The organism is Pragia fontium (genome assembly GCF_900638655.1).
Lineage (GTDB): Bacteria > Pseudomonadota > Gammaproteobacteria > Enterobacterales > Enterobacteriaceae > Pragia > Pragia fontium.
The window spans coordinates 3,114,260-3,171,930 of the sequence record NZ_LR134531.1; the positions used below are offsets into that span (position 1 = coordinate 3,114,260).

Genomic DNA, 57,671 nt, shown 5'->3' on the forward strand with positions numbered 1-57,671 from the left:
CTTTGCGCATCCGCGATTATTTTCAAAAACGCTGGTTGGATGTTCCTTTTATTGAACAGGAATTTGGCGTAAAACCGGCACAGCTCACCGACTTCTGGGGATTAGCAGGTATTAGCAGCAGTAAACTGCCGGGTATTAGCGGTATTGGCCCAAAAGCGGCAACCAGCTTGTTAACGCAATACGGCTCACTGGATGAAATTTACCGCCAGATAGAAAACGTCCCGGTAAAATGGCGTAGCAAATTGATTGAACAGCGGGAGATGGCTTATCTATGTCGTGATATTGCTACTCTGAGGCAGGATGTACAATTAGCAGGTAATCTGCAACAACTGCGTTATTCCCATACCGAACAAGATACCAGCCATTGATATGATGTTGGCACTATTGCCATAGGCTCAAAAATTAACTGATAACGGACAGCCCTATGAATAAAGAAAGCCGTCCGTTTTTCATTTCTACCAGTCCATACCTATAGCTTATCTGTCGCGTTCATCCCGACGGCCTGGAACTGCACTCCAAATACGGCGAACGTGTACCGTCACTTCTTCTCTATCGTGATAAAGCTGCTTAGCATTAATCTGAGCATTAATTCCGTTCTCTTTCAGCTTATCGTCAATCGCTTTTAGATTCTGACAAACCTCTTCGTAACGCTTTTTCATCGGCAGTTTCAGATTGAAAATCGCTTCCCGACACCAACCCTTTATCAGCCAGTCCGCCATCAGATTAGCCACGCGCCATGGTTTTTCTACCATATCGCAGACGACCCAATAGTTGGTTGAATTTTTCGGCTCATAACGAAAACCATCTTCACGATGGTGCGTTACCTGCCCGGTATCCATCAGACTTTGCGCCATTGGCCCATTATCAACGGCATCCACCATCATACTGCGCTGCACCAACTGATAGGTCCATCCTCCCGGACAGGCGCCAAGATCGACCGCACGCATGCCACTGGCCAAACGCTCCTCCCACTCATCGGCAGGAATAAACACGTGAAATGCTTCTTCCAGCTTGAGGGTCGAACGGCTGGGTGCGTCAGACGGAAACTTCAGACGCGGTATTCCCATAAAGAAAGGGGAATTATTGCTACTGTATGAATAGCCCACATAGCAACATCCACTGGCAATAAAGAAAACGTGGATCACTGGACGGCGAAGGTTCTCTTTAGCCAGCAACACGCCTCGTTCGCGCATCGCTTGACGAAGCGGAACCGTCAGTTTACGACAGAATTTAAGTAACTCTTTGCCTTCATTGGTATCCGGCACTTCAACCCGTAAATCACCGGCATTTTCCACCGCACCTTGAATCATACCGACAATCGGAGAAACCCGATCTTCAACAGGTAAATCCTTCAGTAAATCACCCACAACCAACATCTGGCGGGCAAAAATCAGTGAATTGAAAGAAAGCTCTTTTACCAAACGATCGGCATCCTCGTGCTGATAACATTCAAACAGCACATAGCCGCTGTTATCTTTCACTCGTGGAAAACCGTAGACTTCCAACTTGGCGGCCTTCTCTGCAATTTCTGCCGCGCACTCTTTCTCAAAGCCCGGGCGACAATACAACGCTACTTTATTCACTCTTAAACCTTTTTATTCCGCTGCAATGCACCAACTAACAGCAGAGCCCAGCCAATTAAAAAACAAAATCCGCCCAGCGGGGTAATATACGGCCATATTGTCATTGAGGTCAGCGCCAGCCAATACAGACTACCGCTAAATAACAGCATACCCACTGCTAAAAAAGCCGCGCTACGGCGAAACCATGGATTATCCATAAACTGAACGGCAATACCCAACGCCAGAAGCGCCAACGTATGTAAGCCCTGATAATCCAGCCCGGTACGCAGCCACGCCATCTGTTTCATATCCAGAATATTACTCAAACCATGGGCGCCAAATGCCCCAAGGGCAACAAAAATAAAACCGCTTATTGCAGCAAACGCCAGAATCCAACGACTTTTCATTGTTATTCACGCCTTTTTTGTCAGTCTTTCTACAATCTGCCGCAATTCTACCGGTAAATTGCCGTTTATATCACTAATGTTTTTACTTCCACCGAGATCTATTCATCATAGCGTAAATAAACGCTTTCCTGCTCGCTGGTCGCCAACGCTAAAATCCACTCACGAAATGACGCGATTTTCCCCAGTTCTGCCTGACTTTCATGGCAAACTAAATAGAAGGCATTCTTACTGGCAAGGGCGTGGTTAAACGGACAAACCAGACGTCCGGACTCAATCTCCGCCAGCGCCAACACGTTATTCACCAGCGCAACCCCCTGACCATGAACCGCCGCCTGAACCACCATCGCCGTATGACTAAATATCGGCCCTTGCTGGACGTTAATCTGCTGCACACCCAGTTGGCGAATATAGGCCTGCCAATCACGCCTTGATGCATCGTGCAACAGTGTATGATGGCCCAGCGCTGCCGGTGAGGTGAGTGGATGAGCCCCCATCATTAGGGAGGGGGAACATACCGGAATCATATACTCCGCATACAACGGCTCAACCCGAAGTCCCGACCAGTTCCCTCTGCCATAAAAAATGGCCACATCCACATCATCGGAAATCTTCCACTCATCGCGGTCAATGGCCTGAATACGCACATCGATACCCGGATGACGAGCATGAAATCCAGACAGCCTAGGCACCAACCACTGAATAGCGAAACTGGTTGGTAAACTAACGGTTAACGCGCCCTTGGCGCTACGAGCCTGTAGCTTGCGGGTCGCTTCATTCAGGGAAGCAAAAATTTCCTTGATGTCTAAATAGTAACTTTGTCCCTCTTCCGTCAATAAAAGAGAGCGATTACGCCGTCGAAAAAGTTTAAGGCCGAGAAAATCTTCTAATGATTTAATTTGATGGCTAACTGCGGCCTGCGTCACAAATAATTCTTCAGAAGCCTTAGTAAAGCTAAGGTGGCGAGCGGCGGAATCAAACACCCGCAGAGCATTCAGTGGAGGTAATCGTTTCATAAGATTGATAATACTTCCTGACGTCTGGACGACATAGCGAATCGGTGGGGCATTATCGCTATCTATGCATTAGTTTTTCTAATGCGATACATTATAAATTGTCCGTTGTACATAAGCCAGCAAATACCTATAGTGAGCGCACTTCCTAAGCCGGAACGAAAAATGTGTTTTTGAATAAAGGGCGCATTTTGGCTTTGTGGTTGTGATGTTGTGTTTGCTAATTTGCCTGGCGTTTGTTGGGTGTCATCATTAAGCCTTTGGATTAATGATTATTTATTTTTCTGAACATTTACCCTGTCTGTCCATAGTGATTACAGTAGCACCGCAAATTGCGGTGCTTTTTTTTATCATTATTTTGGGGAAGTTTCTGGTGAGATGAGTACGGCTAGTACGGTTGTTTAACGTAGTCTTTTACTTCGCTTTGTGGAATCTGCTGTTCCCCATTAAAACGGGTTTCATAGGTCACAATCCCGGTGTTCGCATCAGCAGAAGGTTCACCGACCGTGATAATCCTTGCCCCATTTTGCATCGTCATTTCATAATGACTTGAACAACCGGCCAAACCTAGCGTCAATAACAGTGCGGCGGATGCCAGAACAAAACGTTTCATAAATTCTTCCTTACGGTTAAACAGGTTACAACTCTCAATAAAATGATAATAATCTTTCATTGCCTTGGTTAACTATCTTCTGAAACGCCGCCAACTGCAAATAAAATTAAGTAGCAATTAATGCTGTGCTTTGGCTTTGCGACTAGTACAATTCCGGTCATATGCAGCGAGCACAACCGACTACTGATATCCGTGATAAAATATTGCTTATGAAATCCTTTAATCCCGATCTATTTCGTCAACAGTTTCCCGCGCTAAAACAGACGGGCTGCTATCTTGATAGTGCGGCAACCGCCCTAAAACCGTTGGCCGTGATCAAGGCGACTGAACAGTATTACGCCCACAACGGCGCAACCGTTCACCGCAGCGCACATAGCGCAGCTCAACAGGCAACCGAACTGTTTGAAAATGCTCGCCAGTTGGTTGCTGAGCTATTGAACGCTGACAGCCATCGGCAAATTGTCTGGACCAAAGGCACCACTGAGGCAATTAATCTGGTGGCGCAGAGCTATGCTCGTCCGCGCCTACAGGCCGACGATGAAATTATCGTGGCAGAATCGGAACATCACTCAAACCTGATCCCTTGGCTGATTGTTGCCCAACAAACCGGCGCTCGTGTGGTTAAATTACCGATCAACAAGTTCTTTATGCCGGATCTTAACCAGCTCCCTGCACTATTAACTAAAAAAACGCGAATTCTGGCCATTGGCCATATGTCGAACGTCACCGGCGGTTGCCCGGATCTCCAGTTGGCTATCAAATTAGCGCATAGCAATGGCACGGTGGTGGTGGTCGACGGTGCTCAAGGTGCCGTCCACTCTCCCCCGGATGTACAACAGCTGGATATCGACTTCTACGCGTTCTCCGCCCATAAATTATATGGCCCTACCGGCATTGGTGCACTATATGGCAAAGCCGCCCTACTGGCAGAAATGACGCCATGGCAAGGCGGCGGGAAAATGCTAACGCAGGCCAGCTTCAGCGGATTTCAGCCACAATCAGTACCAGAATGCTTTGAGGCTGGCACACCAAATATTGCTGGCGTTATTGGGCTTGGCGCGGCCCTGTCGTGGTTAAAAACTCAAGACATGGTTGAAGCCGAACGTTACGCCTGTGCTCTGGCTCAAGCCGCTTACGATCAGTTATCCTCTATTCGCGGCTTTATCAGCTATCGTGCACCGGGTAGCAGCCTGTTAGCCTTTAATATCGATGGATATCACCATAGTGATATCGCTGCTCTGCTATCAGAACAGGGGGTCGCTATCCGTTCTGGTCAACATTGTACGCAGCCGCTGCTGGATGCCATGGGCGTCAGCGGTACGCTACGCGCCTCTTTTGCGCCTTATAACCAGTTGGCCGATGTCGATCGACTGTATGAATCTTTAACCTACGCCTTGTCATTGCTGGAGTGATTATGCTTGCCCCCCATCCTTTCGGTACAGAGATCACTGTGCAGCAATTGCTGGCACTGTTTAGTGATAAATCTCAATGGGAAGATCGCTACCGTCAGCTCATTCAACTGGCTAAACAGCTGCCACCACTGCCTGAAGAACTGAAACAGCAGCAGTTGGAACTAAAAGGTTGTGAAAACCGGGTCTGGCTTGGTCATCAGCTTAATGAGGATGGCACTCTACATTTTTACGGCGACAGTGAAGGAAGAATCGTTAAAGGTATTCTGGCTATTCTGCTAACGCAGATTGAAGGGAAAACGCCACAGCAGGTAATAGAAATCGAACTGATGGCGTTATTTGACCAGCTAGGTATTCACCAGCAGTTAAGCACATCCCGCTCCCAGGGATTGGATTCATTAGTCAGCGCTATTCGCCAGACTGCTGAATCCTGCCTCTAATCAGGCGGCTCTTGCCGCCCGAGCCAGCATTTTCTTCAAGGCATGGGAAACGGCAATAAAACCAAACGAAGCCGTCACCATGGTAATTGCACCAAACCCAGAGGCGCAGTCCATTCTTTTTGGGCCATCGGCGCTGCTTTTGGCGGCGCACACGCTCCCATCGGCCTGAGGATAAACCAACTGCTCAGTAGAAAAAACACAGTCAATACCCAACTTACCTTTGCCGTTTTTAACCACGCCAAAATCATTTTTCAGACGCTCGCGCAGTTTGGCCGCCAGCGGATCCTGAATAGTTTTCGCTAAATCGGTGACTTGAATCTGGGTTGGATCGATTTGCCCACCGGCACCGCCCGTTGTGACCACTGGAATTTTAAAACGGCGGCAGTAGGACAACAGCGCCGCTTTCGGACGTACGCTGTCAATGGCATCAATCACATAGTCAAATTTATCACTAATATAATCCGCTATATTTTCTGGAGTAATAAAGTCATCAATGCAGGTGACTTCACATTCCGGATTAATTTGCGCAATACGTTGAGCCATCACCTCACATTTTGGCTGACCGACAGTCTGACGCAACGCATGGATCTGTCGATTGGTATTGGTCACACAGACATCGTCCATATCAATCAAAGTGATTCGACCAATACCGCTTCTGGCTAAGGCTTCCGCCGCCCATGACCCCACGCCACCAATACCGATAACGCAAACGTGCGCCTGAGCAAATACGCTCAGCGCCTGCTGACCATAAAGACGGGCCACGCCGCTGAAACGCTGTGAATAGGCCTCGGAATAGGCGGCAGTCATAAGGAACCTCGGTGATGTAAAAAATTAAAGCAATATATCGGCTCAGTATCCGGTTAATCACCAATCAAACTGCATGATTAACCATTAGATACCAAACCATTCAAACGTATTATTTAGCGGCTACTGGCGCGTCCGGCGGTGTACTTAGCACCCACACCCGACCATAGTGATTATAAAAACCTGCCGCATGTCCAGCGTCATCGCCGATTCCCTGATAAATATCAAAGTGATGACCTTTAATCGCACCGCCAACGTCCAGTGAAATCATCAGACGCATTTCATATTTACCAGTAAATTTACCCTGATTATCCAGTAACGGCACTTCTGCTAAAATAGTGGTGCCCGCAGGGATCAAGGTTTTATCTGATGCTACTGACGCCTTAGCAATGAGTGGAACCGCACTCGCGCCTTTGACCGGTGCAGAATGCTTAGGTTTAAAAAACACAAATGATGGGTTTTGTTCCAGCAACTCTCTGACTTCATCTTCGCTATGCTGTTCCGTCCAGCGTTTAATTGCCTGCATCGACATCTCTTCACGCGGCACTTCATTCCGATCGATCAGCACTTTACCGACGCTGTTATAGGCACGGCCATTTTTACCCGCATAGGCAAAAAACACCAGCGGAGTACCATCGCCAAAATCGACGTAAGCACTACCCTGGACTTCCATCATAAAGTTATCCACCAACGAATTACTGTAGGCCAACTCCAGATTCAGGCCATCCAACCCACCGGCATAAATTCCAGCACGGTCAGGTAGACGACGCATCTTTTTAGTTTTCTTTGGCATCGCATACAGCGGGTATTTAAATTCGCCCTGCTTGGTATGTCTGGCATGAATCACTGGGGTGTAATAACCGGTAAATTGCACGTTACCGTAATTATCAACGCCTTCCATCTGATAAGTGTCAATATTGAACTCAGCTAACTGAGATCCGCTGGCACCGGCGACCATCCATTGGAAGATTGCCTGATAAGTTTCACGATGCTTATTATACAGCGAGGGGGAAACCTGACTGATTTCATAAACCTGCTGAGCAAAATCTTTACCGTTTACCGGTTTATTTTTTGCATTAGGATTATTAACCAGTTCAAACGGATGGGTTAATTTGCCGTCTATATACTGTTGCCCACGATCGGTTGGTCGAGATTCGCACCCTGCAAGCAACGCAATGATGACACCACCGAGTAAAAATTTAGCCCAACGTCCTTTCATTTCATCACTCACTTTTTTAACCGCTGTTTTATCGCTGCCAAACAATAGCAAAGCCTCCAGTATAAAGAAAAGGCCGGATAAAAAAAGTTACGTTTTAAAACGGCGAAAAGTTACACAACAGTGAACAATAAACGTAGTTTTTTGTTACTTCAAAGAAAAAACACTTGCAACCTGTGCCACAGAGAGTATTATGCGCCTCCTACAGTCGCGGGGTGGAGCAGCCCGGTAGCTCGTCGGGCTCATAACCCGAAGGTCGTCAGTTCAAATCTGGCCCCCGCAACCAATTTAATACCCGTGCCACGGTATTAAGACAAAAATATTTGTCATGTAGAACAGCAGTAAGTCTTATCGGACGCGGGGTGGAGCAGCCCGGTAGCTCGTCGGGCTCATAACCCGAAGGTCGTCAGTTCAAATCTGGCCCCCGCAACCAATTAATACCCCTTGCTACGGTATTAAGGCAGAAAACACCCTGTCATTCAAATAGCTATAAGTTTTTCGGACGCGGGGTGGAGCAGCCCGGTAGCTCGTCGGGCTCATAACCCGAAGGTCGTCAGTTCAAATCTGGCCCCCGCAACCAAAAAACTTCCTTTCTTGCACTAATACCCGTTTCCTGATAATCATAATTCCTAAGTATTGTTTCGTTTAGCAACTGACTGACAACCTGTTCAATCAGCCTATGCTAAAAAATCGACACTGCTAAACCCATACCGAAAAACAATACTGACCACTGCCGTCAGGGAAAATATCCCTGCTATGCTTAATTACAACGCATTGAAATTAAGATTATTCAGGTAACTCTATGAAAATGACACCTTTTCCCTTTAGCCTCACCGACTGGCAAGATGTAGAAAAAACCGAACATAGCGGTGAAACCGGCATGGCCTACTGGCAAACTCGATTTTTTGGCGACCCGCAAAATCCTATCCGGGTGCGGATGGTTGAATATACTGCGGGTTATCTTGCCGATCACTGGTGTAAAAAGGGCCATGTCTTATTTTGTATCGAGGGCGAGTTGGAAACCACGCTGGAAGATGGCCGTATATTTGTCCTCAAACCCGGTATGAGCTATCAGGTTGGTGATAATGCAGAAGAGCACCAATCCTATACTGAGACAGGCGCACGTCTGTTTATTGTTGATTAGCGTTTAATCCTGTCAATCCTGATAAAGGCTGATTCAGCAATCTATGGTTGAATCAGCTTTTGCCTATCTGGCCTAAACACTACCGCTGAATAAAAAATCAATATCGTTTCTCAGTTAATGATATCTCCAGCAGTGTCCCTCATGGTAATACTCACTACTCATTCCCCTTTAAACTGCCCATATCGATGCTCAGACATACCGCGATTAAACAACATGTCAGCTTATTTGCTTTATAATGCGGAACCAGTCTCAGGAGATCACTATGAAATTTATTTTAGCATCGCTGCAATGGATGCTTTATATACTGATGGGCAGCGTTGTTATCCCAGTATCCATTGCCAGTACATTTGGCTTAACGCCCGATGCCATCATTGAATTTGTCTCACGCACGCTATTTATTTTAGGTGTCGCGGGTATATTACAAGCGCTATTTGGGCATAAATTGCCGATCATAGAAGGGCCAGCAGGGATTTGGTGGGGCGTTTTCGCCCTTTATGCCGGTATTGGTTCCGTCTTGTTTGGCTCACATAATGAAACCCTGCGCGTTATGGAATTCAGCTTTATTTTAAGCGGCTGTATTTTTATACTGCTTTCTCTTTTAGGCGTAGTGAATAAAATCGCCAAACTATTTACCCCGACGGTGATGGGCGTTTACCTGATTCTTTTGGTAGTCCAGCTCTCCGGTACCTTCTTAAAAGGCATGATGGGTATTAGTAAAGAGTCCACCGCCATTAATCCAACGATAACCTTACTCTCTATCGCCACCGTTGCTATTGCCTATATCTGTATCAAAATCAAACAAATTAGCACTTACGCGACGCTGGTTTCCATCATTAGCGGCTGGATTCTGTTTTACCTGTTTGGTTATGCCAACCCGATTACACCGGTAACCAGCGCCATTAAGCTACCGGCGATCTTCCCCTTTGGCACTCCTCGCCTTGAGCATGGCATGATAGTTAACGTATTCCTGCTGACAATTCTGTTACTCACTAACTTAATGGCCAGTGTTAAAGTCGTGCAAACGGTTTTCCAGAAGTTTGAACTGCCGGTTGAAGACCGCTTAAATAAAACCAGCATTGTTTCCGGTATTATTCACCTGCTTTCAGGCACCTTCGGTGCTATTGGCCCAGTGCCGATTTCCGGTTCCGCTGCTTTTATCGCGCAAACGCGTTTTACTCAGTTGCTGCCTTTTATCTGCGGAAACTTACTCATAATATTAATCAGCCTATCCCCTATCGTTACTTCATTCTTCGCGGCCTTACCACCCGCGGTAGGCTATGCTGCGCTTATCCCGTCCTTTGGCTTAGGTATCATTATGATTGCACTGACGCAGTTTGATAGCGTAGAAGATAAAGGCATACGTAACCATAGTGTCGCGGCTGGATGGTTTGTGGGTATTAGCGCCATGTTTTTACCCGCCACCGCCTTTGCTGGTTTATCACCTTTAGTCACTTCACTACTGAGTAATGGGCTGATTTTAGGTACCCTAGTGGCCGTCACGCTGGAAAGGTTAATGTTGTATCGTCAAAAACAACAGTTAAGCAGCCAAGGCAGAAAAAGTCGCTGATATACCGTAAATTGATCGTTAAACGCCATCCCAGCCGACTTGTCAGAACAAGTAAACTGGGATGTTTTCTAGATAGAACAGGGAAACCCGCTTCATTTAAATGATTTGCGCCTAATAACGTTAAACGCGCCAATAATGGCTACGGGGTGACACTCGTTAGCTAAAACTTGATGGTCGAGAAATACGCTTTGATCCCGGCAAAAACGGATTCAGCTATTTGCTGCTGGAACCTTGCCGTTCTCAACTTACGCTCTTCTTCCAGATTAGAAATAAAGGCGGTTTCAATCAAAATAGAGGGGATATCTGGCGCTTTTAACACTGCGAATCCCGCTTGCTCAACCTTATTCTTATGTAATTTATTCACCCGCCCCATACGACCGAGCACTTCTTTACCAAATTTAAGGCTGCTGCTAATCGTCGCGGTTTGTACTAAATCAAAAATTGTATGGTCAAGATAGCGATCGCCGCTCTTACTGACGCCGCCAATTTTATCCGCTTCGTTCTGGGTTTGGGCTAAAAACTGTGCTGCGCTACTGGTCGCCTTTTTAGTCGACAGCGCAAAAATAGATGAACCATGAGCTGATCGATTGCTGAACGCATCCGCATGAATAGAAATAAACAGATCGGCGCGCTGTTTGCGCGCCTTAGCAACTCGTACCTTTAACGGAATAAATACGTCTTCATTACGCGTCATATAGGCTTTCATACCGGGTTCTTTCTGGATTAAGGTGCGCAACCGACGAGCAATTTGCAGCACAATATCTTTTTCCCGAGTTCCCCTTTTACCAATCGCCCCAGGATCTTCCCCACCATGACCAGGATCCAACATAATCACCAGTGGACGATCGCGGCCAACTTTGCCGGTTTGGGGTACATCTGCCCGCTGATCCTGCTCCAGCGCGCCCTGATTATACTCTTTTAACAACGCCAACAGCGGATCGTCTGGCTCAGAAGAACCGCCGTTAGCCGGATACAGATCGACCACCAGACGGTTTTTGAATTCCGCAATCGGTTTCAGAGTGAATAGGTTCGGATTAATATTCTGCTTAAGCTCTAACACTAAACGCACAGTATTCTTATCAAACTGCCCGATGCGCGCCAGCTTCAAATAAGGGTCACTGTTTTGCACCTGACCAGCAATGCTCTTTAACACACTGTTTAAATGAACATTTTCAATATCGATAACAATTCGATTGGGATTAGTTAAAGCAAACTGTTTATATTTCAAAGGGGCACTGGATTCCAGCGTTACCCGAGTATAGGTCGAAGAGGGCCACACACGCACCGCAATAACACTTGTTAATGACGCCGCCATGCCAACACCACTCACGCTCAATAACCAGGTTGCAGCAGCACCCTGTAATAAACGACGGCGTAAGTAATTAGGTTTAGAGCTAGACATGATTCTCCGACATAAAACGAACTACAAAATATAAACAAAATAAAGCTGGCGTAAAACTCTACCGAAGAGAGACCGTTCTGTCACGCTTAACCTGTATATTATCTGCTTTTTTGCCTAGATCTGAGGCGAAAAAATCAGAAAACTGACATTTCCCCCCCAAATTAGCGACAAACGCTCAAAACAATCCAGAGCATTATGATCATCAACCAATAAAAAACCGAGTTTGTTTAAATATTCTGCTTGCCAGATGACACTAAATAGAATAAAAATACAAAAAATACGAATTTTTATGCAACGAGGTTTTATCATGAAGGAACGTACTACTGAGCTGGTGGAAGGCATCCGCCATTCAGTTCCTTATATTAATGCTCATCGGGGCAAAACGTTTGTCATCATGCTGGGTGGTGAAGCCATCGAGCATGAAAACTTTGGTAATATCATCAGTGATATCGGCCTGCTGCACAGTCTGGGCATTCAGCTCGTGGTGGTTTATGGTGCCAGACCACAAATTGATGCCAATCTGGCATTGCATAACAAGCCGCCGATCTACCATAAACATACTCGCGTTACCGATGCGGAATCGCTGGAGTTGGTAAAACAAGCCGCCGGTCTGCTTCAGTTGGATATTACCGCTCGCCTGTCCATGAGCCTGAATAATACGCCACTGCAAGGGGCGCATATTAATGTGGTCAGCGGCAACTTTGTGATTTCGCAACCGCTGGGTATCGATGACGGCATTGATTACTGTCATAGCGGTCGCATTCGGCGCATCGATGAAGACGCCATCCATCATCAGTTAAACAGCGGTGCCATTGTTTTGTTGGGGCCCGTTGCGGTTTCGGTCACTGGTGAAAGCTTTAATTTAACCTCAGAAGAACTCGCCACACAGTTAGCGATTAAACTTAAGGCTGAGAAAATTATCGGTTTCTGTTCCTCTCAGGGAGTCGAAGACGAAAAGGGCAAGATCCTGCCTGAGCTATTCCCTAACGACGCGCAAAAATACCTAGAGTATTATGAGGCCAGTGGCGACTATAACTCCGGTACCGTGCGCTTTCTGCGCGGTGCGGTCAAAGCTTGCCGCAGCGGTGTTCGCCGTTGTCATCTCATTAGCTATCAAGACAGTGGCGCATTACTACAGGAGCTGTTCTCCCGCGATGGTATTGGCACCCAGATAGTCATGGAAAGTGCCGAGCAGGTTCGCCGAGCCACCATTCATGACATTGGCGGTATTCTGGAGCTCATTCGCCCGCTGGAACAACAAGGAATTTTAGTGCGCCGTTCCCGTGAACAATTGGAAATGGAAATTGATAAATTCACTATTATCGAACGCGATAATATGACCATTGCCTGCGCAGCCCTCTACCCCTTTACCGAAGAGAGAATTGGTGAAATGGCCTGCGTCGCCGTCCATCCGGAGTATCGCAGTTCACTGCGCGGTGAAATTCTGCTGGAGAAAATCAGTACTCAAGCCCGTCTGATGGGACTAGAGAAACTGTTTGTATTAACCACCCACAGTATTCATTGGTTTCAGGAACGCGGCTTTATGCCCGCGGATATTGATGATCTGCCGCTGAAAAAGCAGGCAATGTATAACTATCAGCGCCGTTCAAAAATTCTGGTCTCACAAGTTTAATCAGAATACGCCGCACACACTGAAGCCGTAGCCAACATTAGTTGGCTACGGCTTCAGAACAAATCCAGCAAACGCTTATTTTTCTATTATGAGTTGGCTAAAGCCGCCTCTCCGGTTGTGCTATTTTTAGCATCTTTCGCCGGATCCTTAATTAAGGTCCAGAGAACAATCGCACCAATAATATCAAACAGACTCAACGCGATGAAAAACGGGCCGTAACCAATAACCGTCACTAATGCCCCCATAAATAGGTTAAAGGTCAATTGCCCTAACCATGCAGCAGAACCAGCCAGTCCGGCGACGGTCGCCACTTCATTCTTCTTGAATAAGTCAGCCGACATCGTAATTACTACGGTAGACAGCGTTTGGTGGGCAAACCCGCCCAGGCTCATTAACGCGATCGCGATATACGGATTCGACACCATGCTGACAAAACCAATGGAAATCATCAAAACCGCACCGATGGTAAAGCTAGCTCGGCGAGCATTGATGGTGGTCATCTTCAGTTTTTCCATGAAGAACTTGGCAAGAAAACCGCCGGCAACGCAACCAAAGTCGGCCGCCAGAAACGGTAACCAGGCAAACATTGCGATCTCTTTCAATGGTAAATGCATCACGTTGATCAGATATAATGGCATCCAGAAACTTAATGTTCCCCAAGCCGGATCCGCCAGAAAACGAGCGATCGCTAATCCCCAAAAGTTACGCTGTTTGATAATCTCTTTTACCGAAGGCTTTTTATTATCATCCTGTAGATAACTTTCCTGCCCATCTTCAATATAGCGCAGCTCTTTTTGGGTAATCCACGGATGTTTATTCGGCGAGTTATAAATAAGGAACCAGGTAATAGCGAACAAGATACCGATACCGCCGGTGATGATAAACGCCATCTCGGTGCCAAGCCCTTGGTCTGCAAACGTCAGCATCGCCCACACAACCAGAGGTGGTGCTAACATTGCACCAATCGAGGTACCGATATTAAATAAACCGCCGGCAATACCGCGTTCTTTAGTTGGGAACCACTCAGCACTGGCTTTGATACCGGCCGGAATCGCAGAGGCCTCAGTCAGCCCCATTAAACCACGCAGAAACGCCAGACTGACCCAGCCACCGGCCAAAGCATGGGCCATATTAATCAGCGACCATAGCAGTGCAAAAATGAAGAAACCTATTTTTAGACCAATAACATCCAGCAAATAACCGACAATCGGTTGAGCAACGGTATAACAAAGTTGGAATGCACTCACGACCCAAGAATATTGTTGTTCATTAAAGTTTAATTCTTGCATCATTGCCGGAGCGGCAACGCTCAATGAGCTACGTGAAAGATAGTTTACAATTGTGCCCATACAAACCAGGCCAATAATCCACCATCTTAATCTTGTCATTTTCATGAAAAAGCCTCTGTTCATCACTATACCTATCGCTTAAGCCTAATTGCTTAGAACAAGAAGTATCGGAAACATCATCAAATAGGTTGACCAAAAAAAATAAATGGCCTTCCAATGGTTATCTGCGCTCAATGGTCTTGGTGATGTAATTCATTAATAAATGCCCCATTGCGCCAAGTTGACATGGTGAATGAGTAAAATCAGGAAAAAATTGATCGCGATCACGCAAATCAATTAGGTAAACCAAAGGCATGATCAATCTGTGATCTGGTTAACCAATTTACAAGTATGGTTGACAGTTCATAAGGATTGGTTGGGTTAAAATGCACAATGAAAGCGAATACTGTGTCGCTTTATCAAGTAAACGGGTTATAACCGCGATCAGCCAGACCAAATAGCTTGGTCTTCGGCACTAAATTAGAATAATCAGCCAATTTCCTGTCTTAGTCTGAAGAGGACATTTTATGCCCGTGGCTGTTTTCAGATATAGTTGGCTGACCAGTTATGTTATAATTTGGCATAATAGTTATGTTTTTCGGTTTTATACCAGTCAATCGATGAGAACTGACACACCATCATGAAACAACAATCTTCTCAACAACGGCCCTATCAAGAAGTTGGACTGATGCTACGTCGCATGATTGCTCAGAAGCAGTATGCGATTGGTAAACGTCTTCCTCCTGAGCGTGAAATAGCTGAAATGCTGAACGTCTCCCGTACAGTTGTACGTGAGGCATTGATCATGCTGGAAATTGAAAAGTTAGTTGAGGTGAGGCGCGGTTCAGGTATTTTTGTCATTAATACTCCTCAGGATTCCGCCAGCGACGCATCAGCAACCAATCAATGTAATGATGCTGGCCCCTTTGAGCTGCTTCAGGCTCGTCAACTGCTGGAAAGTAACATTGCCGAGTTCGCTGCTCTTCAGGTCACGCGAGAAGATATTGTAAAAATGCGCCAGGCGCTACAAGTTGAAGAGCAAGAACTGGTATCCGATGATAAAGAAAGCGGTGATATGCTATTCCACCTTGCCATCGCTGAAGCGACCCACAATAGTATGTTGGTCGAGCTATTTAAACAGTCCTGGCAGTGGCGTGAAAATAATCCGATGTGGATCCAGCTGCATAGCCGTCTGGAAAATACTCACTATCGTAAAGACTGGCTCTCTGACCATAAACAAATTCTGGCCACGCTGATTAAAAGAGATGCTAAAGCTGCCAAACTGGCCATGTGGCAACATCTGGAAAATGTGAAGCTCCGTTTACTGGAGTTTTCTGATGTCGATGATATTAATTTTGATGGCTATCTATTTGAATCATGGCCACTGAGTGAAGCCGACGCCTGACACCCGGCTTTTCCCACTCATACTAATTAACAACAGCGCCTCAATCACTATAAGGCGCTGTTGTTTTCTCACCGAACATCACTTCTTATAAACATCATTCGCCCCCTTTAACCGCATTCCGTCTGGGTAAATCCGCCCAATATGGCAAACACACCAAGATAAAACTCTGCGATCACCAACCCAATCAATGATAACAATAATCATTTACATTGAAGAGGTGAATTAACTCAAGTAAACTTCGCTAATAAAATCAATCACCCACTCTACTCATCAAAAGGCGATGCCATGAAACATATCTTATCTATTCTGGCCGTAACAACACTGGCAACGGCATTAGCGGGCTGCGATCAGAAAACCTCTGACACGGCAACCGCCGTACCTGAAACCACCCAAGTGACGGCCGCTCCGGCTGCTAAAACGTCACCCAAAACCGTATCAGTCCACCATACTCAAGGCACCACCGAGGTCAATCAAAACCCAACTAACCCGGTTATCTTCGACTTTGGCACGTTGGATACGATGCATGCGCTGGGTATCACCACCGTAGCCGGGTTACCTAAGAAAAATATCCCCAGTTATTTATCCCAATATAACAACGATAAGGTCGCCAATGCCGGCAATATGAAGCAGCCGGACATGCAGGCCATCCGTGATTTAAAGCCAGAATTAATCGTTATTACCGGTCGTCAGGGAAAATCCTATGATGAACTTGCCACCATTGCGCCAACCATTAACCTCAGTATTAACAATGGTGTTTATCTGGATTCCTTTAAGAAAAATGTCCTGACCATCGGCCAGATTTTCGATAAAACAGCCGAGGCCGACAACGGATTAGCCGTATTAGATAAAAAAATTACTGAACTGAGAAAACAAGCGGAAGCATCCGGGCAAAAAGCCATGGTACTAGTGCATTACAATGGAAAATTCTCCGCCTCGACGTCTAACGGCTACGCTTCTATCATTCACCAAGTGCTCGGCGTTAAAAAAGCCGATGAAAACTTAGCCGATGGCCGTCAGGCCGGTACGCCTGACTATATTGCTGAAAAGAATCCTGACATTATCTTTATTGTCGACCGGAACGAAGCCATTGGTGAAGGAAAAGTCGATCGTAGCCTGATGGAAGATGACAAAATCAAACAAACCAATGCCTTCCGCAAGGGAAAAATTGTCTATCTGCAACCAGATTTATGGTATCTGTCCGGCGGCGGTCTGGAAAGCCTGAGCTTACAGATTGATGAAGTGAATGCGGCTATTCAGTAAGCCGACTCCTCCTCCGTCACCCCGGTAAAAACCGGGGTGACGAAATTGATAACTTATAGTTCAACACCATCAGTCTCAACTAACCGAGCCGCTAATCCACTGTGGCGCTCCGTTGGCGTCAGAATAGCTGACAGCAGGATATTTTCATTAGCAAATAGCGTAAGCTTTTGGCGCGCACGAGTAATGGCGGTATACACTAGCTCTCGACTCAGCAAAGGTGAAAACGTATCCGGTAATACCAGCACCGTATGCTCAAACTCCGAGCCCTGAGATTTATGCACCGTCATCACATAAGCCGTTTCACAAGCGGGTAAACGACTGGGCTGTACTGCCTTAATCGAACCATCCGGCAGCTGAAAACAGACGCGCATTTCCCCTTCATCGTTACGCAGAGCGATACCGATATCACCGTTGTATAGCCCCAAGGCGCTATCATTTCGGCTAACCATCACAGGCCGTCCCGGATACCATAACCCGCCGCTTTCCGTCGATTTCTCAATTAACCGCTTACTTAACAGCATCTGTTCGATGCGCGTATTGAGTCCATCAATACCAAAAGGTCCGCTGCGCAACGCACACAGCAAACGAAAACGGTTAAACGATGCCAGAATTTGCTGTGGATCGCCGCCCTTTACCTGAGCTAAATAATCGCGATAACCTTCAACACAGGTTTCCAACAGTTGTAAATAATCATCCACGCTGCTCACCGGCAACCAAGCTAAATCCGCATAGTTCTGAGCAAAGCATTGCATTGCACCCTGCCCATCCCCTCGGTTAACCGCAAATGCCAATTGACCAATACCAGAGTGTTGATGGAACCGATAACTTTTCTTCAACAGGCACAAATTGTCCCTTATCGCCACGGCCTGAGGGAATGTGCTGGCTGCAATATCATATCCAGTCAACCGCGACAGTTCTTCCGCCCTCTGCTGGCTGTAGCCCTGTTCAGCAAAGCGACAAATATCCCCTAAAACCGCCCCGGCTTCTACCGATGCCAGTTGATCGCGATCGCCCAATAAAATAAACCGGGCCTGTTCAGGTAAAGCAGCTATCAGACGTGCCATCATCGGTAAATCCACCATCGACGCTTCATCAACAATTAGCACATCAAGATGTAACGGATTATCTTTATGATGTCGCAGGTGACGGCTATTCGGTTGCACCCCAAGTAAACGGTGTAACGTTGACGCTTCAACCGGCATCTGTTGGCGCTGGCTAGGCGTTAACGGCAAACTCTGAATCGCCTGCCCTAAAGATTCCGTTAAACGCGCTGCCGCTTTACCGGTGGGTGCCGCTAATGCAATACGCAGTCTGGATTCACCGGCAAGCTGAAGTAATACCGCCAATAAACGCGCTACCGTGGTAGTTTTACCGGTTCCTGGTCCACCAGAAATCACCGATAATTGCCGGGTAGCCGCAACCGCCGCCGCCACTTTTTGCCAGTCGGTCTCTGTGGGATCAAATGGAAAGAGCTGGTCCAACGCCTGCTTTAGCCCTTCTGGATAACTCACCGCAGCGTCATTACTCTGCCGCAGAAAGAAAGCGGCAATTTGCCCTTCATCACGCCACATACGCTGTAAATATAGGCGTTCCCCCTGTAATACCAGCGGGGTTGGCTGATAGCCATCGCTAACGGCGGATGAACGTTCAAGGGTGGAGATAAGATCGGTCAATCGCGGATTACCCGCCTTAAGCCAAATCTCCGCCGCCAGCTCCCCGTGGCGTCCATCAAATAAACTTCGCTCATCAAGGGTGCTCAACGACAAACAAACGTGCCCTGCCCCGGCTTGTGCGCTGAGTTTAGCCACTAACAGCGCCAGACAAGGATCATCCGTCGCTAACAAACGAGCAAGCTGAATATCCAGCGGACGAAAAACGGCAAGCTCAACCGCTTTCTGTAACAGGCTAAACATCAGGCTCTCCTTCTCCGGCAAACAGGCGATCGAGTCCATCAACCAGTTCCCACTCCGGACGACAGTGAAAAACACCCTGTCCGGGCTTATTCGGTTCAACACCGCGTAAAAACAGATAAAACACCCCGCCAAAATGGCGTTGGTAATCATAATTCGCAATGCGATGACGTAAGTAGCGGTGCAGCGCCAGCGAATACAGTTGATACTGTAGATCGTAACGATGTTCACACATCGCATTAGCCATAGCCTGCTGAGTATAAAACTCGCCGCTCTCTCCCAACCAATTGGATTTGTAATCCAGCAAGTAATAGCGCCCTTGCCAGCAAAAAACCAGGTCGATAAATCCTTTCAACATGCCCCGAACCTGACGGAAGTTCAATGCAGGGCAGTTGGCTGACAGCGGGTCATACCGTTTCACTAACGTATCCAAACTCTCAGCCTGCAACATAGGGCCAATGGGTAAGTAAAACTGTAACTCGGCTTGACGAGCATTGGCCTCAATAGCCTTCAGGCAGATCCCCTGTTCATCCAGCGGCGTACTGACAATGGTTTCCAGCCACTGCTGTAACACCGGCGTCCATCGTTCATCCAGCCCTTGCAACAATACTTGCTCGCTCAGCTTTAGCTCATCAATCGGCTGAGAAAAATCGGTTTCTTCTAATAAATCATGCAGGAAAGTACCCGGAGCCGCACCTTTAGGAAAAGAGTGAGGCGTCATGGTATCTAGCTGAGCGTTACCCTTCTCACCCGCTGCATCAGTATCAAAGCGCGGTAATAGCTCATAATGATGGGAGGAACCTTGCTGCTGCAAGCCTGAATAGCTGGTAACGCGCCAGCTATTCTGTCGCTGCCCACTAAAGGTACGAGCCGCCAATGTCTCTGGCAGCATAATACTATCCTGCCACTGGGCGGTATCATCTATCTCGGCGGGGTAAACCTTAATGCCGTGGTTTTGCACCAGTTCACGTAACGACTCTGATAATAAAGTGGCATCGCCAGCCTGACCTTTTTGCAGCAGATAGCCGATAGCACTATGATGCAAATCAGAATTGCCCAAGCGTCGATTACCGGAATAAATTGGCGTTACGCCAATACTGCAATGATAAACCGAGCGCGTCAGTGCCACATACAGTAGACGTAAATCTTCCGCTAACCGCTCTTCTTCAGCCAGCGTCTGCGACTCTTCACTCTCACTCAGATCCAAGACCGCAGAGAATGTCTCTCGGTCGTGATACAACCCCTGACTTTGCTTGCGAAAACCGCAGATAAACGGTAGCCAGACCAGCGGATACTCCAATCCTTTCGATTTATGTATGGTGACAACCTTGACCAGATTACGATCGCTTTCCAAACGCAGTTGCTGGCTATCCGCCCGATCGTTAGGTTGAGTAATCTGCTGCGCCAACCAACGAACCAGTGAGTGCTCGCTTTCCAGCTTTAATGACGCTTCCTGCAACAGCTCACCAATGTGCATAATATCGGTTAACCGGCGCTCACCACCCAAGGTGACCAACAGATTTTCTGCCAGCTTACGCTTAGACATCAGCTCACGCAGCATCGGCAGTACGCCGCGTTTTAACCACAGCTGGCGGTAAGCACTAAACTCCTCCACCAGCACATCCCACTGGCGCTCATCCTGATTAATGGCATCAATCTGCCGAGCATCCATCCCCAGTAAGCTACTGGCTAACGCACTGCGTAACGCTCGCTCTTTTTCCGGCGTTAGCACCGCCTGTAGCAACCACAAAATCTCTCTGGCTTCTGGCGTGGTGAAAACGCTTTCGCGATTGGATAAATAAACCGACGGTATCGCCAACGCACTCAGTGCATCACGAACTATCGCCGCTTCTTTCCCGGTACGCACCAGAATAGCAATATCAGCGGCAGTTACCGGGCGACGTTCCTTAGCACTCACTAACCAGCCGCGCTGCTGCTGACCGGCCGTTAGCCAATCGCGGATTTGCGCCGCACAACGACGCGCCATAACCTGCTGATATTCGCTTTGCCCCGAGCCTTCTCCCGACTGCAACCAAAGCGACATTGCCGGTTGATTTACGCCGTCAAACTCAAAACTCAAGGAACGATTTTTCTCCGCCGGTTTTACCGTCAGAAAAGGAATTTGTTCAAAAATAAATGGCGCGGATAGGCGCTGAAACAGACAATTAACCGTATCCACCATCTGAGCAGAAGAACGCCAGTTGGTCTCCATCGTGTAGTGACTGCTCACCTGATTACGCGCCTGCATATAGGTAAAAATATCCGCACCGCGAAACGCATAGATGGCCTGTTTGGGGTCACCAATCAGTAATAAACCGGTATCCTGACGACCGCCGTATAACTTATGAAAAATACGGTACTGCTGTGGATCGGTATCCTGAAACTCATCAATCATTGCCACCGGATAGCGTTGGCGTATGGCATTAGCCAGCGCTTCTGCCTCCGGGCGCTGTAATGCCATATCCAACCGGCTGAGTAAGTCATCGAACCCCATTTCCGCCCGCTGACGTTTCTCTTGTTGAACCGACTGACGCACTTCGCTTAAGGCCTTCGCCAGAATCAGATCCCGTAAGGTGAGTGGCTCGGAATACAGCAGGTCTATCGCAGTAAATAACGGATGAACCGGGACTTCACCTTTCTTGGTCTTTTGCTCGAGAATCGACTGACGAAAGTTATTTAACTCTTTCGGCAGTTTATAATCCTGAATCTCTTCCTCTACCCACACGCCCACTTTCTGTAGCCAGTTAGGCAAGTTTTTGGAACTATAGCTGCGTTTATCCACCCCGGAGCCGCTAATTAGCGCTTCCAGATCCGCCGCATGCTCTCGCCAAAGCTGTTTCAACGCTTCAATGCGCTCAATAATTTGCTGATGGCGTTGCAGAATATCATCCTGCGAAGGGGGCTGGCGCAGTTTAGGCGCCTCACCGTGTAGGTAAGGCGTAATATCCGCCAACAAACGTTCCGGGCCAGTCCATTCTGCACTAATCACCTGAGCAACGGGCAAAGGTAATGGATAACAATGTCGCCGCCAGAAATCAGCCACCGCCTGACGCCGTAAGGGAAGCTCATCTTCAATCAGTGACTGCTCAAACAGTACGCCAGACTCAAAAGCATTATGGCTCAACATACGCTGACAAAAGCCATGAATGGTAAAAATAGCCGCTTCATCCATCTGGCGTTCTGCCGCCAATAACAGAGCCGTCGCCGTGGCTTTGTTGGGTAATTCAGCTAATAGTTGATTCAGCAATGGATCGTGGCTTTCATTGCGGATACAGGCAATACGCAGCTGATGGATGTTATCCCGAATACGATTACGCAATTCTTCCGTTGCCGCTTCAGTAAACGTCACCACCAAAATTTCTTCAACCGATAACGGCCTTGGGTAAGCAGCCTCTTGCCCTAATCCCAATAGCAAACGCAAATAGAGCGCCGCCAGAGTATAGGTTTTTCCCGTACCTGCCGACGCTTCAATCAAACGCTCCCCAAACAGCGGGAGCGATAGCGGATCTAAAGCCAAAGGCTGCTGAGACATTACTTCTGAACCTGTACCGGCAGAGTTTTCTGTAGCGATGAAGCGTCTTTATACACGGTCCAGCCTTCAGGTTTAGCATAGTCAGTTTTCAGTTCGCTCTGCCCCATAATTTGGGAAAGAACCGATAAACCTTTACGCTCCATCACCGCCTGTTTGAAGAATAACTGGATATCGCTGCGGGTCAGGGCTTTCACCTGTTCCAATACCTTCTTACGGGTATCAAACCGGTCGTTGCCACGATTAAAATCATTCGTGTAGTAGCCCGCTTCTTCATCCAGCGTTTGTGGTCGCTGTTCCAATTGATTGATCAGCGCCTGACGATACTGATTAAAATCCTCATCCTTCAGCTCAGATAGCTTCTTGTCCGCCATCTGATAGAAGTTCTGATAGCGTTTTTCCAAATAAGCCGGCGTCTGATTATTACTTTGCAGCAAGAAACCAACGCCCCACTGGCGACCCACGGTCATCGGGAAGGCAAAAACCGCATAACCCAGTTGTTCCTCGGTTCTCAGCTGATTATAGAACCATGGTTGAATAATTTGGCTCAGCAGATTACTGCGTGCCATACCCTGAACTTCATCATATCCGGTCGGAATATAGATGGCGCCTAAAGCAGAGTCCGTACTACTCCCCGGCTTCATCAGGTTTGCCTGCTGTGTTTTCTCAACCACAACATTCTGACCGTGCCACCAGCCTGGACCACGACAGCCCAGCTGTTTACTAATATTTAGCGCCAGCTCTTTTACCTGCTCTGGAGTCATATTGCCAATCGCAAACATCTCTGGCGAACTGTTTTCCAGCAGTTGATTACGGTATTGAATAATATCCTGAACGGAAATTCCCGCCATCAGTTGACGTCGTTCTGCCCGCTCACTGTAGGGAACCTGAGAGATAGCCCGCACTGGCTGTAGAGCCAGCTCAAAAGCTTTACCCTTTTCCGCCGCATCCATCTGCTGCTGATACCAAGATTTAGCCTGCTTAAGCTGGTCGTCCGTCACGGTAAAGCCACGGTATTGTTCTAAAAACGCTTGGGTTAACTGCGGTATCCGCTGGGTAAAACCGCTCACGGTAAACTGCAATCCGTTATTAGAAGAAGAGGAGAAACTCAGTCCGCCCACCGACGCTTGATAGCTGATTTGCGCTAAAGCCTGCCCCGCTAAATAATCGGTTAAGGCAAACATCACCTGATTACGCGCCGAGTCTTGAGCCTTAGCGTTACGCAAAGCCAGTATAATATTGGCCTTCGGTTCATCAGCAAAATACTGGCTAGGCACATACCAGGCGCGCACGTTGTGTTCATTCAACACCAGAGCAGGTACGACGTCCGAGGCTTTATTTTCGGCGATCTGTTTAAAATCATCAGGAATATACGGGTTCAGCTTTGGTAAACTCAGATCCAAACCTTTCTCTTCCGATACCCAATCCGCGATTTGTTTTTCACTAATACGATCGACCTGATAAGGCGCATCAACAAAATAGGCGGTTTTATTGTGGGGCTCATTCGGGCTGATAAACCAAATACGTGCGGCCTGCGGCGTCATTTGATCCAAACGGGCAGCAATCGCTTTGGGATCGTAGCGATCCGCCAGATAATCCGAATCCAGAATATTCTGTACCGGGATATTGAGCATGGTATCGGATAACCACTCGACATAATCCATATCCCGCGTCATGGATGGATAACGGAAATCCAGATTCAACACATGGGCAATTTCATCAAAATACTCTTGGCGAATGCCTTCATGACGAATCATTTTCAGGTAGTCAAAAATCGCAGCAATCACTTTATCGCGATTAGCCAATCCCTTATCGGTCAGCGAAACGCCAATGCTCAATACGCCACCATTGCGATCGATGACCGGGTTTACGCCAGCACCGATGCTATCGGCCAAACCTTGTTTACGCAGCCAATCTGACAGCGTATTTTCACTACGGTTACCAATCAGATAGCTGATATAGGTGTCGGTTTTACTGCGAAATTCGGCAATATTATTGTCAATGCGAAACTCAATACGCAGTTGTTTGGTTGGCTGAGCAGGGACATAGTGAATAATTAATCCTTTCTCTTTGTCCGTTGCCGCAGGAACAGTAATCGGTGGTACGCTGGCATGGTTATTACCAATACGACCAAACGTCTCCGCCGCCAGTTTAGCCAAATCGTTAATCGACTGATTACCATATAGCACGCCAACCATCAGGTTGGCCGAATAATAACGATGATAAAACGCCGTCAGTTCATCATGTAATTTACTGCCGGGCTTATCTTTTAGCGTTTCCAGATTACCGCCAGAAAAACGAGAGGTCGGGTGAGCCGGATTTAACGTTTCCGAACCCACTTGCCCCATACGCATACCATCACGAGAACGCGCCATTGTCAGTTCGGCATTGACTGCATTACGTTCACGATCGGCATAGACCGGATCCAACAGCGGTTGTGCAATGGCATCCGCCAAGCGATCAACCGCTGGAGCCAGCGCATCGTTCTCGACTTCAAGATAAAACGCGGTGCGATAAGACGCGGTACTGGCATTATGGCTACCGCCATGCTTTTTCAGAAATTCAGAAATGCTGTCCGGTTCGGGATAACGTTTTGATCCCATTAACACCATGTGTTCCAGATAGTGCGCCAAACCAAGCTGGCTATCCGGATCTTCAAGGGAGCCAACTGGCAATGCTAACGCCGCCAAAGATTTACTGGCCAGATTATCTGACACCAGCAATACGGTCATGCCGTTATCCAACTTAATCGCCTGATATTCGCGAGTATCTTTTTCACTTTTTTGAATTTTCTCAGGTAGCGGCTGCCATCCCTGACTGGCAAACGCTGTCGTCGTCCAACAAGACAGAATAAATATGGCGCCAATGGCATTGGCAAACAGCTTACGCATTGAATTTCCTTCTGGAATAACTGAATAACATCACTGATTAATAATAACGAATACACACCACGTTATAGCGGTTGCCTCACATGATGAGACACAACTTTTCTTAATCGACTGTCCATCTAACCCACTGTTGGACAGTCCTGCTGTCTGGGGTTCACTTTTTTAAGCAGATTTTTCCAACCGCCGCTGCATCAGAACCAATAAATAAGGTTCACTATCGGTAATAATTTGCTGATAACGCGAGTCGTCCATCAGCCGAAAGAGCCGCATAAGATAAGGGTCATCACCCTCTCCACGGAGCTGAGGACTCCCTTGCCATGCCTGAATTAGCTTTTGTCTGGCTTTCTGTTGGCTGGCTTCATCCCAACAAATTTGGGCTGTCGTCGCATCATAGCAACTTTCCAGCCAGGCCCATGCGCTTTTTGGTAATAGTAGCAATGGTGAGCTTAAACCGTGAATATATCCCTGTAGCCAAAATGAAAAATGTTTCTTGGCTTCATCAACAGGTAACCAGGCAAAACGCCATTCAGAACCGTCTCGCCCATACATTCGACTTTCACCCTGACCTCCGCTGATACAATAGATCAAATGATCCAACCATAAACTGATACCATCAAGCACCGTTAATTTAGCCGGACGCCAGCGCAGCAGGCCATCTGGCTGAACCTGATGCAACCAGCCGCTCACGTCGATATCATCAATCGATATTTCAACCTCAACGCTTTGAGAAGGCAGTTTATGTTGTTTCACCCGCTCAGCCAACTGAGTCATTTCCTCGGTTTGCCCTTGCCAAAACAGTTCGCCGAAAGCACCAAACGGTAGTTCACCCGCCGCACGAGATCGGCTATAGAGCTCAAGCGGATCCTGATCTTCAATCAAACGATTAAGCAACAGCATATTCAGTTGATAACGCTGCAGGTTTTCCACCAGAAACGGTTCTTCATCGGGTAGTTCAGTTTCATCCATGGAGAAACTAACGTTTAAACGCTGCTGGAAAAACGCCCGCACCGGATGGCGATAAAAACGTCGAATGTCATCCAGTTCAATTCGGTTCAGCGTCAGCGGTTCCAACATGGCGCTAAACTCTCCATGGGCGATCCCTTGACGCCCTGCTGCCGGCAACCATTCGCTGGCATAACTCTGCTGTTCACTGCCGTTAACAAAATTCTGCTCACTGAAGGGGACACGAGGGTGATAACACAATAATTGTTGATACACGGCGGCAGCGCTTTGCTCCAAATCACTGGATTCATCACCGGGTAACACGTGACTTTGTGCAATGTACTCCAGCAATTCCGTCACCAATACCGACGGATATCGCTGGCTATTGTCCTGAATCGACTGACCAATAAAGCTGATGTATAACTTCTGCTGTGCTGATAACAGCGCTTCCAGAAACAGGTAACGGTCATCATCCCGCCGGCTGCGATCGCCTTTTACTGGCTTAGCGGCCATCAAGTCAAAGCCGAGCGGCGGCAGTGTACGAGGATAAATACCGTCATTCATGCCCAGCAGACACACCACTTTAAACGGAATTGAACGCATGGGCATCAGCGTACAAAAATTGATTGAACCCGCTAAAAAACGCTGACTGATTCGTTCACTATCCAGTCGGGCAGCCAGTTCATCTTTCAACACCGTTAGCGGCACTTCATCAATATAATTGGCGTTAAGACCGAAGCCAATTTGCTTCTGCCACTGCTGCTCGATCAGCGCCAGCACCGGCTCAGTCTCCAAATCGGTAACAAAGAAGGCGTCGATTAACTCACGACAAAACGGTAACCACTCGGTCAAGGTGTGAGACTCCATCAGGCGTTGACGCCAAATGGAGAGTTGCATTAACAGCTCAGACAGTTGACCGGCCAATACCGCAATCAACCCGCTGGATTCATCATAAGGCAGTATTCCCTGATAATCACCGCTCTGGCTATCCATGGCATAGCCCAACAACATACGAGTCAGGCCAAACCGCCAGGTATGCTGGCCGGTAGGCGGTAGCCCAAGATCGCTGACCATATCATCATCTAATCCCCAGCGAACGCCGGCATCTTCAACCCACTGCCGCAAAATACGTAGTCCATCCTCATCGATCTGAAAACGCATGGCTAAAGCCGGCACTTCCAATAGCGTCAGGATATCCTCCGCGGTGAAGCGGCTTTCCGGTAAATCTAACAGGGATAAAAATGCGGTTAAAACCGGGTGAGCCTGACTGGCGCTACGGTCAGAAATAGCATAGGGCAAATAGCGCTCTGGCGGAGCATTACCAAATACCGCTTCAATATAGGGAGTATAGTTGTCGATATCTGCCACCATGACAATAATATCGCGCAGGGTTAAGGTAGGATCATCATCCAACATCGCCAATAGCCGATCGTAAAGCACTTCAACTTCACGCTGGGCGCTATGGCAAACATGAGTACTGATGGAACGATCCTGAGGATTCAACGGCTGCTTATCCCGACTGTCTAACGGTGAGTCAGGGCTGTTCACAATCAGCGCGCGATCATCAAGCTGTAGGATATCGTGTTGAATACGATGGAGCAGGCTATCCTGTTCCATATCAACAAAAGCATCCACTTCCTGCATTTTATCCAGCTGAGCCAGCAAATACAGATTGTCCCGCCCCAGCTTTCCCCAACTGGCCAGCAGCGGGTTACTTAGCTGCTGATTACCCAACTCATCAAACAGCTTATCGGCACCCTCAGGCTGACGAAATAGCGCAACGTCATGGCCGTTTTCTACCTGACGACGTTTGCGCGCCTGAAGCTTAGCCAGAAAAGCGTAATCCTGAATATCTCCCCAATAGTAACGACAAGGATTGGTAAACATCAGGTGAATATCAATATGCTGCCCTAACGCCTGTAGCGCCTGCAAATAGACTGGCGGTAGCGCCGATATGCCACAGATAAATACCCGGGAAGGAAGCTCAGCAGGCGAGAAATCAGGCCGATTCAATGCATCAATAAAACGCTGGTAAAGGTTTGCCCGGTGCCAGCCCGGCTGCTGTAGTTCTTCAGTATAATCAATCAGTGCACGCCAGAGCGGTGCTTGCCAAACCTGAGATTCATCCAACCCATCGACTAATTCATGCTGCTCCCAGCGTCGCAGCCATTCTGGTCGATACACCAAATACTGGTCAAACAGGTCAGCAATCCGTCCGGCCAGCTGATGGCGCTTGCGCATGTTCTCATCATCACTCAAATAGCCTGACAACGCCGCGAACTCAGGTAACCCTAGCATAGGAGGCAGCAGCCACATTAGCTTCCAGGTCATGGCATCTTTGCTAAAGGCACTTTCCTGTGGAATACCCGGCAGCACTTTGGTAAACATCTGCCAGATAAACGAAGCCGGCAATGGAAACTCAATATTGGCTGCGATACCCAACTCAGAGGCGAGTTCAATCTGTAGCCATTGCGCCATGCCGTGGCTTTGCACCAAAATAATTTCTGCTTCAAAAGGATTGGCTAACGGTTTACCCGCAATCAACGCGGTGGTCAGCGTTTTCAGCAGATCAAGCTGATTGGAATGGTAAACCGTAAACATTCAGACTCCTGAGGTGAGATAATCGTCAACATTAGCTAACAGCGGTGCTAATAATATGACCGTAAGTAATTTTCAATCTTCTTACCAGTACTGTAAAGCAAATAGGCCACATCGGTTTGCATTATAGCGTCTGGCAGCTTAATGATAACTAAACCATAGCACGAACGATGACTTTTCCATGAATGACACCTGTTACATTAATCTGGTACATCTTCGCACTATGTTATTTGCAGCCCTTAACGACCAGATGAGATTCAAATAACTTCGATCGCTGTCGAATAATTTAATGTCCAATCACTGTTTATTTCTCTCGCTAAGAGGTATCAAACATGAGCCAACTATTTACCCCGATAAATCTGGGCCCAGTCACTTTACCCAACCGTATTATTATTGCCCCCATGTGCCAATACTCGGCCATTGATGGTCAGGCAACGGAATGGCATACCATTCATCTTGGGCAGTTAGCTTTTTCTGGAGCCGGACTGTTAATTGTTGAGGCAACAGCGGTCGAACCCGAGGGGCGCATTTCGCCAAACGATCTTGGCTTATGGGATGATAAAACCGAACAGGCGCTGGCAACCACAATTCAGGCAGTAAAAAAATATTCAACCATGCCCCTTGCCATTCAACTAGCCCATGCCGGTCGTAAAGCCTCCATGCCCGCGCCGTGGCAACCCGGCCCGGCGGTCACGCCAGAGCATGGCGGTTGGCAACCAGTAGCGCCATCGGCCATTCCATATGATAACAATTCCGCCCAGCCTCTGGAGCTAACCACAGAAAGAATTGAGTCGATTATTGCGTCATTTGCCCACTCGGCCAAACGGGCAGATAAATTGGGTTTTGATGTGATAGAAGTCCATGCCGCCCATGGCTATTTGCTGCACGAGTTTTTATCACCAATCTCTAATCATCGCCAGGACATGTACGGTGGCTCACTGGACAACCGCATGCGCCTAACGCTGGCGGTTTTCTCTGCGATACGTAAAGTATTCCCTGCTCATAAATCCGTTGGCGTTCGCATCTCCGCCAGTGATTGGGTAGAAAATGGCTGGGACTTGGCGCAATCCCTTGAGCTTTGCTATCAATTGAAAAAGCTGGGATGCGATTACATTCACGTCTCCAGCGGCGGATTGTCCGCTCAACAACATATTCCTGTCAGCCCTAATTATCAGGTGCCTTTTGCTCGCCGCATTAAAGAAGAGGTTGGGATGCCAACCATTGCCGTAGGTTTGATCACTGAACCCGAACAGGCAGAAGCCATCGTGGCCACCGGAGAGGCTGATATGGTCGCTCTGGCGCGAGGTATTCTGTATAACCCACGCTGGCCATGGCATGCAGCGGCAGAACTGGGTGCCCAGATTAGCGCGCCTAAACAGTACTGGCGTTCTCAGCCGCACCGGATTAAAAACCTCTTTCTGCCGGATTAATGCCATCATCTGCCATTAATGACCAAAGGTAGGCCATATCGCTATGGTTTACCTTTAACGCAGCCCTAATCACAAAACCATCTATCCAGTACCGCCTCTATTTTGCCCGGAGCAGTCACCCGCACCGTCACTTTATTACAGCCGTTAACCATCGGGGTGATCTGGGTATTTAATTGCCAATGCCCCTTATCCAGTCGGGAATCATTTTCAATCTTAGCCGGATAAATATCCAAAGCCTGCGCCGCCAACCGCCATGCAGACTGGCTATCAGCATAGTGGCTGAATTGTGCCGTCAGCACTTGCTGGTATTTTAATAACCCCAGAATAGTGATAGAAAACAGCACCATCGCAACCAGCACTTCAATTAAACTAAAGCCCGCCTGTGATGAGAATAAGGTCGGCCTTAAGGTTGGCATTCTACGGCCGTTTTCAGCGGACAAAAATCGATGCGCCCATAGGGCAACGGCTTAAGCTTGATTTCAAGCGAGGGAATATTGCCCGGCTTCACCTCCGCTAGCTGAAACAGCGTCAGCGGTAACGGATGCGCTCCTCCACGGCCCTCACCTCGCAACAAAACCTGGCTATCACTAAGCTGTTTGGCACAGGAAGTTAGACCAATGTTTTCCAAACGACGACACTGCCAATTAGCATTTAAACCGATCCAGGGTTGAGCCAGCCCCCAAGACAAGGAGGAAACAGCCTGATAGTAAGCCCGAAAATAACGCCGTTCGTCAGCATAGATTCTGACCTGAGTAGTCAGTTGTCCATTTAACCCTTTCAACATTAGCGTGCCAAAAAGCATTAAGAGCATCACCATCACAATGGTGCTGTAGCCCTGTTGCCGTTTCAAATCCTCTTGCCTGTGTTTCGACATATCAATGCCTCTCCCTGACACGCGATGTCAAACGACGCGTTAACGCAGGCCAGCGCTTCCAATGCCCCGCTAACGTAATGATAAAATACCCCGATGCATCCGCAGGAGAAGCGTCAGGCAAACGATCTTGTGCCACTCGCTCGATCAAAAATTGCGTAATAACTATCTCAGCCGGATCCAATAGCTTTTCCCAACCGCTACCGTGACAGTTCTCCGTTCCCCGAGCCTGTTCAACGGTGCCATTAAGCCAGCGATAGGCAAACTGCTCTGCCATAGCGGATTCTGGCGGATCAATAACGCCGTTATGGTTAAGATCGTATTGAACAATCATGCAGGAGTTCGGCTCAGACTGAGTATGGGCACTCAACCGGATTCCATTACTCTCCTTCCCGTTCCCATCCCCCAGCAGAAAACCGGCTCGACGCATATCTTTTTCCACCATCAACAACACCTGTCGCATTGACTGTTCCAGTCGATATAACCGATACAGACTCATGCTCTGGCGCTGTAACTCCGGGTACATCGCTGCCACACTGACCATCATCATGCTGCTAAACAGCATCGCCAGCAGCATTTCCGGCAGAGAAAAACCGCCCTGTTGATCGTTACAACGCGCTTGAATCAACATGGAACAATTCCCGGTAGATAGGGCTGATGCCCATCAATACTCTCACTACAGCGCCTTAAACGCCCTTTAGCCGAGAGTACCAAACGGACTCGGCCTGCTACATTGGATAACACAATATGGCCGGCACCGGCGGTATTGCGCAGGCCATAAAACCCCAGACCAATCTCGGATTGATTAAGCGCTATCTCAAACGAATTATCCGGCAGCAGAAAAATCAGGCCAATATCAGAAGCGCATTCTGAACCAGATGCAGATTGGCCGGCACGGAGACAATAGCGATTCCCCCGCCTTCCCAGCGTTAACAGATAGGTTTGATTGTGCCAGTTCGCGGCGGACTGAGTTCGGGATAAAAAAGCCAGCAACCCGGCGCTGGTCTGTTCCAACAGAATCCGTTGCCGATAGCCTTGCCAGCTATTAATACCGCTGGTGGAGAGGATCGCCATAATGGCGATCACAAAAAGTATTTCCATTAGGGTCATGCCACGCTGTCCGTCAGAGAGATTTGATTTCATACTCAAACCCTAACCAAAGAACCAACCAATAGGCAGACCAGAAAAAATGTTATGAGGCGAATTACCCGCTGATTTTATGTAACGCGATCTTTGTTACATCACTTTGCGGGCAGAGAGGCAAAAATCAACCCATTGCAGCCGCTTCAACGGGGTTTAAAGGGTGCCAGCGGCTTACCCTGCTTATCAATATATCCCCACAGGCCGCCAACCATGGCGGTGTGCTCGCCATCGGGCTGAGGCTGACACCCGGAACATACCAGCGCCCGGCCATTTTCAAACGACCAGCCAAAATCATAGTCGGCGGGAATAACCTGTTCAAAGCGACGGTTAAAGTAGCCTATCTTACCGTTAACTCTGGAACGAACTAGCCCTTCAGCAAACCCATCAGGGCCATTATCGAAAATAATCACTTCCAAAGCACGGCCATCAGGTTTGACATAATAGGCTGACTTATCCATATAGATATCCGTCATACCTTCGCTGTAATCCGCCTTCTTCAGCAACTGCGGAGAAAAATGTAGCTTGCCCTTTTCATCTCGCTGGGCGCAGTTGACCAACGTCGTCAGCTCCATTGTTTGCCGATCCCGGTAGTAACACTTGAGCATATTTGCCTGTTGCGCCACTTGCGCTACGGCAGCCTCTGTTATTAGGCTTCCAGCCAAAAACAACAGAATATTCATTAATCGTTTTTTCATTTCAGCACTTAACACTTAAGCTAAAAAAATCCCCGACTGACTTAGTCAAATCGGGGATTGAATTGTTGATTGAAGCGGTTGAAGATTAAATAGCAACCGGGGCTTTAATGCCCGGGTGAGGGTCATAACCTTCAATATCAAAATCATCAAACTGGTAGTCAAAAATTGACTCAGGCTTACGCTTGATAATCAACTTAGGTAAAGCGCGCGGTTCGCGACTAAGCTGTAAAGCGGTCTGTTCCATATGGTTCATATACAAATGCGTATCGCCACCGGTCCAGACGAAATCGCCCACTTCCAGATTACACTGCTGAGCCATCATATGAACCAGTAAAGCATAGCTGGCAATATTAAACGGCAGGCCAAGGAACACATCACACGAACGCTGATACAGCTGACATGAGAGTTTTCCATCCGCCACATAAAACTGGAAAAATGCATGGCAAGGCGCCAGTGCCATCTGATCCAGCTCACCCACGTTCCACGCAGAAACTATAATGCGGCGAGAGTCAGGATCCTGCTTCAGTTGCTCAACCACTTTAGTGATCTGATCGATCTGGCGACCGTCAGCGGCACCCCAGGCGCGCCATTGCTTACCATAAACTGGCCCTAAATCACCATTATCATCTGCCCACTCATCCCATATAGAGACATTGTTTTCATGCAGATAGGCAATATTGGTTTCGCCCTTTAGAAACCATAGCAATTCATGAATAATCGAGCGCAGATGGCAACGTTTCGTGGTGACCAGCGGGAAACCTTCCTGCAAATTGAAACGCATCTGATGACCAAAGATCGACAGCGTACCGGTACCAGTACGGTCAGATTTATTTGCTCCCTCATCGAGGATTTTTTGCATTAATTCCAGATACTGTTTCATTGTAATCCTATGCCTGTTGTTTTGACGTCTGCGGGCGACGATAGGCCCAAACCATCATTAAAACACCGATAATAATCATTGGTAAAGAGAGCAGTTGCCCCATACTGAATAAACCAAATAGACCCAGCTGAGCATCCGGCTGACGGAAGAATTCAATAATGAAACGGAATGAACCATAACCAATCAGGAATAACCCAGAAACGCTGCCAGCAGGGCGTGGCTTACGGATAAACAGGTTTAAGATCAGGAATAAAACGATTCCTTCCAGACACATCTCATATAGCTGGGACATATGACGAGGCAGCATGCCATCTTGCATATACGGCGCCCACTGAGGATTCTGTTCCACAAACTGTAGATCGGCAGCTCTGGATGTTGGGAAGCGCATTGCCCAAGAGAAATCCGTCACCCGCCCCCACAATTCACCGTTAATAAAGTTACCTAAACGCCCAACGCCAAGTCCAAACGGAATTAACGGTGCCATAAAGTCCGACACCTGAAAAAAAGTACGTTTAGTTCGACGGGCAAACCACAGCATTACCGCAATAACACCTAACAAACCGCCGTGGAAAGACATCCCGCCTTCCCATACCTTGAACAGATAAAGCGGGTTAGCCAGAAAACTTGAGAAATCATAAAACAGCACGTAGCCCAAACGACCACCGATGAACACGCCGAGGAAACCGGTATACAACAGGCTTTCAACTTCGTCTTTCGTCCAGCCACTATTCGGCTGCTTAGCGCGGTAATTTGCCAACCACAGGGCAAAAATAAAGCCGATCAGGTACATCATGCCATACCAGCGGAGTGATAACGGCAATGTGGGTTCTAAAGAGAAGATAACCGGATCAAATTTGGGAAATTCGAGAAAGCTAGAGTTCATCACTCACCATAATATGATTTAAATGTTGAATTGGGGATTAAACTGGCTCAATGCTCACGCAATGATGAAGCACGAATGATGCAATCATACCATAGCAATACAAACGTTGATCGGCATAAGTAGATGTATTCACACTCCTTTACCTTTTCAGACATCTGTTGACAAACGGCCGAGTTCCCTACTACATCGCTAAAATTATTTAACCTCACCGTAGTGAGGTTAATATTTTAGACTATTTTTCATTCTCGCCACTCAAGTACCATCCCTTTTTACGCCGATAAGGCGAATGGACTTTCTGTGACTTCACTTCCTGCAAAAGCATGACGATAGGTGAAAACTCTTTCATTACGCGTCGATAAACATCGCGTTTAAAAGAGACAACCTGACGAACCGGATACCAGTAGCTAACCCAGCGCCAACCATCAAACTCCGGCGTACCACTGCGCTGCATATTAATATCTGCTTCACTGCTCAACAGTTGTAACAAAAACCATTTTTGCTTTTGACCAATACAAACGGGCTTGGTATCCCAACGCACCAAACGTTTAGGTAACTTATATCGTAACCAGTTTCTGGTATAACCAAGGATGCGCACATCTTTCCGGCTCAATCCGACTTCTTCGAAAAGTTCACGGTACATTGCTTGCTCTGGCGTCTCTCCGGGGTTGATCCCCCCTTGAGGAAACTGCCATGAATGCTGACCAAAACGTCTGGCCCACAACACTTGCCCCTGCTTATTACAAATTACGATACCAACATTCGGGCGGTAGCCATCATCATCGATCACTGGACTACCTCAAGTAAGCATAAATCTTTTAGATAGGCTGATTGTTTCATACAACTTACAAGCGGTAAACCTCCGCGTCACTTCTCTGCAATAAGAATTACGCTGAGAATAACTTGACTTAAAAACAAAAGTTATAAACATTTTTTTACCACAATAACGATCTTATGCACTTTAACTGTGGATATCCATGTGAAGAACCCGATAACAATATGGGTAGAACCCTAAATAACTTTTATTTCCGCCTGATTCAAAAACCAATATTAATTCATTATAATCAATATATTAAATAAAAACCCTTGAATGACTCGTCACTTTTTATGTGAGTTGGATCTCTTTATGGATCCTTCGTGAACAAAAAGTGTTCACCGTTGATTTTATCCACAGGCAATGATAAAAAGTTGACCAGATCGTTGACCTGAGCGCAAAAAAAGGGTTTCGTCAAGGCTGTAAATTGAACCAGTGATCGCTATTTTTTAAGTTATCCAAGAAATCTGTGGATAACCTAGTGTAAGATCCTGTTCACTGTCGGTGGCTTATCGTATATAAAGATCTATACTGCGGTGAACGGCAATGAATAAAATAAGTAAATAACGTGTCAAATCATGATATTAAATAACTTATCCTCATCTTTCTTCCTACTGATAAGTAGGTCGAATAATATTGTCTAAATTTAGAACAGTTAATAATGGATCCCATCATGTATAACCAGCCACTACCTCTTAACATTCCAAACAGCGAGCAAGAGCTTTATCAACGCGCTCTGGCACTGGCTGGCTATACCATGAAAGAATTGGCTGATGCTGCCGCTATGCCCATCCCAAACGATCTAAAACGGGATAAAGGCTGGGTAGGTATGCTGTTGGAGCGTTATCTCGGTGCCAGTGCCGGTAGTAAACCAGAACAAGACTTCCCCCATCTCGGGGTAGAATTAAAAACCATTCCGGTTAATGCACAAGGGAAACCGCTGGAGACAACCTTTGTCTGTGTAGCCCCACTCACCGGTAATGTGGGTGTTACCTGGGAGAACAGCCACCTGCGTAAAAAGCTGCGTCGTGTGCTGTGGGTACCAGTGGAGGGAGAAAGAAGTAAACCTTTGGCTCAACGTCGTATCGGTACCGCGCTATTATGGAGTCCCGATAGTCATGAAGAGCAACAGCTCAGACATGATTGGGAAGAACTGATGGATTTAATTGTATTAGGTAAAGTGGAATCGATAACCGCCCGACATGGTGAAGTCTTACAAATTCGCCCAAAAGCCGCAAATAGTCGCGCATTAACTGAAGCCGTAGGAGAATTCGGTCAACCGATTACCACTCTGCCACGCGGGTTCTATTTGAAAAAAGCATTTACCGGAGCCTTATTAGCTAAGCACTTTCAAATATAGCTAATGACAGTGATCAATAAAGCTATTCCGCTCGTCGCCAACATTGAGCACAGCCAAAAACCTCATGGTGAATAGTCAGAAGAGCCTTTCGGCTCTTCTCTATCATGATCATACTGATTAATTATTTTTGGATCTTATCAACTGAACAATCCATAGACTGCTGATTGAGACAGCCAATAATCCACCAAAGACACAGCCCAGCACCACAGGTGGCATCCCCGCTTTAACCGCCAATGTATACAGGCCAAGCATCAGCAGCATTGCGGTATTTTCACCAAAGTTCTGTACGGCTACCGCATTACCTGCCCCGACCGTTTGCTTACCGCGATCCTGTAATAACGTATTCAGCGGGACAATAAAGAACCCCCCGAATATCCCCACCACCATCAGAATCACATAAGAAAACGCCAGACTTCCCTGCAATACAAACACAATCACCCCAATTCCCAGCAAAATACCTGCGGGAATACAGCGACTGACAGTTTTTAGCGTAATCCATTTGGCCGCTGCCGCTGCACCAATCACAATACCAACGGCTACCATGGCATTAAGCATGGTTGGCGTTAGCAAGCCTTCAATATGTAATGCCACCGGTACCCAGATAATCAGCAGAAAACGCAGCGTGATCCCCGCTCCCCAAAACAGGCTGGTCCCCACCAAAGACATGCGGGTACCCTCATCGCGCCACAGCACGACACAAGAGTGAGCAAAGCGCCCGACCATCTGCTTCAAATTCCAAGGCACACCGGGGCGAGCCGCCTGTAGTTTGGGAATATAGCAGTTAGCGACCACTGCGCCGGCATACACCGCACAACACACCCCTAATGCCAGATAAGGGCTGATATCAACCAACCAGCCACCCACCAGTGACCCCACCAGAATCGCCGCCAGCGTTGAAGCCTCAATCAACCCATTGGCTTTAACTAATTGATCACCATGGGTTATCTCACCCAAAATACCGTACTTAGCGGGGGAATAAGCCGTCGCACCAATGCCCACTAAGGTATATCCAAAGAAAGGATCCAGACCGCCAATAATGATCGCCGCACCAAGTAGCTTGATGGCATTGGCAAACATCATCACCCGACCTTTGGAAAAACTGTCGGCAATTTGTCCCACAAACGGAGCCAACACCACATAAGCCACAATAAATAACATTTGCAATGTGGAGTGTGCCCATAACGGATAGGCTTTTTGAATCAGTACGCCGAGGGTGGCAAAAAACAGCGCACTATCACCAAATGCCGAAAGAAACTGTGCGCTGGTGACCGCCACCATACCGCGGCTCAACAGCGGTTTTGGCGTAACATCAATGGTTGTCATACGTGCTCCGCAGGCGCTTCGGCCATTTTACGTAGGGTAACAAAATCCGGTTTACCGCTACCTAAGAGCGGCAAAGATTTAACCACCCGAATATCACGAGGAACGGCCAGACCCGGTAAGCCTAGCTCTTGAGCTGCACGGGACAAAGCATCCCGCGCTAATCCATCAACCGTCGTGAACAACACCAGCGACTCACCTTTAGCCAAATCGCTGCGCACCGTTGCGGCATGCTCAGCCTCCGGTGCCACTTTTTTGGCAATCGCTTCCACGCTCTCCAGCGAAACCATCTCACCGGCGATTTTAGCAAAGCGTTTAACCCGCCCTTTAATGGTGCAAAACCCTTCAGCATCAAAAGAGACGATATCGCCGGTATCGTACCAACCACGCTCCATCACACCTTGCTGATTCTCTGCTTCGGGTACTTCCAACACGCCCGGATTCTCAACCCGTAAATAGCCCTTCATCACGTTAGGACCTTGCACCTGCAAACGTCCGCCATCCTCAATTCCCGGCACGGAAATCAGACGAGAATGCATGCCCGGCAATAAACGACCCACGGTATGAGATTTCGCCGCCATCGGAACGTTAATCGCAATAACCGGCGCGCACTCCGTTACGCCATAGCCTTCCAAAATACGAATGCCAAACTTCTCTTGCCATAATTCACGCGTAGCCGTTGATAATTTCTCTGCTCCCGCCACCACATAACGCAAACGAGCAAAGTCGTAGGCATGGGCAAAACGCGCATAATTATTGAGGAAAGTTGGGGTACCAAACATCACATTACAGTTTTGGTCATAAACCAGTTCTGGTACCACACGGTAGTGCAATGGGCTGGGATAGAGAAAGATTCGACTACCGGTGATCAGCGGCGTCAGTAACCCTGCGGTCAGGCCAAACGCATGGAACAGCGGTAAGGCCGACATAAACTTATCCTGAGGGGTAAAATCCGCTACGGTACGAATCTGTTCCACGTTAGCCAGCAAACTGTTATGCGAATGAACCACCCCTTTTGGATTACCTTCGGAGCCAGAGGTAAACAGAATCACTGCGGCATCATCCGGGCTTTGCTTCACCATCGCCTGACGAGGGACAAATAGATGCTTAATAATCCACAGCTTATCTTCTCTGGTAACGGTATCTTTCAGGTCTTCAAGAAAATACCATTTAGCGCCAGTCACCTGTTCAGCCAGGTACATCAGCTTTCCCTTCTCCAAAAACTGACGAGAAGTAATAATCGTTTTGACCTGTGCTGCTTTCAGCGCGCTTTCCAGGCCATTTACGCCTGCGGTGTAGTTCAGCATCGCCGGTACCCGCCCGCTTAATGAACAGCCGAAAATGGCGGCGGCGGTAATCGTGGTATTAGGCAATAGCAGGCCAACATGCTCCCCTTGTTCGGTCAGCCGACCAATAATCCGACTAACGCCGAGGGATTTTTTCAGCAGCGCACGGTATGAATCATTCTTCATCGAAATATCGGCAATACAGGTTTTACCAATACCGTAACGCCGGTGTGCCTGTAGCAAGGCTTCAAATAACGTCATGGATTGACGCACCGACATTCGGGCATCCATCATCACCTGATGTAAACGTTCACCCGCCAGTTTGCGGCGCTCAGCAGAACGTTTAGCTTCCGGCATTGGGATCTTGGTGGCGGGTAAAATATGAATGGTTATTTGGGGGAATAAGCGACGTTTGAAAACACCTTTCAGACGGCCAAGAAAACTCAGTTCAGCCCCTTCCAGCCAAATGGGGATCACCGTTGCTTGGGATCTCGCCGCCACAAATGCCGCACCGTCATATATTTTCATTAAAGAACCGGTGACGGTAATACGACCTTCCGGAAAGATTACGATGGGGCGACCGTGCTCAATTTGCCGTACCAAGGTTTTAATCGCCATGGGATTACTCGGATCAAGCGGCACAAAATCGATATAGGGTTTAATTAGCCGCATAAACCAGCGATCCGTCACATTAGTGTAAACGGCGAAAACCGGTTTAATCGGCAAAAACAGGCCGAGCAGAATGCCATCAATAAAAGAAAGATGGTTTGGCGTTATCATCAAACGCTCATGATGGAAACTGGAGAGATCGCCTGAGACACGAACACGGAAACAGAGGCGACAAATAAAACGCAAAACTTGATAAACCATCAACTAGCTCCCTATGATAACGCTTTTATGCGTTGATACATCCATTTACGGGTTAAGACAACCTATTTCTATCTCGGTTCGTCATTCATTAGCCAACCGGATAAAAAACCAGCAATATCAAAAATTAGCAAAAAAAAACCTACGCATCCGCGTAGGTCGGTGTAATCCAGTAAATGGTTCCGACGTTGCCGCCGGATATTCACCAATAAATACCTCTGGGATCTAAAATCTAGTCCATACCCCACCTTCCAGCCAGTACCAAAAAGCTACATAGCGCGATAAAGTGTAACTAAGCATGTAATTATTGCATTTCATCTCATTTTTTCATCACGCTGATTGCCAATATCCTTTAATTCCGTGAGACTCAACGATGTAAACGTTTTCTTTTCTGGGAGTGAAAGTTAAACATGGCCACAATTAAAGATGTCGCAAAGCTGGCTGGCGTTTCGGTAGCAACCGTCTCCCGAGTCATGAATAACTCTCCCAAGGCTAAAGGCGCTACACGACAAACGGTACTTAGCGCCATGGAAACGCTGCAATATCATCCCAACGCCAATGCCAGATCACTGGCTCGTCAGACCACCGGTTGCCTTGGTCTGATTGTTGCTGATGTATCCGATCCGTTCTTTGGTGCGATGGTCAAAGCCACCGAACAAATTGCGTATGCCAACGGCAGCTTTTTATTGATTGGCAACGGATATCACGACCAACACAGGGAACGTCAAGCCATTGAGCAGCTCATTCGCCACCAATGCTCGGCGTTGGTGGTACATGCTAAAGCCTTAAGCGATGATGAACTGCGCGGATTAATGATGCAGATTCCCGGCATGGTGTTGATTAACCGCAGCATCCCCGGTTTAGAACAGCGCTGTGTTGCACTCGATGATCGATATGGTTCTCATCTGGCCACCCAATACTTAATTCAGCAAGGCCATCGTCATATTGGCCTAATCGGTTCAAATCATAAAATATCCGATGCTAAAGATCGGCTACAGGGCTATCTCGATGCCTTAACCGAACAACAAATTCCAATCAATAACAGGTGCATTGCTTCTGCCTCACCGGATGAAGCCGGCGGTGAAAAAGCGCTGATTGAACTACTGGAAAGGAACCAGCAAATGACGGCGGTGGTCTGTTACAACGACACCATGGCCGCTGGAGCCTTATCAGTACTTAGCGATAACAACATTCAGGTTCCTCAACAGATGTCGCTGATTGGCTTTGATGATGTATTGATTGCCCGCTATCTACGCCCCAGCTTAACCACCTTACGCTATCCAATAATATCGATGGCTCATCAGGCGGCTGAATTGGCACTGGCGCTATCTCAGGGTAAGCCATTACCAGACATCACCCATTTATTTCATCCAACCTTGGTGAAAAGGCATTCGGTAGCCGAATTACCGGCCACGCATTCACACCATTCAATTTAACCTTATCCGTTTAATTCAGGAGCCGCCGTAAGATGTCTCTACTCAATCGCTATTATGTCCTGCGACATGGGCACAGTTTGGCTAATCAGCAAAAAATTATCGTGAGTGATATTCAACACGGCGAACATCGTTACGGTCTGTCACCACTCGGTATTAATCAGGTCACCCATACGCTGGTAAATTGGCCCTTTTCAATACCTGATATGATTTTTCACTCTGACTTTAAACGCACCAGCGAAACCGCTGGCATGGTAGCCGACTATTTTAGTCGCCCATTACAACCGTCTCCGGCACTGCGCGAACGCCATTTTGGTGAGTTTGAACTACAGGATGACGCGTATTACCCGCAGGTTTGGCAATATGATGAGCAACAGCCAGAGCATCAATTTGGAGAGGTGGAATCATTAACGTCGGTCTGCGAACGGGAAATGGCGTTAATCAGCCAGTTGGAACAACAATATTGCCAGCAAAACATTCTGCTGGTAGGCCATGGCGACCCGCTGCAAATCCTACTCAGCCATTTTTTAAACCAGCCGCTCAATCAGCATAGAACGCTGGTGCCATTGGCAACGGCGGAGGTGCGGGCATTGAATCCGGAGTGATGAGACATCAACCTACACCTGCCGTCATCCCTAAGCCAAACGTTGTCATTAAGCCAAAACCTTGGATTCCGGTTTTCACCGGAATGACGGAAAGAAACATTTTCTAAGATATATCGACAATCTTGATATCGTCATCTCCGCAAAAGCGAGGATGACGATAGATGAAAACAGTGTAAACCGTTAGCCACCAAAGCGCGCAAACAGCTCTTTTGCCGCCGCTTCATAGGCCTGCACTTTTAGCGCCATGATTTGTTTCGTATCTTTCGAATCACGATTATAGCGCCCGCTCACTGACGAGCTTTCAAATACTTCCGGGGTAAAGGTCACCCAACGTCCGCTCAGCACGTCAATTAACGCCATACGCAAAACTAAGCGCATATGCTGAGTTTCGTCCGGCAATACGCCGCCAATAAACGGTACCCATGAAACCACTTTAGTCGCTTCATTCTCGGAGCCGCTTTCCAACTGCCCCCAATAGACTAGAATCTTGTCCTGTCCGCCGTTGGCCGCCGTCAGGCGTAACAGTTTAGGATAATCGGTCTGCTTTTCTGGTGCAGCTTCACCACGGTAACCGTAATAGCGAGAATCATTAGGTGGGATACCGGAAAAAACAGCAACAGAGTAATACTGCTTAAGGGCTTTTTGCATTTCAGCATCTGGCGTCATTGCCCCTGACTGAATCAGCAAAATAGAAGAGTCTTTCGGTAGTCTGAAGCTATAGCGCGCATTATTCAGCGCGGTTTTAATATCGGCATCCGTAATGTCCTGCTTCGGCATCGCTCCCAGCACATCCTGATCGCTCAGCTCACCGCGATAAAAAGCATTAGATCCCTTATCCGCATTAGAAATAGAACGTACAGAACAACCGGAAACCACCAGAACACTTAACACAACCAACAACAGCGTTCGCCATTTCCCTGCTATCAGGTCTTTCATTCACTTAATCCTTTAACAATCCACAGTATTATTCATCAATAGAACACCCGGTTGCGACAACCTGACCCGTTACTTTCGTGCCGCCAGTGAACGCAACAGAACGCCAATAGTGGTTCCATTATGCAATAGTGCACTCAGGGTAGGAGACAGTCGTCCCATAGCCGCCGCCAGCATAATACCACTGTTGATCCATTCGGTGAGCTTAATGTTACTGTTGACCAATGCCATGGCTTCAACTGCCAACTCACGGGCCACCACTACCCCATGCAGGGAATCTTGTAGCAATACCGCATCGGCAGCTTGCTGAGCCAGTTCGGTGCTTTGATTCATCGCCAAGCCGACATCAGCCTGAGTCAATACCGGTGCATCATTTACCCCATCACCAACAAACATGACGCGACATCCCTGCTCTTGCAGGCCTTGCACGATAGACACTTTACTTTCTGGTGAGGCTTCCGCAAAGAACCGATCAATATCCAGTTCCTTCGCCATTTGTTCAGCTTTATGCTGCTTATCGCCGGTTAACAGAATAACGTTGTTAATACCTAGCTCGCGCAGTTGATGAATCACCTGAGCGGCTTCATCACGCACGTTATCTTGCAAACCAATCATGCCGACCAATTGTTCATTCAGGCTGATAAACAGTAAATGACGCCCCTGTTCTTCCAGCTCTTCGATTTGTTCACTGAATGGCGCAAAATCAATATGGTAATGTTCACGCAGGAAGTGGCGGCTGCCGATCACCATACGGTTACCATCCAGCTCAGAGATCAAGCCATGAGCGATAACATACTCCACTTCACCGTGGTTAATATGCGGTAGCTCATGCTGTTGGGCTGCACTAACAACGGCTCGAGCCAGAGGGTGATTGCTGTGTTCTTCAACCGAAGCGGCAATCGCCAGCAGGCGCTTCGCCCAGGTTTTCTTCGGTTCAAAGCTAACCACGTCCGTTACCAGCATATCGCCATAGGTCAAGGTACCGGTTTTATCGAACACCACGGTATCAATACCCGCCAGTTGTTCAATCGCCCGCCCACCTTTTAACAGCAGGCCGGAAGTGGCGGCTTTGTACATCACCGATTTAAAAGCTATTGGCGTACTTAGTTTTAAGGCGCAAGAGTAGTCCACCAGGAATACCGAGGCCAATCGATTCCAGTCGCGGGTCAATGCAAATACCCCTGCCCCGGCTGCCAAGGTAATCGCTACCCGGCGGTCGGCCATCTTCTGGGTAACCTGTTGCGTTTCGCTGCGCTGGCTAAGGGATTCGGTGATAAAACGGCGAATGCTAGCGGTAGAGGATTCATCGCCAACTTGCTCAGCGCGAACGGCAATATTGCCATCCTGCACCTGAGTACCGGCAAATACCCAAGCCCCTGCTTCACGACGTACCGGCACACTTTCGCCGGTCATGGACGCCTGATTAATTAAGCTGACACCTCGCAATACCGTGCCATCAGCCGGAATATTATCTCCCGGCCCCAGCAACATCACATCACCATTAACCAATTGTTCGCTATTGATTTCCTGGCTTTCGCCGTCTCTCTCAACCCAAACCGCATGATTTTGTGGCTGCATCAACTCTGACAGCAATTCATCAGAATGACGGCTGGTTTCTTGTTCGAAATATTCACCCAGCGTTAGCAGCGACTGCGTAAGCATCGCGGTGCGGTAATCACCACGGGCAATCGACAGGCTTAGCGCTAGCGCATCCAACACCTCAACCTTTAACTCACGATGACGTAATGAATCCACACCTTCCGCTATGGTCGGTGCAATCAGCGCAATCGCCGGTAATGCTGCCCAACGTTTGGGCAGAAACTGCGTTGCCGCCAACCCGACTAAATTCAGTAGATTATCGCCGCCGCAGTATTCCGGCTCATACTCACTTTCCGTCGCCAAAGACCAGTCAATGCTATTTAGATGTTCGAGTAACCGCTGTTCATCGGTTTTTTGGCGATCGTAAGTCAGTACCGCCGAAGCGGCGGCCGGGCGCAAACGCACGGTTTTAACGCCAGTAAAAGCCAACAGCTGATTTTTCAACCAACCGGCATGCTCCTGCTGCTCACGCAGTCGGATTATGCGTACTCTTAAACGGCCGGGAAGCGAATGAACCGGTTTAATACAATATTGATTCGTCATCAGCGCAGTTACTCGCTATCCCGATCTTTCTCGCGATAATAATCCAGCTCAGCCTGCACATCTGCCAAACGCTCTTTTAGCTCTTCAACTTCACCGCGCACCGCTCCCCAGGCTTTATTGGCCGTAGCACCAATGCTTTTCTGTACATGACGGTTAGATAACAAATAGGCCACGGCGGCACCGGCAACAATACCGGTAATCAGATGGGCGCGGCCATTATCAGCACGGTAAGGGGTTTGAGGCGCCTGCTGATCCATTGTAGAAGGGGCGGCATAAGGAGAATAATAAGGATAATAGTAATAGGGATTATTCGGCTGTTTCATCTGAGCCTCTCTTATTCATGGCGTCTAACAAATATAAGCCTGCCGCTCCGGCACTCAGCACCGTCAGCAAAGTTAATACCGGACGACCCGCTGTCGCGTTGGCAACTGTCATGGCAGCCCCACTGATAAGACCCGCCTTGGTAGCATCAATCAGTACTTTACTGGTTGCTTGCTCAATGGTTTTTTCACCGTTCTGGTAACGACGCCATTGCTCAACGCCAGCAGCTGTTGCACCCACCAGAGCCCCGGCAATCAACGCTCGACTGGCGGGATTTAAACGATCGCTGTTATTACTCATCATCTGCTCCGGTATCGTTATTGCCATGACGATGGCGTTCTACTGAATCCTGAAAGCCCTCTTTACCTGCCTGAACCGTATCGCGGAAAATCGCGCTGCCGGTCATCACGTTTTCTTTAACACTACCTGCGGTACTCTCTGCCGCATCCTTCACCTTGCTACCGCTGCTTTTCAGCAAATCACCAGCATTGGCAAACGTTTGTAGCAATGTGTTGCGGACACTTTCATTACCTAAAATTAGCGCTGCTGCTGCACCAATCATGGCGCCTTTCCAAAATTCTTTATCATCGACACCGATAGTGCTGATGATTTGTTTTAATAGACCAGCCTGTTCACCCATCATCCCTTCTACCATGCCTTGCGCCTGACCGGCCCAGTCAAAACCGGATAACGGCTGTTGCGCTGCCGGTTGCTGGAATTGAGGCTGTGGAGGCATTGGGTATCCCATTGGCGGCTGCCCATACATAGGATTCCACATTGGCGGATGAGGCGGCCACATCATCGGTGGCATTTGTTGCATTTGAGGCTGTGCTGCTTGCATCTGTTGCTGAGGATAAGGTGGATAATAAGGATAACCGTAAGGCCCGTATGGCGGCATGCCTTGATATGCCGGCTGCTCTTGATCGTTACTGGTATTATCTTTGCTCATACTGCATTCCTCGTTATTGGGTTTCTGCCGGCGAGATAATTGGCAAAATTTGGGTTAACGCCTGTTGAGCGAGTTGATCGTCATCACCAAACAGCTGATCCAGTAGCATTGGTGGTAAACGTTTAGCATCGTACTCTAATAATAGACTGCCGGTATCGGTATTCAGGGTATAACTGCGTAAACAATTATCTTTGCCGCAAAGTTCGTCCAATGCAGACAGTTTACTTTTACCTACGCTGGCGACCAATTTATTGGTAAAGCGCAAACGAATACGGCCAGGAATATGGTGAGCTAACTCAACAAAACGACGCAGCATCATTAGCCCACTGAAACTATCAGCACTCATTACACATCCTAAAATGATTTATTCCGCAGAAAAAGGCAAAGCGGGTTAATTTTTTGTTAGAGCTATCATATGACGTGACCCAATGATTTTAAACACCTAAAAATAACTGATTTAGTGTGAATCACATTTATCACAAAAAAATACATAATGTTGTTATTTTCTTGTGATAACGCGCAGCAAATTGTGCAATAAAAATACTAGACAGCTCACAAACCTTAATGTAAATTATTCTCGTTATCTTTATCATTCAGGTGGCCATTATGAGTAGTCCGTACATTCATCAAACACAAAATCGCGTGCGTATTCGTTCCGATTATATTCAGCATCACGCGGCTGAAGTCAGTGCATTGATTGAAAAACTTGAACAGGTGCCTGGAATTAAAGAGATTCAATACCGCCGCTATGCCGGTTCGGTAGCAATCCGCTTTGATAGTCATATTCTTTCAGCGGCCGCATTACTGGAAACGGTAGAAAGCTACGGCTGGCTGGAGAACGTTGAAGAACGCGATTTTATCAATAATGCCGTTCGTCTGGGAGCTAAAACCCTGTTAAAAGGCATTGCCTTAACTACATTGAAGCGTACTTTAGGCGGCTCTTTAGTTAGCGCCGTTGCAGCATTTGCCCGATAAGCTACCCTGTTTACCTATACACCTCGTTAATGTATTGCCATTGGGCATAGATAAACGGGGTGTTTTTATTTATCCCTGCCAGATACGCTTTTCTCTATCTCGCTTCCGTACTCAAAGCGCCGCCATCAACGTCTCTTAAACTCATACGCCCTATCAGGCAAAACGTTTAGCCGCGCACTGACAGATACCACCGCTGCGGGCCGGGCAACGCTTACAGGGAGGGGATTTAAACGGCAGGCGTAATATTGCCGGGGTCGCCGCAGTATTGGGATTCATGCGCGCCGAATTAATATGGGGAGTTACCCCTCTGGCGCCAGAAGATTTTGTCGGCATCACTTCGGTCACAAAGCCACCGTGCTCAAACCAATCAAGTAGTGGCTTTAACGGCTTAGTGACTTCAACCAACACTGAACCCACCACCTGCTGTGAAATTTCGCTCCAAATAGAATCGGTAGCAACGCCGGTAGCCGGATGCTTATGATGAACAGGTAACACGGCCGGGCGTGAAAGGTGCTGTAACGCACGATCTCCCGCTTTATTTTTGCTTCCGTGCTTAGCCGCTTTCTTACGCAATTTCTTCAGGGCTTTCAGGGCTGATGACATGGTCAGGTCACTCGCAAATAATAATGAGAATAATTATCTATCCTATTTGCCATTTTTTCAACGCTTTTACACCAAGGAAGCTCACGTCTCGGCAAATACTTTGCTACCATATGCCAAATTTTAAATCGTCATAGATATCCATATAGGACAAATCATGAACAATATCAATTTTCCAACCAATGCCAAGCTTGAAGAAATGGCTAATGAAATTTCCGGCCTGAAGGCGATTATGACCTTGATGCTAATTGCGATGGGTCAGGCAGACTCCGGAAAAGTGGTTCTTAAAATGGAAAAACTGATTGCTGAACATCCGGATCAAGCACAGGCTGAATCCTTCAAAAACATTGTCCAGCAAATACGTCAGGCTTACCGCCAAGAAAACTGCTGATAGATGTCCCAATTTAAAAGCCCCGGTCTGAATAACAACCGGGGCTTTTTTTATTTTATCGACATCAACAAAGGTAACTATTGTTCAAGACGCTTATCGTGACGGTAGTTAACCCAAGCGTTAATCACCAGCGTAATCAATAAAATACCGCCAACCGTACCAAGAGAGATAGCAATCGGAATATGGTAGAAATCGACAATCAGCATTTTGACGCCGATAAACGCTAAAATAATGGCCAGACCATACTTCAACATCGAGAAACGCTCAGCCACGTTAACCAGCAGGAAATACATCGCTCTAAGGCCAAGAATAGCGAATAAATTTGAAGTCAGTACAATAAAGGGGTCGGTGGTCACGGCGAAAATAGCCGGAATACTGTCCACCGCGAAAATCACATCGCTGATCTCCACCAGAATCAATACCAGAAATAGCGGAGTGGCGTACAGTAAGCCGTTACGGCGAGTGAAGAAACGTTCCCCCTCCATCGTATCGGTCATACGCATACGGCTACGGATCCACTTGATCATCGGCTTATTACCGATATCGCTATCATCGTCCTCTTTGGCCAACGCCATTTTAATACCGGTAAACAACAGGAAGGCACCGAATACATAAAGTATCCAGTCAAACTCAGAGATCAACCAGCTACCAGCAAAAATCATGATGGTACGCAGGACAATCGCCCCCATCACACCATAAACCAGCACGCGTCGCTGCAATGCCACCGGAACAGAGAAATAACTGAATAACATTAACCAAACAAAAACGTTATCCACTGCCAACGCTTTCTCAATTAGGTAACCGGTGATAAACGCCAATGCTTGAGTATCGGCCACCTGCTGGCCAGCGGTTCCCTTTAGGTACCACCACAAACCCAGCGCAAACAATAAAGAAAGGCTAACCCAGATAAGCGACCACGCAGCGGCCTGTCTGAATGACATCGCGCCGCCTTTTTTCTTGTTCTGACCGTATAAGTCGATCAGCAGCATAATCGCGACAACAACAATAAAACTACCCCATAACAAAGGGGTTCCAACAGTATTCATCTAGCATCTCCTGCGGTTTTTCAGCCATCACTGGCCGCTGTTTGAAAAAACATATTGACGATTCAAAGCATAGCCAGCGCACCGAAAAACCTAACCTTCAGACATAAAAAAACGGCAAACGTCGGAAAACGCTGCCGCTAATTTAGCTAGCTATAAGCGCACCTCGCCTTCCGGCAAGGTCTCACTTACAACCTGAAGGTTGCCTGGTAACCGGATGTATTGCATACATCGTATTGACGATTAGCCAGCGTAGAAGTTACTCCCCTTTGCGCCGACAAAGATACGTGATTGCAGGTACAAACGTCAAGAGGAAGATAGCATCTATGTGCATGACGTGTTTAATAAAGACAAAAAAGTTGCGACGAATAAATTTCGGTTCACCATATATTATCAATCTAAAAATATTTCAGCTTACTTTTCCACTGATTAATCTCACTATTTATCGTTTATTTTATTTTCTCCCTGCACTAAAAGTGCCGTCCGGCAGGCATTTTTATCAAATATGTCTTATTCTTTTAATAGAGGCTTTTATTGATTACCTCATCTCTTCTTATCTCTTCTTATGCTGCAGTTTGCACTCGCTACCCTTAGCCTCCTTCATATAAGACATCAGTACCATTTAACCATTATTCCAATAAACATCCTGTAATAAACAATCCAAACCTATAACTCACGATAAATATGCCTATCGTATGGAATTAAAAATGAAAATCGGTTTAAGAATTTGTCATTTTTTGGGGGATAATATCTATGAATGAAAAACATACTGGTAATTCACGCAGAGATTTCCTTTTAAAAACCATCACATTAGTTCCCGCAGTTGCTCTTGGCAGTACCGGGATTGGCACATTAGCCGCACCGCTTAGTACCCAAGCCGCAGCAAAAGAGCAAACCGCTCCCCCTCAACCAACCCGTGACTATCAACCTACTTTTTTTACGCCAGAAGAATTCGCTTTTATTAAAGCCGCGGTCTCGCGTCTGATCCCACAGGACGATCGCGGCCCCGGTGCTCTGGAAGCAGGCGTACCGGAATTTATCGATCGCCAAATGCAAACCCCTTATGCCTCTGGAGCCAACTGGTATATGCAGGGGCCTTTTTACCCGGAGTCCGATCCCGCGCTCGGTTACCAACTACCGTTACAACCTCGAGAGATCTACCGCCTTGGTATTCACGAAGCCAATCAATATGCCAGAAACCAGACCGGCAAGCTGTTTGCCGAGCTATCCACCGACCAACAGGATCAACTGTTGATGCAGTTTGAAGCCGGTAAAGCCGAGTTTCAGCAAGTGCCCAGCAAAATATTTTTCTCAGCGCTGTTACAAAACACACACGAAGGCTTTTTCAGCGATCCTATCCACGGCGGTAACCAAGGATTGGTGGGCTGGACATTAATTGGCTTTCCCGGTGCCAGAGCGGACTTTATGGACTGGGTTGAGCGTAATGAAGCCTACCCATTCCCACCGGTATCCATTCGCGGAGAAAGGAGCTAAACCATGGCAAACGTAATGAAAAAAGTGGATGTCGTGGTGGTCGGATTCGGCTGGACGGGTTCCATCATGGCCAAAGAATTAACCGAAGCCGGTCTGTCCGTAGTGGCACTGGAACGCGGCCCAATGCGCGATACTTATCCTGACGGCGCTTATCCTCAAGTCATTGATGAACTCACCTACAATATTCGCAAAAAGCTGTTTCAAGATCTGTCCAAAAGTACCGTCACTTTACGCCATAGCACCGGTGAAACTGCGGTTCCCTATCGCCAGCTTGCGGCATTTTTACCGGGAACCGGTACCGGCGGTGCAGGCCTGCACTGGTCGGGGGTTCACTTTCGCGTCGACCCGATAGAATTGCACTTGCGCAGCCATTATGAACAACGTTATGGCAAAAGCTTTATACCCGACGGCATGACCATTCAGGACTTCGGTGTCAGTTACGAAGAACTGGAACCCTTTTTTGATAAAGCGGAGAAAGTCTTTGGTACCTCCGGTACCGCTTGGTCGATCAAAGGACAAGTGGTGGGTAAGGATAAAGGAGGCAATCCATTTGCCGCCGACCGTTCGGACAACTTCCCGCTACCAGCGCAAATGCGCACCTACTCGGCCCAACTGTTTTCAAACGCTTCAGAAGCCGTTGGCTACCACCCTTACGATTTACCCTCCGCCAATACTTCTGGCCCCTACACCAATCCTTATGGAGCACAAATGGGGCCGTGTAACTTTTGCGGCTACTGTAGCGGTTATGCCTGCTATATGTATTCCAAAGCATCCCCTAACGTGAATATCTGGCCAGCACTCCGTCAGGAGCCTAAATTTGAGCTGCGGGCCAATGCCAATGTACTGCGCGTCAACCTGAGCGATGATAAAAAGTTAGCCACCGGCGTGACCTATGTTGATGCCCAAGGCAACCAAATAGAACAACCGGCCGATATCGTTATTCTGGCTGCTTTCCAGTTCCATAATGTGCATCTCTTACTGCTGTCAGGCATTGGTAAACCGTATAACCCGATCACCAACGAAGGGGTTATCGGACGCAACTTTGCTTACCAAAATGAAACCTCGATTAAAGCCTTTTTCGATAAAGACGTTCATACCAATGCCTTTATCGGTGCCGGTGGTGCAGGCGTCGCGGTGGATGACTTTAATGCCGATAACTTCGACCACGGCCCTTACGGCTTTGTTGGAGGCTCGCCATTTTGGGTCAATCAGGCAGGAACCAAACCCATCTCTGGCCTACCGACCCCACCGGGCACGCCGGCCTGGGGCAGTAAATGGAAATCGGCGGTAGCCGATGCTTATACCCACCATCTGTCGATGAATGCACACGGAGCGCATCAATCCTATCGGGTGAACTATCTGGATCTGGATCCCAATTACAAAGATATCTACGGCCAACCGCTGCTGCGCATGACGTTTAACTGGCAGGAAAACGACATCAAAATGTCGCAGTTTATGCACCAGCGGATGGAAAAAATTGCCCAAGCGATGAATCCTAAACTGATTAGCGGCTCAGCGAAAAAACCGGGTGAAAAATTTGATTCTACGGTTTACCAAACCACTCACCTGAATGGGGGTGCCATCATGGGGGAAGATCCCCATACCAGCGCCATTAATCGCTATCTACAAAGTTGGGATGTACATAACGTTTTTGTCCCCGGAGCCTCCGCCTTTCCTCAGGGATTGGGCTATAACCCAACCGGGTTGGTTGCGGCACTGACTTACTGGTCAGCTAAAGCGATTCGTGAACAATATCTGAAAAACCCGGGCCCACTGGTGCAGGCATAAGGAATAAACATGAAAAATTTACTTCCAGCCCTGTTCTGCGGGGTAATCAGCTTTAGCACGTTAGCTCAGCAGGCTAACGATAGCGATCTCATCAAACGCGGCGAATACTTGGCACGCGTCGGTGACTGTGTGGCCTGCCACACCAGTAAGGGCGGTATTCCATTCGCCGGTGGATTGCCGATGGTCACTCCGATTGGCACCATTTACAGCACCAATATCACCCCGGATAAGGACACCGGCATTGGTAACTATAGCTTTGAAGACTTCGATCAAGCAGTACGCCATGGAGTGAGAAAAAGCGGTGAAACCCTCTACCCTGCGATGCCCTATCCCTCTTATGCCATCGTCACCGAGCCAGATATGCGTGCGCTGTACGCCTACTTTATGCAACAGGTTGAGCCGGTTTCTCACGCTAATAAATCAAGCGATATTCCATGGCCTCTTTCCATGCGCTGGCCACTCTATTTCTGGCGCGGTATGTTTGCGCCCGACGTTAAGGATTTCGCCGCCGATCAAGGGGAAGATCCACAGTTGGCACGCGGTCGCTATCTGGTGGAAGGTCTTGGCCACTGCGGAGCCTGCCATACGCCACGCAGCCTGAGCATGCAGGAAAAAGTACTCAGCAATAAACAAGGAGATGATTATCTGTCCGGCAGTAACGCACCGGTTGATGGTTGGGTCGCGATTAACTTACGTGGGGATAACCAACAGGGGCTCGGTCGCTGGAGCGAAGAACAGCTGACTGAATTTCTGCTTACCGGCCGTAACGATAAAACCGCGGTATTTGGTGGTATGACCGATGTGATCGTACATAGCCTGCAATATCTCACCGCCGAGGATGCAACGGCGATTGCGCGCTATCTGAAATCACTGCCGGCCAAAGATCCCACTCAACCGCCATTTACGCCAGATGACACCGTCGCGAAAGCTTTATTGAAAGGTGATGACAGTAAAACCGGGGCGGCAATTTATATCGACAACTGTGCCGCCTGCCATAAAACCGATGGGAAAGGTTATTCACGCTTCTTCCCTCAGCTACAGGGAAATTCGGTGGTACTCACCGAGGATGCGACTTCACTTATTCATATTGTTCTGACCGGCAATACCCTACCCGGCGTGCAGGGAGCACCGTCATCCATCACCATGCCTGCTTTTGGCTGGCGTCTGAACGACCAACAGGTTGCCGATGTCGTGAACTTTATTCGGTCCAGTTGGGGGAACAATGCATCAGCTATCACCGCGAAAGACGTTGCTAACGTGCGTGAAGATAAAGATGTGATTCGCGATCCGAAACTACTGGGCAGTCAGGATGTGGAACAATTACTGAAGTAACGACATGAATCATATGGGCCCCGATGAATACCGGGGCTCATATTGAACCAGCATGAGCGAGAATAAATCAGATAACCCGATTATGCCTTCAGTGACGCCATATCAATCACAAAACGATATTTCACATCGCTGTTCAACATACGTTCATAAGCTTGATTAATCTCTTGCATATTAATCAGTTCAACGTCTGCGGTAATATTATGCTGACCACAGAAATCGAGCATGTCCTGCGTTTCCGCGATCCCGCCAATACATGAACCCGCGACTGAGCGTCTGCCTAAAATCAACGGTATGGTATTTAACATTGGAGAGAGATCCCCCAAATAACCAACAAATACCAATGTGCCATCCAAATTCAGCGTCGGCATATAAGAGTTAATATCATGAACATAAGGGACGGTATCGATGATCAGATCAAACTGCCCTTTTACCGTAGACATTTGAGCTTCATCAGTCGAGAGCACAATATGATGAGCCCCCAAACGTCTGGCATCTGCCTCTTTATCTGCGGAACGGGTGAATAACGTGACTTCAGCTCCCAGAGCGTTAGCAAGCTTCAGCGCCATATGACCTAAGCCACCCAGACCAACAACCGCGACTTTACTGCCTTGCCCCACATTCCAGTGGCGCAATGGAGACCACGTCGTAATGCCAGCACACAATAACGGCGCAGCAGATTTGAGATCCATACCATTCGGCACTTTCAAAACAAAATCTTGCGAAGCCACGATTGATTGAGAATATCCGCCATAGGTGGGCCGATGATCGTGACGATCGATACCATTGTATGTCAGTACGCTGCCTTGCTCACAATACTGTTCCAAATCATGTTGGCATGGCTGGCATTCCCGGCAAGAGTCGACCATACAGCCAATACCGGCAAAATCCCCCGGCTTAAATTTTGTCACATCTTTACCAACCGCAGTCACGCGACCAATAACCTCATGGCCGGGCACCATAGGATAGACGCTTCCGCTCCAGTCACTACGCGCCTGATGGAGATCGGAATGACAAACGCCACAATAGAGAACCTCCATCACAACATCGTCAGGACGAGGATCCCGCCGGGTAAACTCAAAGGGTGCCAAAGGCGCTTCCGCTGACTGGGCTGCATAGCCAAGCACTTTTATTGTCATCTTGTTGCTCCTGTATCATCAATCCTGATTACGATTAAAAACCTGAGTCAGATCGTTCTGACTCTATTTCTGGCATAGCTCATTGATTTATTAGCGTGAAAGAACGTTGTTTACGACCAGCCGACAGCAAATGACCCGCCATAAATTATTCCGCAGCACTGTGGCAATAAAAGTTACCGCCATTCTTTTAGCAGCACTAGCCGGATAAATGCGCAAGAAGCTATGAGAAAAATTCATGAATCCATGAGAAAGTACCTATGCTACCTTTGGCTATCCAATGAAAGGCCATAGATTCACCACACCGTCAAACCGCCATAAACAACGTCGCAACAGGTACCGAAATGTTAAAAGAAAACTTCAACGACTTAATTTCATTCCTTGCTGTGGCCAGAGAAGGCAGCTTTACCCGAGCAGCAGCTAAATTAGGAGTATCCCAATCAGCGCTAAGCCATTCAGTACGTAGTTTGGAAGAACGCCTGAGTATTCGGTTATTAACCCGAACCACGCGCAGCGTGGCCCCTACTGAGGCCGGGGAAAAACTGGTTAATAGCCTGGAGCCACGCTTTGCTGACATTGAAAGTGAGCTTAATGCCTTAACTGAAATGCGCGATCGACCAGCGGGCAATATTCGCATTACCGCCGGTGAACATGCCGTTGATTCAGCACTCTGGCCGGTATTGAAAACGTTCCTTGCTGATTACCCGGATATTAACGTTGAAATCACCGTGGATAACGCCCTTACCGATATTGTCAGCGGTCGTTTTGATGCCGGTATCCGCTTTGGGGAACAGGTTGCCAAAGATATGGTTGCGGTGAGAATCGGCCCGGATATCAGCTTCGCCGTTGTTGGCTCCCCGGCTTACTTTAAAACCTATGGTATTCCACAAACGCCTCAGGAATTACAGCAGCATCGCTGTATTAATACGCGCTTACCAACCATGGATAGCCTCTATGCCTGGGAGTTTGAAAAAGACGGTCGGGAGCTCAAAGTACGGGTTGATGGCCAACTTACCTTTAACTATTCTCGGCAACAAATCGACGCCGCCACTCTGGGACTTGGCCTATCGTTTGTTCCGGAAGACACGGTAAACAGCGAACTGGCAAGCGGCCAATTAGTCCGTGTACTTGAAGAGTGGTGCCCACCATTTTCCGGTTACTATCTTTATTACCCCAGCCGGAAACAGCACACTACCGCTTTTTCTCTCTTGATTGATGCATTGCGCTATCAACAGCGTGTGCCCTTATGAGCAAGAATAGCTGGGGAGTTCGCTGTTTTGTGAGTAACAAAGAAAATAATCGAATAGATAACAGAATAATTCTGGAGCGGGTGAAGGGAATCGAACCCTCGTATAGAGCTTGGGAAGCTCTCGTTCTACCATTGAACTACACCCGCGTTAACAACATGAGAATTAACCGATTGATTATAGCGCTGAATGTCTTTCGGAGAAAACAAACAATTCAGGTTAATTCATCATGCTCATCAACTTACTTACCCAACGGCTTTTGCGCCGACAGCAGAAAAATCATCGGCCGCTCTTTCTCTTCGTCCAGCGCCGGGCAGTCCTGAATCTGCTGTTTGCTTGGTCCCCATTCATTTAAATGAGTAATTACAAAGCCCTGCTCTATCAGCATATTGAGATAAGTCCCTATCATACGATGCTGCTTAACGATGCCTTCGGCTATCCAGTTAGTCACTCGCTGTCCTTCGGCCTGATAACCGTTTATCGGCCAGGATTTCTGTCCCTGCTCATCAACCAACCAGTCAGGCTGTTTCGGCGCGGTATAAATTGGATGTTCCGCTGAAAAAATCAGATAACCACCGGGAAGTAATGACCGATAAACCGTCGCTAACAGCCCGGATAGATTTTCAATATAGTGCAGCGTCAGCGAACTATAGACCAGATCATAGGTATTTT

General features: G+C 47.8%; 50 protein-coding genes and 4 tRNA genes (2 of these 54 running past the window's edge). 21 read left to right on the top strand and 33 right to left on the bottom strand.

Annotated elements, in window-relative coordinates:
• Positions 1 to 368, top strand: the 3' portion of a protein-coding gene (gene xni, locus EL341_RS13525) for a flap endonuclease Xni (RefSeq protein WP_126468020.1). Its footprint begins 409 nt before the window's first position; 368 of the gene's 777 nt are visible here — the last part of the coding sequence; the start codon falls outside the window, past its left edge; its stop codon occupies positions 366 to 368.
• A gap of 108 nt (positions 369 to 476) precedes the next feature.
• On the opposite strand, the gene rlmM is transcribed toward xni, so the two are convergent.
• The 4 genes from rlmM to EL341_RS13545 form a co-directional block, all read right to left on the bottom strand.
• Entirely contained in the window at positions 477 to 1,583 is a 1,107-nt protein-coding gene (rlmM, locus tag EL341_RS13530) for a 23S rRNA (cytidine(2498)-2'-O)-methyltransferase RlmM (RefSeq protein ID WP_047781797.1), read from the bottom strand.
• A gap of 2 nt (positions 1,584 to 1,585) precedes the next feature.
• Positions 1,586 to 1,969, bottom strand: coding sequence for a DUF423 domain-containing protein (locus EL341_RS13535; RefSeq protein ID WP_047781798.1), 384 nt, complete (start codon positions 1,967 to 1,969; stop codon positions 1,586 to 1,588).
• A gap of 98 nt (positions 1,970 to 2,067) precedes the next feature.
• Positions 2,068 to 2,982, bottom strand: coding sequence for a transcriptional regulator GcvA (locus EL341_RS13540; RefSeq protein ID WP_047781799.1), 915 nt, complete (start codon positions 2,980 to 2,982; stop codon positions 2,068 to 2,070).
• A 385-nt stretch (positions 2,983 to 3,367) separates the two neighbouring features.
• Entirely contained in the window at positions 3,368 to 3,592 is a 225-nt protein-coding gene (locus EL341_RS13545) for a YgdI/YgdR family lipoprotein (protein WP_047782745.1), read from the bottom strand.
• A gap of 209 nt (positions 3,593 to 3,801) precedes the next feature.
• On the opposite strand from EL341_RS13545, the gene csdA reads away from it, so the two are divergent.
• Entirely contained in the window at positions 3,802 to 5,004 is a 1,203-nt protein-coding gene (gene csdA, locus EL341_RS13550; protein ID WP_047782746.1) for a cysteine desulfurase CsdA, read from the top strand.
• A 2-nt stretch (positions 5,005 to 5,006) separates the two neighbouring features.
• Complete coding sequence (csdE, locus tag EL341_RS13555; protein WP_047781800.1) at positions 5,007 to 5,441, top strand: cysteine desulfurase sulfur acceptor subunit CsdE; 435 nt, start codon at positions 5,007 to 5,009, stop codon at positions 5,439 to 5,441.
• On the opposite strand, the gene tcdA is transcribed toward csdE, so the two are convergent.
• On the bottom strand, positions 5,442 to 6,248 hold the full coding sequence (gene tcdA / locus EL341_RS13560) for a tRNA cyclic N6-threonylcarbamoyladenosine(37) synthase TcdA (protein ID WP_074821942.1): 807 nt from the start codon (positions 6,246 to 6,248) through the stop codon (positions 5,442 to 5,444).
• Between the two features lie 109 nt (positions 6,249 to 6,357).
• Complete coding sequence (mltA, locus tag EL341_RS13565) at positions 6,358 to 7,464, bottom strand: murein transglycosylase A (RefSeq protein WP_047782747.1); 1,107 nt, start codon at positions 7,462 to 7,464, stop codon at positions 6,358 to 6,360.
• A 206-nt stretch (positions 7,465 to 7,670) separates the two neighbouring features.
• Between mltA and EL341_RS13570 the strand changes: the two genes are divergently transcribed.
• The 5 genes from EL341_RS13570 (at position 7,671) to EL341_RS13590 (ending at position 10,172) form a co-directional block, all read left to right on the top strand.
• Positions 7,671 to 7,747: transfer RNA gene (locus EL341_RS13570), tRNA-Met, on the top strand.
• Positions 7,748 to 7,817: 70 nt separating this feature from the next.
• A tRNA-Met gene (locus EL341_RS13575) sits at positions 7,818 to 7,894 on the top strand.
• A gap of 70 nt (positions 7,895 to 7,964) precedes the next feature.
• A tRNA-Met gene (locus tag EL341_RS13580) sits at positions 7,965 to 8,041 on the top strand.
• A 222-nt stretch (positions 8,042 to 8,263) separates the two neighbouring features.
• Positions 8,264 to 8,605, top strand: a complete 342-nt coding sequence (locus tag EL341_RS13585; protein ID WP_047781802.1) for a DHCW motif cupin fold protein — start codon at positions 8,264 to 8,266, stop codon at positions 8,603 to 8,605.
• Between the two features lie 262 nt (positions 8,606 to 8,867).
• Positions 8,868 to 10,172: a purine/pyrimidine permease gene (locus tag EL341_RS13590; RefSeq protein WP_074821940.1), complete on the top strand. Its 1,305-nt coding sequence runs from the start codon at positions 8,868 to 8,870 to the stop codon at positions 10,170 to 10,172.
• A gap of 160 nt (positions 10,173 to 10,332) precedes the next feature.
• Here EL341_RS13590 and amiC read toward each other — a convergent pair whose 3' ends face one another.
• Entirely contained in the window at positions 10,333 to 11,574 is a 1,242-nt protein-coding gene (gene amiC, locus EL341_RS13595) for an N-acetylmuramoyl-L-alanine amidase AmiC (RefSeq protein ID WP_047781804.1), read from the bottom strand.
• A 304-nt stretch (positions 11,575 to 11,878) separates the two neighbouring features.
• Here amiC and argA point away from each other — a divergent pair, with 304 nt between their 5' ends.
• Positions 11,879 to 13,207, top strand: a complete 1,329-nt coding sequence (gene argA / locus EL341_RS13600) for an amino-acid N-acetyltransferase (protein WP_164720483.1) — start codon at positions 11,879 to 11,881, stop codon at positions 13,205 to 13,207.
• 86 nt (positions 13,208 to 13,293) lie between these two features.
• On the opposite strand, the gene EL341_RS13605 is transcribed toward argA, so the two are convergent.
• On the bottom strand, positions 13,294 to 14,601 hold the full coding sequence (locus EL341_RS13605) for an MFS transporter (protein WP_047781807.1): 1,308 nt from the start codon (positions 14,599 to 14,601) through the stop codon (positions 13,294 to 13,296).
• Positions 14,602 to 15,175: 574 nt separating this feature from the next.
• Here EL341_RS13605 and uxuR point away from each other — a divergent pair.
• Both uxuR and EL341_RS13615 read left to right on the top strand, forming a co-directional pair.
• Positions 15,176 to 15,940: a Uxu operon transcriptional regulator gene (uxuR, locus tag EL341_RS13610; protein WP_047781808.1), complete on the top strand. Its 765-nt coding sequence runs from the start codon at positions 15,176 to 15,178 to the stop codon at positions 15,938 to 15,940.
• A gap of 285 nt (positions 15,941 to 16,225) precedes the next feature.
• Positions 16,226 to 17,200, top strand: coding sequence for a siderophore ABC transporter substrate-binding protein (locus tag EL341_RS13615; RefSeq protein WP_074821931.1), 975 nt, complete (start codon positions 16,226 to 16,228; stop codon positions 17,198 to 17,200).
• 53 nt (positions 17,201 to 17,253) lie between these two features.
• Here EL341_RS13615 and recD read toward each other — a convergent pair whose 3' ends face one another.
• The 4 genes from recD to recC form a co-directional block, all read right to left on the bottom strand.
• Entirely contained in the window at positions 17,254 to 19,113 is a 1,860-nt protein-coding gene (gene recD, locus EL341_RS13620; protein ID WP_074821928.1) for an exodeoxyribonuclease V subunit alpha, read from the bottom strand.
• Entirely contained in the window at positions 19,106 to 22,642 is a 3,537-nt protein-coding gene (gene recB, locus EL341_RS13625) for an exodeoxyribonuclease V subunit beta (RefSeq protein WP_074821925.1), read from the bottom strand. Before recB ends, recD begins: the two co-directional genes overlap by 8 nt.
• A complete protein-coding gene (gene ptrA / locus EL341_RS13630) occupies positions 22,642 to 25,530 on the bottom strand; it encodes a pitrilysin (RefSeq protein WP_074821922.1) in 2,889 nt (962 codons plus the stop codon). Before ptrA ends, recB begins: the two co-directional genes overlap by 1 nt.
• 159 nt (positions 25,531 to 25,689) lie before the next feature.
• Positions 25,690 to 29,070 (bottom strand): exodeoxyribonuclease V subunit gamma, encoded by a 3,381-nt coding sequence (gene recC, locus EL341_RS13635; RefSeq protein ID WP_126468022.1) that lies wholly within the window; start codon positions 29,068 to 29,070, stop codon positions 25,690 to 25,692.
• Between the two features lie 329 nt (positions 29,071 to 29,399).
• Between recC and EL341_RS13640 the strand changes: the two genes are divergently transcribed.
• Complete coding sequence (locus EL341_RS13640) at positions 29,400 to 30,497, top strand: NADH:flavin oxidoreductase/NADH oxidase (protein ID WP_126468024.1); 1,098 nt, start codon at positions 29,400 to 29,402, stop codon at positions 30,495 to 30,497.
• Positions 30,498 to 30,562: 65 nt separating this feature from the next.
• On the opposite strand, the gene EL341_RS13645 is transcribed toward EL341_RS13640, so the two are convergent.
• The 8 genes from EL341_RS13645 to rppH all read right to left on the bottom strand — a co-directional run bounded on the left by EL341_RS13645 (position 30,563) and on the right by rppH (position 35,756).
• Positions 30,563 to 30,913 carry a type IV pilus modification PilV family protein gene (locus EL341_RS13645; RefSeq protein ID WP_114986995.1) on the bottom strand — a complete coding sequence of 117 codons (351 nt, stop codon included), beginning with the start codon at positions 30,911 to 30,913 and terminating at the stop codon, positions 30,563 to 30,565.
• Entirely contained in the window at positions 30,901 to 31,371 is a 471-nt protein-coding gene (locus tag EL341_RS13650) for a YgdB family protein (protein WP_126468026.1), read from the bottom strand. Before EL341_RS13650 ends, EL341_RS13645 begins: the two co-directional genes overlap by 13 nt.
• Before the next feature lies 1 nt (position 31,372).
• A complete protein-coding gene (locus tag EL341_RS13655) occupies positions 31,373 to 31,999 on the bottom strand; it encodes a prepilin peptidase-dependent protein (RefSeq protein ID WP_074821909.1) in 627 nt (208 codons plus the stop codon).
• Positions 31,993 to 32,511: a prepilin-type N-terminal cleavage/methylation domain-containing protein gene (locus EL341_RS13660; RefSeq protein ID WP_047781816.1), complete on the bottom strand. Its 519-nt coding sequence runs from the start codon at positions 32,509 to 32,511 to the stop codon at positions 31,993 to 31,995. Before EL341_RS13660 ends, EL341_RS13655 begins: the two co-directional genes overlap by 7 nt.
• 143 nt (positions 32,512 to 32,654) lie before the next feature.
• On the bottom strand, positions 32,655 to 33,206 hold the full coding sequence (locus EL341_RS13665; RefSeq protein ID WP_126468028.1) for a WG repeat-containing protein: 552 nt from the start codon (positions 33,204 to 33,206) through the stop codon (positions 32,655 to 32,657).
• An 85-nt stretch (positions 33,207 to 33,291) separates the two neighbouring features.
• The gene (thyA, locus tag EL341_RS13670) at positions 33,292 to 34,086 is read right to left on the bottom strand and encodes a thymidylate synthase (protein ID WP_047781818.1); all 795 of its coding nucleotides are present in this window, start codon (positions 34,084 to 34,086) and stop codon (positions 33,292 to 33,294) included.
• Positions 34,087 to 34,093: 7 nt separating this feature from the next.
• A complete protein-coding gene (gene lgt, locus EL341_RS13675; RefSeq protein WP_047781819.1) occupies positions 34,094 to 34,969 on the bottom strand; it encodes a prolipoprotein diacylglyceryl transferase in 876 nt (291 codons plus the stop codon).
• Positions 34,970 to 35,201: 232 nt separating this feature from the next.
• Positions 35,202 to 35,756, bottom strand: coding sequence for an RNA pyrophosphohydrolase (rppH, locus tag EL341_RS13680; RefSeq protein WP_047781820.1), 555 nt, complete (start codon positions 35,754 to 35,756; stop codon positions 35,202 to 35,204).
• 697 nt (positions 35,757 to 36,453) lie between these two features.
• Between rppH and mutH the strand changes: the two genes are divergently transcribed.
• A complete protein-coding gene (gene mutH / locus EL341_RS13685) occupies positions 36,454 to 37,140 on the top strand; it encodes a DNA mismatch repair endonuclease MutH (protein ID WP_071845505.1) in 687 nt (228 codons plus the stop codon).
• A gap of 117 nt (positions 37,141 to 37,257) precedes the next feature.
• Here mutH and lplT read toward each other — a convergent pair whose 3' ends face one another.
• Positions 37,258 to 38,463, bottom strand: coding sequence for a lysophospholipid transporter LplT (gene lplT, locus EL341_RS13690; RefSeq protein WP_126468030.1), 1,206 nt, complete (start codon positions 38,461 to 38,463; stop codon positions 37,258 to 37,260).
• Entirely contained in the window at positions 38,460 to 40,616 is a 2,157-nt protein-coding gene (aas, locus tag EL341_RS13695) for a bifunctional acyl-ACP--phospholipid O-acyltransferase/long-chain-fatty-acid--ACP ligase (RefSeq protein ID WP_126468032.1), read from the bottom strand. Before aas ends, lplT begins: the two co-directional genes overlap by 4 nt.
• Positions 40,617 to 41,023: 407 nt before the next feature.
• On the opposite strand from aas, the gene galR reads away from it, so the two are divergent.
• Both galR and EL341_RS13705 read left to right on the top strand, forming a co-directional pair.
• Entirely contained in the window at positions 41,024 to 42,049 is a 1,026-nt protein-coding gene (galR, locus tag EL341_RS13700; protein ID WP_126468034.1) for an HTH-type transcriptional regulator GalR, read from the top strand.
• A 32-nt stretch (positions 42,050 to 42,081) separates the two neighbouring features.
• Entirely contained in the window at positions 42,082 to 42,651 is a 570-nt protein-coding gene (locus EL341_RS13705) for a histidine phosphatase family protein (protein WP_047781824.1), read from the top strand.
• A 180-nt stretch (positions 42,652 to 42,831) separates the two neighbouring features.
• Here the strand turns inward: EL341_RS13705 and EL341_RS13710 are convergent, their stop codons facing one another.
• The 6 genes from EL341_RS13710 to EL341_RS13735 all read right to left on the bottom strand — a co-directional run bounded on the left by EL341_RS13710 (position 42,832) and on the right by EL341_RS13735 (position 47,342).
• Positions 42,832 to 43,587 (bottom strand): aminopeptidase, encoded by a 756-nt coding sequence (locus EL341_RS13710; RefSeq protein ID WP_126468036.1) that lies wholly within the window; start codon positions 43,585 to 43,587, stop codon positions 42,832 to 42,834.
• 69 nt (positions 43,588 to 43,656) lie between these two features.
• Positions 43,657 to 45,726, bottom strand: coding sequence for a heavy metal translocating P-type ATPase (locus EL341_RS13715; protein ID WP_126468038.1), 2,070 nt, complete (start codon positions 45,724 to 45,726; stop codon positions 43,657 to 43,659).
• Between the two features lie 8 nt (positions 45,727 to 45,734).
• Positions 45,735 to 46,049 carry a YtxH domain-containing protein gene (locus tag EL341_RS13720; RefSeq protein ID WP_047781827.1) on the bottom strand — a complete coding sequence of 105 codons (315 nt, stop codon included), beginning with the start codon at positions 46,047 to 46,049 and terminating at the stop codon, positions 45,735 to 45,737.
• Positions 46,033 to 46,350, bottom strand: coding sequence for a hypothetical protein (locus EL341_RS13725; RefSeq protein ID WP_232036563.1), 318 nt, complete (start codon positions 46,348 to 46,350; stop codon positions 46,033 to 46,035). Before EL341_RS13725 ends, EL341_RS13720 begins: the two co-directional genes overlap by 17 nt.
• Complete coding sequence (locus EL341_RS13730; protein ID WP_232036564.1) at positions 46,340 to 46,996, bottom strand: hypothetical protein; 657 nt, start codon at positions 46,994 to 46,996, stop codon at positions 46,340 to 46,342. Before EL341_RS13730 ends, EL341_RS13725 begins: the two co-directional genes overlap by 11 nt.
• Before the next feature lie 13 nt (positions 46,997 to 47,009).
• A complete protein-coding gene (locus EL341_RS13735; RefSeq protein WP_047781829.1) occupies positions 47,010 to 47,342 on the bottom strand; it encodes an HMA2 domain-containing protein in 333 nt (110 codons plus the stop codon).
• Positions 47,343 to 47,602: 260 nt separating this feature from the next.
• On the opposite strand from EL341_RS13735, the gene EL341_RS13740 reads away from it, so the two are divergent.
• The gene (locus EL341_RS13740; RefSeq protein WP_074821883.1) at positions 47,603 to 47,971 is read left to right on the top strand and encodes an HMA2 domain-containing protein; all 369 of its coding nucleotides are present in this window, start codon (positions 47,603 to 47,605) and stop codon (positions 47,969 to 47,971) included.
• Positions 47,972 to 48,124: 153 nt separating this feature from the next.
• Here EL341_RS13740 and EL341_RS13745 read toward each other — a convergent pair whose 3' ends face one another.
• Positions 48,125 to 48,574, bottom strand: a complete 450-nt coding sequence (locus EL341_RS13745; protein WP_047781831.1) for a hypothetical protein — start codon at positions 48,572 to 48,574, stop codon at positions 48,125 to 48,127.
• A 154-nt stretch (positions 48,575 to 48,728) separates the two neighbouring features.
• Between EL341_RS13745 and EL341_RS13750 the strand changes: the two genes are divergently transcribed.
• Positions 48,729 to 48,962, top strand: a complete 234-nt coding sequence (locus EL341_RS13750; RefSeq protein WP_074821880.1) for a DUF2594 family protein — start codon at positions 48,729 to 48,731, stop codon at positions 48,960 to 48,962.
• 77 nt (positions 48,963 to 49,039) lie between these two features.
• Here the strand turns inward: EL341_RS13750 and EL341_RS13755 are convergent, their stop codons facing one another.
• Entirely contained in the window at positions 49,040 to 50,008 is a 969-nt protein-coding gene (locus EL341_RS13755) for a TerC family protein (RefSeq protein ID WP_047781833.1), read from the bottom strand.
• 750 nt (positions 50,009 to 50,758) lie between these two features.
• On the opposite strand from EL341_RS13755, the gene EL341_RS13760 reads away from it, so the two are divergent.
• From EL341_RS13760 to EL341_RS13770, 3 genes are read left to right on the top strand one after another with little or no spacing between them, the layout of a single operon-like run.
• Positions 50,759 to 51,499, top strand: coding sequence for a gluconate 2-dehydrogenase subunit 3 family protein (locus EL341_RS13760; protein WP_047781835.1), 741 nt, complete (start codon positions 50,759 to 50,761; stop codon positions 51,497 to 51,499).
• Between the two features lie 3 nt (positions 51,500 to 51,502).
• Positions 51,503 to 53,287: a GMC family oxidoreductase gene (locus EL341_RS13765; protein WP_047781836.1), complete on the top strand. Its 1,785-nt coding sequence runs from the start codon at positions 51,503 to 51,505 to the stop codon at positions 53,285 to 53,287.
• 9 nt (positions 53,288 to 53,296) lie between these two features.
• A complete protein-coding gene (locus tag EL341_RS13770; protein ID WP_126468040.1) occupies positions 53,297 to 54,619 on the top strand; it encodes a c-type cytochrome in 1,323 nt (440 codons plus the stop codon).
• Positions 54,620 to 54,699: 80 nt separating this feature from the next.
• Here the strand turns inward: EL341_RS13770 and EL341_RS13775 are convergent, their stop codons facing one another.
• Positions 54,700 to 55,755, bottom strand: coding sequence for an NAD(P)-dependent alcohol dehydrogenase (locus EL341_RS13775; RefSeq protein ID WP_126468042.1), 1,056 nt, complete (start codon positions 55,753 to 55,755; stop codon positions 54,700 to 54,702).
• A 341-nt stretch (positions 55,756 to 56,096) separates the two neighbouring features.
• On the opposite strand from EL341_RS13775, the gene EL341_RS13780 reads away from it, so the two are divergent.
• Positions 56,097 to 57,002: a LysR family transcriptional regulator gene (locus EL341_RS13780; protein WP_126468044.1), complete on the top strand. Its 906-nt coding sequence runs from the start codon at positions 56,097 to 56,099 to the stop codon at positions 57,000 to 57,002.
• Positions 57,003 to 57,074: 72 nt separating this feature from the next.
• Here EL341_RS13780 and EL341_RS13785 read toward each other — a convergent pair.
• Positions 57,075 to 57,148, bottom strand: a tRNA-Gly gene (locus tag EL341_RS13785).
• Between the two features lie 92 nt (positions 57,149 to 57,240).
• Positions 57,241 to 57,671: the 3' portion of a class I SAM-dependent methyltransferase gene (locus EL341_RS13790; protein ID WP_126468046.1), read on the bottom strand. It continues 310 nt past the right edge of the window; the window shows 431 of its 741 coding nt (coding positions 311–741); its start codon lies off the right edge, out of view — the gene reads right to left on this strand; its stop codon occupies positions 57,241 to 57,243.

Coding starts and splice junctions, on each gene's coding strand:
- EL341_RS13535 (WP_047781798.1), bottom strand. CDS start 1,969: ATGAAAAGTCGTTGGATTCTGGCGTTTGCTGCAATAAGCGGTTTTATT.
- EL341_RS13540 (WP_047781799.1), bottom strand. CDS start 2,982: ATGAAACGATTACCTCCACTGAATGCTCTGCGGGTGTTTGATTCCGCC.
- EL341_RS13545 (WP_047782745.1), bottom strand. CDS start 3,592: ATGAAACGTTTTGTTCTGGCATCCGCCGCACTGTTATTGACGCTAGGT.
- csdA (WP_047782746.1), top strand. CDS start 3,802: ATGAAATCCTTTAATCCCGATCTATTTCGTCAACAGTTTCCCGCGCTA.
- csdE (WP_047781800.1), top strand. CDS start 5,007: ATGCTTGCCCCCCATCCTTTCGGTACAGAGATCACTGTGCAGCAATTG.
- tcdA (WP_074821942.1), bottom strand. CDS start 6,248: ATGACTGCCGCCTATTCCGAGGCCTATTCACAGCGTTTCAGCGGCGTG.
- mltA (WP_047782747.1), bottom strand. CDS start 7,464: ATGAAAGGACGTTGGGCTAAATTTTTACTCGGTGGTGTCATCATTGCG.
- EL341_RS13585 (WP_047781802.1), top strand. CDS start 8,264: ATGAAAATGACACCTTTTCCCTTTAGCCTCACCGACTGGCAAGATGTA.
- EL341_RS13590 (WP_074821940.1), top strand. CDS start 8,868: ATGAAATTTATTTTAGCATCGCTGCAATGGATGCTTTATATACTGATG.
- amiC (WP_047781804.1), bottom strand. CDS start 11,574: ATGTCTAGCTCTAAACCTAATTACTTACGCCGTCGTTTATTACAGGGT.
- EL341_RS13605 (WP_047781807.1), bottom strand. CDS start 14,601: ATGAAAATGACAAGATTAAGATGGTGGATTATTGGCCTGGTTTGTATG.
- uxuR (WP_047781808.1), top strand. CDS start 15,176: ATGAAACAACAATCTTCTCAACAACGGCCCTATCAAGAAGTTGGACTG.
- EL341_RS13615 (WP_074821931.1), top strand. CDS start 16,226: ATGAAACATATCTTATCTATTCTGGCCGTAACAACACTGGCAACGGCA.
- recD (WP_074821928.1), bottom strand. CDS start 19,113: ATGTTTAGCCTGTTACAGAAAGCGGTTGAGCTTGCCGTTTTTCGTCCG.
- recB (WP_074821925.1), bottom strand. CDS start 22,642: ATGTCTCAGCAGCCTTTGGCTTTAGATCCGCTATCGCTCCCGCTGTTT.
- ptrA (WP_074821922.1), bottom strand. CDS start 25,530: ATGCGTAAGCTGTTTGCCAATGCCATTGGCGCCATATTTATTCTGTCT.
- recC (WP_126468022.1), bottom strand. CDS start 29,070: ATGTTTACGGTTTACCATTCCAATCAGCTTGATCTGCTGAAAACGCTG.
- EL341_RS13640 (WP_126468024.1), top strand. CDS start 29,400: ATGAGCCAACTATTTACCCCGATAAATCTGGGCCCAGTCACTTTACCC.
- EL341_RS13645 (WP_114986995.1), bottom strand. CDS start 30,913: ATGCCAACCTTAAGGCCGACCTTATTCTCATCACAGGCGGGCTTTAGT.
- EL341_RS13650 (WP_126468026.1), bottom strand. CDS start 31,371: ATGTCGAAACACAGGCAAGAGGATTTGAAACGGCAACAGGGCTACAGC.
- EL341_RS13655 (WP_074821909.1), bottom strand. CDS start 31,999: ATGTTGATTCAAGCGCGTTGTAACGATCAACAGGGCGGTTTTTCTCTG.
- EL341_RS13660 (WP_047781816.1), bottom strand. CDS start 32,511: ATGAAATCAAATCTCTCTGACGGACAGCGTGGCATGACCCTAATGGAA.
- EL341_RS13665 (WP_126468028.1), bottom strand. CDS start 33,206: ATGAAAAAACGATTAATGAATATTCTGTTGTTTTTGGCTGGAAGCCTA.
- thyA (WP_047781818.1), bottom strand. CDS start 34,086: ATGAAACAGTATCTGGAATTAATGCAAAAAATCCTCGATGAGGGAGCA.
- lgt (WP_047781819.1), bottom strand. CDS start 34,969: ATGAACTCTAGCTTTCTCGAATTTCCCAAATTTGATCCGGTTATCTTC.
- mutH (WP_071845505.1), top strand. CDS start 36,454: ATGTATAACCAGCCACTACCTCTTAACATTCCAAACAGCGAGCAAGAG.
- lplT (WP_126468030.1), bottom strand. CDS start 38,463: ATGACAACCATTGATGTTACGCCAAAACCGCTGTTGAGCCGCGGTATG.
- aas (WP_126468032.1), bottom strand. CDS start 40,616: ATGGTTTATCAAGTTTTGCGTTTTATTTGTCGCCTCTGTTTCCGTGTT.
- galR (WP_126468034.1), top strand. CDS start 41,024: ATGGCCACAATTAAAGATGTCGCAAAGCTGGCTGGCGTTTCGGTAGCA.
- EL341_RS13705 (WP_047781824.1), top strand. CDS start 42,082: ATGTCTCTACTCAATCGCTATTATGTCCTGCGACATGGGCACAGTTTG.
- EL341_RS13710 (WP_126468036.1), bottom strand. CDS start 43,587: ATGAAAGACCTGATAGCAGGGAAATGGCGAACGCTGTTGTTGGTTGTG.
- EL341_RS13715 (WP_126468038.1), bottom strand. CDS start 45,726: ATGACGAATCAATATTGTATTAAACCGGTTCATTCGCTTCCCGGCCGT.
- EL341_RS13720 (WP_047781827.1), bottom strand. CDS start 46,049: ATGAAACAGCCGAATAATCCCTATTACTATTATCCTTATTATTCTCCT.
- EL341_RS13725 (WP_232036563.1), bottom strand. CDS start 46,350: ATGATGAGTAATAACAGCGATCGTTTAAATCCCGCCAGTCGAGCGTTG.
- EL341_RS13730 (WP_232036564.1), bottom strand. CDS start 46,996: ATGAGCAAAGATAATACCAGTAACGATCAAGAGCAGCCGGCATATCAA.
- EL341_RS13735 (WP_047781829.1), bottom strand. CDS start 47,342: ATGAGTGCTGATAGTTTCAGTGGGCTAATGATGCTGCGTCGTTTTGTT.
- EL341_RS13740 (WP_074821883.1), top strand. CDS start 47,603: ATGAGTAGTCCGTACATTCATCAAACACAAAATCGCGTGCGTATTCGT.
- EL341_RS13745 (WP_047781831.1), bottom strand. CDS start 48,574: ATGTCATCAGCCCTGAAAGCCCTGAAGAAATTGCGTAAGAAAGCGGCT.
- EL341_RS13750 (WP_074821880.1), top strand. CDS start 48,729: ATGAACAATATCAATTTTCCAACCAATGCCAAGCTTGAAGAAATGGCT.
- EL341_RS13755 (WP_047781833.1), bottom strand. CDS start 50,008: ATGAATACTGTTGGAACCCCTTTGTTATGGGGTAGTTTTATTGTTGTT.
- EL341_RS13760 (WP_047781835.1), top strand. CDS start 50,759: ATGAATGAAAAACATACTGGTAATTCACGCAGAGATTTCCTTTTAAAA.
- EL341_RS13765 (WP_047781836.1), top strand. CDS start 51,503: ATGGCAAACGTAATGAAAAAAGTGGATGTCGTGGTGGTCGGATTCGGC.
- EL341_RS13770 (WP_126468040.1), top strand. CDS start 53,297: ATGAAAAATTTACTTCCAGCCCTGTTCTGCGGGGTAATCAGCTTTAGC.
- EL341_RS13775 (WP_126468042.1), bottom strand. CDS start 55,755: ATGACAATAAAAGTGCTTGGCTATGCAGCCCAGTCAGCGGAAGCGCCT.
- EL341_RS13780 (WP_126468044.1), top strand. CDS start 56,097: ATGTTAAAAGAAAACTTCAACGACTTAATTTCATTCCTTGCTGTGGCC.